Source organism: Pelagicoccus mobilis (assembly GCF_016595505.1).
GTDB lineage: Bacteria > Verrucomicrobiota > Verrucomicrobiia > Opitutales > Opitutaceae > Pelagicoccus > Pelagicoccus mobilis.
In genome coordinates this window covers 1-55,371 of record NZ_JAENIL010000015.1, presented here as the reverse complement: position 1 = coordinate 55,371, position 55,371 = coordinate 1, and the positions used below count along the sequence as shown (strand labels likewise).

Genomic DNA, 55,371 nt, shown 5'->3' with positions numbered 1-55,371 from the left:
TTGCCCTTTACTTCGCCAGCAGCTGGAAGGGAGAGGCCGAGGGCTTCGAGTTTCGAGAGTAGTGATTCAATCATTTTTGGGGAGAGGAAGCGTTCGGCGGGAGTTGTTGGAGGGCGGGCTGTTTTAGGCTCTCAGTTTTTCGACTCCGGTGAAGTGCGATGACTGTTCGTCGGCGTGGTAGGAGGAGCGAACGAGGGGGCCGGATTCCACCTTGGTGTAGCCGATCGATTCGCCGTAGGTTTTGTAGGCTTCGAATTCTTCAGGCGTAACCCAGCGTTCCACTGGCAGGTGTTTGCTGGTAGGCTGGAGGTATTGCCCGAGAGTGAGGATTTTGGTGTCGATCTCGCGAAGGTCGCGCATCGTCTGCTCGACTTCTTCCTTGGTTTCTCCGAGGCCAAGCATGAGACCGGACTTGGTGACGAAGCCTCGCTTGGCGGCATGTTCGAGTACCTTGAAGGAGCGTTCGTAGCGGGCCTGCACGCGAACAGGCTTTTGCAGGCGTTCTACGGTTTCGACGTTGTGGTTAAAGATGTCTGGTTCCGCATCGAGCACGATGTCGAGCTGGTCAGTCTTTCCGCGGAAGTCTGGAGTGAGGACTTCGATGGCTACGTCCGGGCAGCGGTGCCGGATGGCGCGGATGGTTGCGGCCCACACGGAAGCTCCACCGTCCTTGAGTTCGTCGCGAGTGACGGAGGTGATCACCGCGTGGCGGAGATTCATGGAGGCGACGGCTTCAGCGACTTTGGCGGGTTCACCGATATCGTACTCGGTGGGGCGACCGGTTTGGATCGCGCAGAAATTGCAGGAACGCGTACAGATGTTGCCCAGGATCATCAAGGTGGCTGTGCCACGAGACCAGCATTCGCCCATGTTGGGGCATTGAGCGCTTTGACAAACGGTGTGCAGTCCGCCGTTGTCGATCATCTTGCGGACCTCGCTATATTGCTTGCCGCTTGGTAGCTTTGCTCGGAGCCAGTTTGGCTTACGCGTAGTCATAAGGGTGCTTGAGATTAGTCGGTATTAGGAAAACTCAATCCTCAAATGCTTTATGAGCAACAATCCTTACCTGCAGCGCGACGGCGGGAAGAAAGGCTTTGATCTTTTGGCGACGAGTCGCCTAATCCTCTCGTTTACGATTATGAGCTCAAACTTGTCCGATATTTCCCACGACCAATTGGCAGTGCGCCGCCAAAAGCTTGCGGACCTGCGCGAAAAAGGCGTGGACCCATTTCGTACCGAATTTCAGCCGACGCATTTCGCGACCGAGGCGGTAGCGGCATTCGTGGAGGGAGCCGAGCCGGAAGATCAGCCGACTGTGAGTGTGGCTGGCCGCTTGACGGTGAGACGCAAGATGGGGAAGGCTCAGTTCATCAAAATCCAGGACCAGACCGGAATCATCCAGGTCTACGTTCGCCTCGACGGTATCGGCGAAGAGGAGTACGCGGAGTTTAAGAAGCTGGATCTTGGAGATATCATCGGAATCGAGGGGCAGCTATTCCAGACGAAGACAGGCGAGATCAGTATTCGAGCTTCGAAGTACGCCCTGGTCTCCAAGTCGCTCCGTCCGCTCCCGGAGAAGTTTCATGGTCTAACTGACGCGGAGCAAAAGTACCGTCAGCGTCACCTCGACCTGATCATGAACAAGGAATCCCGTGAGCGCTTCTTTAATAGAAGCCGCATCCTCAGCGGAATCCGGCGTTACTTGGAAGAGCGTTCTTTTCTAGAAGTAGAAACGCCTGTTTTTCAGAACATCGCTGGCGGGGCTGCCGCGAAGCCATTCGTGACGCACCACAATACGCTCGATCGCGATTTCTTCATGCGAATCTCTCTGGAGCTCTACTTGAAGCGTTTGCTCGTTGGTGGATTTGATCGCGTGTACGAAATTGGACGCAATTTCCGAAACGAGGGAATCTCTCGTCGCCACAACCCTGAGTTCACGATGTTGGAAGTGTACCAAGCGTACTCTGACTACCGTGGCATGATGGAGCTTATCCAGGGCTTGATTCGCCACCTCGTCACCGACGTGCTCGGCGGCAAGGAGATCAAGATGCCGGATGGCGAAGTCATCGATTTCATGGGCGAGTGGAAGGAAGCCAAGTACAAGGATCTCGTCTGCGAGAAGGTCGGCGATCCGGATTGGTTTTCCAAGACCAAGGAGGAGAAACTGGCTAAGACCAAGGAGCTCGGCCTCGACTGCCAGCCCGACTGGGAAGATTACGAGGTCTCCAACGAGGTCTTTGGCAAGCTCATCGAGCCGAACCTCATTCAGCCAACATTCGTGACGCACCTGCCAAAGGAGCTTTGCCCTCTGGCTAAGCTGACCAAGGATGACGATTCTACGATCGACGTGTTCGAGCTCTGCATTGGCGGCATGGAGATTGCTCCAGCGTATTCCGAGCAGAACGATCCGGACGTGCAGCGTGAGATGTTTGAGAAGCAAGCCGGCGAGGAAACGCAGGACATCGACGACGATTTCCTCGAAACGCTCGAATACGGGATGCCTCCAGCAGGCGGTCTCGGCATGGGGATCGATCGTATCGTGATCCTGTTGACCGAAGCGGAAAACATCCGTGACGTAATTCTCTACCCGCAGCTTCGTTCGTAAGGGGAGCTCGGATACGGAACTATTTTTCAGATGGGACGTCTTTTCGAAGGCGTCCTTTCTTTTTGCGCGTCTTCGGGGAGGCCGAACCGCCTCATATCTAGCCTTGCTTCCCGCCGCCGCTTACTAATTCTAGCTGGCCAATGCCTTGGTATCTATACATCGCGATTCGTCACACCTTTCCAAAAGGAAAGCGTTTGCCGTTTTTTACTGTGATGTCGGTCACGGGCGTGGTGCTTGGCACTATGGCTTTGGTAGTGGTGCTGAGCGTTTTTAATGGCTTCGGGCACGCTATTCGTGAGGTCGTCTCTGAGACGACTGGCGACCTGAAGGTCATGAACGGCCGGATATTTGACGACTACGAGGAGAAGATGGACCTGCTCGAGTCATCTGAGCTCGTCGAGTCTGCAGCGCCTTCTGCCTTCGGGATGGTGATGTTGAAAGCGGGAAACCGCCCAATTGTGCCGCAGATTCAAGGGATCGACATCGAGCGGGAGAGAGGAGTCGTGCCGATCGATCGCTATGTGTATTCAGGATCCTTGGACGATCTTGATGATGATTCGATTTTGATCAGTTCGGGCGTTGCGAATACCTTGCGGCTGCGTGTGGGCGATGAAGTGGACGTTTATACACCGCTGATGATCGAGCGACTAAAGCAGGATGAGGTCTTGTTGCCTAAGCTTCTGACGGTTGTGGGCGTATTCAAAACTGATTTCGCCAAGATCGACGAAAATACGATCATCAGCACGCTGCGGACGATGCAGGATCTGTATGGCTTGGGGGATGGCGTGCATACGATCAAGGTTAAGCTCAAAGAGGGGGTTGATCCAGATGAGGCGGCGGTAAGGCTGCAGGAGCGTTTTGAGGCGCCGTTTCGAGTGTCGACTTGGATCGAGAGCAATGCGGAGTATCTCGCGATCATCCAGTTTGAAAAGCGAATGATGTTTTTCATTTTGCTGATCATTATCTTGGTTGCCTCCTTTTCGATCGCTACGTCGCTGTTTACTTCCGTGGTCAAGAAGACACGTGAGATCGGCTTGTTTACCTCGATGGGAGCGAGCAGTCGGCAGATCGTATCCTGTTTTTGCTTGCAGGGTTTTTCGGTGGGGGTTGTGGGAACTGCGATCGGCTATTTGCTGAGTTTTACTGTGCTTAGTTTTAGAGACCAAATCACGAATGCTCTGTTCGCGATGATGGGGGGTAAGGAGCAAAGTATGCAGTTCTACTTCTTTTCTCGTTTGCCCGTCCATTACGATAAGGTGGATTTGATTGTGATCGCGGTGCTTACGGTCTCGATTGCTACATTGGCTGGTCTGGTGCCGGCTCTTAAAGCTGGGTGGCTCAAGCCTGCGGAGGCGTTGCGTAGTGAGTGATGCGGTGATCCAGGCTGGCGATATCGCGAAGACCTACCGGACTGGAGAGGTGTCGCTGAAGGTGCTTGAGTCACTGAACCTGTCGATCGACGCAGGGGAGTTTGTCAGTATTCAAGGAGAGTCCGGTTGCGGGAAAACGACGCTGCTGAATGTTTTGGCAGGGATCGAGTCGCCGGATTCTGGATACGTAAAATGGGGTGGCCAATCGATCTCTACGCTGGGACGAAACGAGCTGGCTCGACGGCGAGGGGCTTTTCTGGGGATCGTATTTCAGTCTTACTATCTTGTTCCGGAAATTGATACTTTGCAAAACGTGCTGATGAGCCGTCGCATTGTGAATGGCGGTCTGAGCACGGAAGATGTAGAGGATGCGAAGACTCTGTTGGGCAAGGTAGGTCTTGGAGATCGTTGTCATCAGTTGCCCGGTACTTTGTCCGGTGGGGAGAAGCAGCGTGTTGCGATCGCGAGAGCGTTGTTGACGAACCCCAAGCTAGTGCTTGCTGACGAGCCTACTGGAAATCTAGATGAAGCGACAGGCGAGGTGGTGATGGATCTTTTGCAGGGACTTTGCGGAGAGACGCAGACAGCCCTTGTTTTGGTGACGCACAACCCGGATCACGCGAGTCGAGCCAATCGCAAGCTAACTCTTTCACACGGACAAATACACTAACACTTTTCACCCAATAATCACGATGAGCGAAAACAAACTAAAATGTGGCGTAGCCGGAGTCGGCTACCTTGGCCAACACCATGCTCGTATCTACAGTGAGCTCGAAAACGTGGAGCTCGCGGGTATTTTCGAGACGAATACAGAGCGTGCCGCAGAGATTTCCGAGAAGTTTGGCTGTCCGGTCTTTTCTACGATCGAGGAGCTCGGGGCTGCTTGTGATGCTGTGAGCATTGTCGTTCCGACCGACAAGCACCATCAGGTTGCTTTGCCGTTACTCGAAGCTGGGTGTCATCTGTTGATCGAAAAGCCGATTTGTCAAAGCCTCGAGGAGGCGGCGGACATCCTTGAAAAAGCGAAGCAAGCTGACCTGCTCGTGCAAGTAGGTCATATTGAGCACTTCAATCCGGTGATGAGCTTTTTGGAAGAAGCGGTTGTAGCTCCAAAGTTCATAACGGCGGACCGATTAGCTCCGTTTCAGCCAAGAGGAACGGAAGTTGGCGTGACGCTCGACTTGATGATTCATGACATTGGGATCGTTCTGCAGCTTGTGAAGTCGCCGGTGAAACTCGTGCAGAGTGTTGGGGTGAGCGCGTTGTCGCCAACTGAGGATATCGCAAATGCTCGAATCGAATTTGAGAATGGTTGTGTCGCAAATTTGAATACGAGTCGAGTGAGCAGCAAGAAACTGCGTGAAATTAGAGTTTTCCAGCCGAGTGGGTACTTGTCGCTCGATTTCATGAATCAGGCGGGCCATGTCGTGAAGATTGATGGTGGGCAGATGAAGAAGTCGGAAGTGCCTATTGAAAAGGGTGAGCCGCTTAAGCTCGAGTTGGCGAGTTTCGTTGAAAGCGTGAACGAGCGTAAGCAACCGAAGGTGGGCGGAGAGCTTGGTAAGACGGCTTTGGAATTGGCAATCACGATTACGCAGCAGATCCGCGAGCGTGCGTCGATGTAAGTCTAGATGTCCGATTCTCGAGAGTTAGGTTTTTCGTTCGCTCCTCCTGAGACGGGGGGAGTGGACGTGTTGGTGATTGCTGGCGAGCATTCTGGCGACGAGCATGCGGCTCGCATGGTCAAGTCTGCCCTTGCGCAAAACGAGAGCTTAAAGGTGTGCGCGGTCGGGGGGCGTCATTTGAAGGCGGCGGGAGCTCAATTGCTCTTCGACTTGACGCAGTATTCAGTTGTTGGATTCGTCGAGGTCCTGAAGAATTACAAGGAGTTGAAAGCCTTGTTCGACGAAATCGTTGGCTGGATTAAGGAGCATCGGCCGAAGGCGGTCGTGTTTGTGGATTACCCTGGGATGAACCTGCGGATCGCTCAACGTCTGGCTGACGAGGGCGTTTCGCATCGTTCGGGAGGAGCGACGCGTTTACTTTACTACATAAGTCCTCAGGTTTGGGCTTGGAAGGAAAAGCGGAAGTTCTCCATGGCCAAGATTCTCGACTCGCTAGCGGTTATCTTTCCGTTCGAGGTAGACGTTTTTGAGGGGACGCAGCTTGAGACGCGGTTTGTGGGGCATCCGTTTCTTTCTAGCGATTACGACCTTCCGGTGAGCTACGACCCGAGTGGGCCTATTCTTTTGCTGCCGGGGAGTCGTAAGGCGGCGATTGGTCGAATCGCTCCGGATTTGTTTGCAGCTTTCAGCGAGTGCCTGAAGAGCAAGTCGAAGTTGGAGGCGGTCTGTATTTATGCCTCGGAGGAGTTGAAGGTTCTGCTGGAGAGCATTCTGGAGAAATTCCCTGATGTGGCGGAGCGAATTACTTTGCGACCGAATACGGATTCGATCGGAGCTCGGGCGGTGTTGACTAGTTCCGGGACGATGTCGCTGAATTGCGCCTTGGCTAATATTCCTGGTGTAGTGGCATACCGGACACACCCGTTGACCTATGTGATGGCTCGCGTGCTGGTGAAGGTGAAGTATATCGGAATCGCTAACTTGCTTTTGGATAAGCCGCTTTATCCGGAGTACATCCAGGGAGCGGCAACGCGAAAGAAGCTCGCCGCAGAGATCATGGACTGTATCGAGAATGTGGATCGCATTAAGCAGACGCGTAACTGGGCGGCTGAGCTTCGAGAATTACTCGATAAGCCGAGTTCCGGAGGCGTGGCGGACTGGTTGCTGGAGTACGTGAAGTAGCAATCTCCTGTAACCCTTTTCTATTGATCGGGTAGTGCTAGGAAACTCCTGCGCTTGTCGTGGGAAGAATTTCTGGTGACTGCCCTATGAGTACTAAGACTGTAAAAGAGAAGTGTCTGTCGTTTCTGCGTCGACAATGGCTGGAGTGGAGAACGACTTTGTTTGTGATCGTGTTTGGGCTCGTACCGCTCAAATCGAGTTTTGCGGACTGGAATTGGGTGCCGACCAGTTCGATGAATCCGACCATTCTCGAGGGGGATATGGTCTTCGTTAACAAGATGGCCTTCGGCCTGCGTGTGCCTTTGACAATGAAGCGGGTCGGACGCTGGGCCGATCCTGAGCCGGGCGATATCGTAGTCCTCTTCTCGCCTGAAGACGGGATTCGTTTAGTGAAGCGGGTTATTGGTGTGCCCGGCGATCGAATTGAAATGAGAGATAACCAGCTGTTTGTGAATGGCGAGCGGTTGAAGTACGGTGCGTTGCCGGTTGGATTTTCCTCGGGGTTGGAGAAGAATTTGGAGAAGCGAGCGGTTTTTGCGGAAGAGACGATCGGGCGACGGGGGCATGCGGTTATGGCGATTCCATCGGTTTTGGGGGCAAGGCGAAGTTTTGAGCCGATCGAGGTGCCTGACGGAAAATACTTCGTAATGGGGGACAACCGAGACGTGAGCCACGATTCGCGAGCCTTTGGCTTAGCCGATCGGGAGCAGATCATTGGCGAGGCGACTCATGTGATCGTCTCTTTCAATATTCTCGATCGATTACAGCCGCGATGGAGCCGGTTTTTCAGCAAGCTGCTCTAGAGTTCAAAGGGTTCCGCAAGCCAGGCGAGGGCAGCGTCGCGGTCGCTGAATGTTTGGACGATCTTCTCTGGCATTTTGATCATGTTGATCTCGATGGCCATTGAGTTGGATGAGTACTGGACGTTGTTGTAAACGAGTACGGCCAGGCGTCTCTGGAAGGGGCACTTCCCGATTTCGGACGCGCCTCGAAAATCGTAGGAGAACGATTTCGTACAGTTGAGGATCAAGTCGTATGGCTCGCTTCGAAGTTTGGTCCAGAATTCGAGTTCCTCGCGAGCGCACTCGCCATCTACGTTTACCCCTTCGTCGACGAAAACCTCAAATAGATCGTCTTTGATTTGGATGATGGTGCAAAAGGAAAGGCGATATTCCATGTGGTAGGCGAACCTGCCTGTTAGAACGTAGGCAGACTTTGATTACAAGGATAGGGGTAAGTCACTAGGATTTATGTTGCGGGTAAACCTTTATAAGGTGCTGTTGCAAAAAGGTTTACTCGGGATCTCTGGTGTCAATACCCCTCCATGGCAAGTCAAAGCTATTGCCGGCGGGAAATTGTTACATTTCCACGACGGGGAGTCCTTCTCGCTTCCAGGCGTTAATCCCGCCAGACTGATTCACAAGTTGCTCAAAGCCTAGGCTCTCGAGGTAACTAGCCGTCTTTCCGCTGCGATTTCCAGAGCGACAATAGAGTAGGATCTTTTTCGTTTTGGGTAGCTTTTGAATCTCTTCGCGGAAGGTGTTGGCGTAGTAGTTGACGAGCTTAGATCCCTTTATATGGGCCGCCTTTGCTTCTTCGGGGCTGCGTACATCGACGAGAACGGTGTTTTCTTCTTTGATGAGTTCTGCGAAACGAACAGGGAGTGCCTGCTCGACTTCAGCGTAGAGAAAACAAGGGAGAAGCGATAGCGTGAGAATAGCGACGAGCTTGAGATCAGCTTTCATGGAAGCTGAAGCTTAGCGGCCTTAGGAGTCCGAGCAACAACTATCGCAGGAGGCGATGAAGCAGGTGTCGCAAATTGCGAGAGAGCCCGCCTCTGTTTCGAGGGGAGCCCCGCAGTGTTCGCACTTTTGGGGCTCGGGTTCGGACGCTTGATCCACTATTTTTTGAAGAATTTCCGTTTCTTCTCGATGACTTTTGTCATCTGTAGTTGCTGGCCGGATACCCATGCTTTCTTGAGCTGCTTTAGGACTTCCTTAGGCATGCCTTTGGGGAGGTCGACGATGCTGTGATCGTCGAAGATGTCGATTCGCCCGATGTATTTTGCGTCGAGACCGGCTTCGTTGGCGATGGCTCCCACGATGTTGCCTGGCTTCACTTGGTGATCGTGCCCGACCTCTACCCGGTAGCGATCCATGTCGGCGTTGGCGGGTGGTGATTCTTGATCGCGCCGCTCAGAGCGTGGGCGTGGGCTGTCGAAATCTCGATCCCGTCGATCCCGATCCGAGAAGCGATCTTGGCGGGGAGCTCTGTCACGATCGAAGTCGCGATCATTTCTGGGGCCTCTGGATTCGCGAGGCTCACGTTCGCGGCGTGGTTCGCGATCTGAGCTAGGCGAACTAGATGGAAGAGGCTTTCCTGTTTGCAGCATTTTTAGGAGAACCGCAGCGAGCGTTTCGGCGTCTGTTTCGAGATTGGTGACCGCTTCGGTGATAGCGGTGCGTTCACGGTTGATTTTTCCTTCCTCGATGATTTTCGCGATTTTCTTTTCGAGCTTGGCCTGGCGAATCTCGGCGATGAGGGCTCGAGATGGCGGCGGCATGGGCTGCATTTGCTGCCGAGTGGTGTGCTCGATGTCGCGGAGCTTGCGGAAGTCGCGCCGTGTTAGGAGGAGGATCGCTTCGCCGCTTCGGCCGGCTCGGCCAGCGCGGCCAATTCGGTGGATGTAAGGTTCCGCATCATCCGGTATGTCGAAATTGAATACATGGGAGATGCGGTCAACGTCGAGTCCGCGAGCTGCTACGTCGGTGGCGACGAGGATATCGATTTTCCCTTCTTTAAGGAGGGCGACTGATTTCTCGCGGCGTCCTTGAGAGATGTCTCCATGAATCGCTTCCACGGAGTGTCCGTGTACGGCGAGTTCGTCCGCGACCATGGAGGCGGCGGACTTGGTGCGAGTGAAGATAATGGCGGCGTCTCGTTCTTCGGTTTCCAGCAAGTTTGCCAATACCTCGAGCTTGTGGTGCATGCCGTTGCATTTGATGAAGCGTTGGCGGACGGTGGATACGGTGGCGGTACTGGCCTTGATCGCGACTGTGACAGGATCCTTTAGCTGCTTTTTGGCGATCGCCGCGATGCGCGGCGGCATGGTGGCGGAGAAGAGGGCGGTTTGGCGTTCCGCGGGTGTGTGCTCGAGGATCCATTCGACATCCTCGATGAAGCCCATGCGCAGCATTTCATCCGCTTCGTCGAGCACGACGTGGGAGATGCGGGAGAGGTCTAGGCTGCCGCGGCGAATGTGGTCCATGATGCGGCCTGGCGTTCCGACCACGATGGCGGGCTTGCGATCAAGGGCCTTGAACTGGCGGACGAAGTCGGTGCCGCCGTAGATGGCGGTGACTTCGAGGCGTTTCTGGTTTCGACCGTAGTTTGAGATCGACTCGGAAACCTGGAGGGCGAGCTCGCGGGTTGGGGCGAGAATGATCGCTTTGGGGCCTTCGTCCTTGGGATGCAGCATGGAGAGCAGAGGGAGGGCGAAGGCGGCTGTCTTGCCGGTGCCAGTCTGGGCTTGGCCTATGAGGTCGCGTCCGGAGAGGACCACCGGGATTGCTTGAGCCTGGATAGGGGAAGGCGTTTCGTAGCCGATTTCGACGAGAGCGTCTTGTACCGGCTGGCTTAGAGATAGATCCGCGAAGCGGACAGATTCTTCCTGTTCGTTTTCTTGTTCAGACATGGTCTGCTATGTGGCTTGGTGGCTAGTCAGCTCGACGATCCGTTCGTCTAACAAAATAGCCTGATTTTAAGCCGGCAGCCTTAATATGTCCCAACAATTTGCTCCCAGCTCGCGATATGAAGCTGGGGAGCGGTGACAGGTTTGAGGGAAAGCGCAAGGGAAATTGCAGCGAAGCGGCCGATTCGTGAACGGTTAAGTCGTGCTAAGCGATTATGGAGTTGTGCTTGGGGAGGGCTGGCGACATTGGAAAGCGATGAGTTTCGACTACGAAGAACTGGATTATCAGCCGACTGAGTTGGGCGACTTGATGTTGCGTCGTCGCCGACTGCCTCAATTAGGCGATACGGATATTTTCGAGGTGAAGCTCGGTGACTATTTCTTGATGTCGAGCCTGTACCACGAGGCGGAGTGGGAGTTGTCGAAGCTTGGGTTGGCGGCGGTTGAGGGTGAGTCCCTGGACGTCGTGGTAGGCGGGCTTGGTCTTGGCTATACGGCTGTTTCCGCTTTGGAGGACAAGCGGGTGAGTTCGTTGGTCGTTGTTGACTACCTCAAGCCTGTGATCGAGTGGCATCAAAAAGGTCTGGTGCCGATGGGCGAAACGTTGAACTTCGACGAACGGTGTCGGCTGGTTCATGGGGACTTTTTCGCGATGGCGCGGGATGTTTCGAAGAGCTTTGATCCTCAAAATGTGGAGAAGAAGCACGATGCGATTTTGTTGGATATCGACCACACTCCGACCAACGTGCTGCATCAGACCAATACTCGCTTCTACACCGAGGAAGGTCTGAGGGAGATGGCGACGCGTCTGCGTCCAGGTGGTGTTTTTGCTCTTTGGGCGGATGGTGAGCCGGAGGGCGATTTTACCGAGCATTTGGGTAAGGTGTTTGCGGAAGCGGTGGCTCATAAAGTGGTTTTTGCGAATCCTGTGACCAAAGGGGAATCCTGTGGCGCGGTTTACGTGGCGAAGGTTGCCGAGTAATGAGCAGGTTGGCGAAACAGTGCGTCTCCGGCATCAAGCAGAACATCTTGCCGGGGCTCGCTCTGCAGGCGATTGCCTGTGTCGTGGTAGGTGTCTATTATTTCGCTCCTGACGCTAGATGGGTGTATGACTGGGTCGCGTATGTGAAAGTCGAATACGGCTATCTGTACTCGATGGTCACGACCGGTATCTTTGGTGGGTTGCTCCCTTTTTTGTATTTGGCTGCAGTCGGCAAGGTCCCGAAGGGGGATTTTTGGCCAGTCGGCCTGTTCTTTCTCGGAGCTTGGAGTTGGAAGGGGATCGAGATCGATTTTCTCTACCGGATGCAGGCGGTGATGTTTGGCAGCGATACGGAGTTTTGGACGGTCGTCAAAAAAGTGGCGTTCGATCAGGTCGTGTTTTGCCCGCTTTGGTCGGCGCCTGTGACGGCGCTGCTTTACCGCTGGAAAGACTGCGGGTTTTCGTGGCGGCGTTTTCGGGCGAGCTTGGATTACGAGTTTTTCGAGATGGAGGTTTTGGGTGTTTTGGTCGCGATCTGGGTGGTTTGGATTCCAGGTACGGCGTTCATTTACTCGATGCCGAGCCCCTTGCAGTTGCCGCTCTTCCAGCTGGTCCTCTGCTTCTATGTGCTGCTGGTGAGCGTGTTGGGCAAGAAGCGGACTTGAGTATTGCTCGGTAAGCGTTGGCCGCTAGCTTGAGCCGGATGACAGGTGAGCCTATCAATGAAAAACGCGAAGTGCCGCTTAGGGGCGAATTTGTGGAGCTAAACAAGCTTCTTAAATTCGAGAACCTGGTAATGAGCGGTGGGGAAGCGAAGCTAGCGATCCAATCTGGGTCGGTACTCGTCAATGACGAGCCGGAGTCACGTGTCAGACGAAAGCTGGTCGCGGGCGATCGCGTTTTGTTTGCGGGAGTGGAAATTTCTGTCGTTGCCTCGGCGGGATGAGTTTCAAGCCGCCAGGCGAGTGCCCGAATTGCGGCGAGTATGTGGAAGCTGGAGCCGTTTCCTGCGATAGCTGTGGAAGCTGCGAGGACACGGGGTGGAACGATGACTCGCACTACGACGGGATCGACCTGCCAAGTTCTAGTTGGGAGGAAGAGGACTCGAACGCAAAAAACGACAGCAAGTTGTTGAGCGGGGTTGTAACTCTCGCTTTACTTGCGGCATTGGTTTATGTATTCGTTTTTCGCTGACGATTGATTCTTATTGGGTTGCTTTGACCCGGATGAAAATGGCTTCGTTGGCGTCGAAGCTCTGTGTCGTTGTCAGTTCCAGCAAGGTTTCGGTGTCGTCGGTGGTTTCTGTCGGCAGTGGATCCCAGACCTCTAGATTGACCGAGGACTCGAGGCTTAGCTCTACGTCGGTCTTGGCAAGTCGAGAGATTGACACCACGATCTTGCCATCTTCTTGAAACTCTAGGCTTGGGGGTGTCGGTACGGAATCGCTATCTGTCGGATCGCTGCCGAGGGCGTATTCGATGAAGTTGGGCGCCCAGTCGAAGTCGGGGTTTCCGAGAGCTCCTTGATCGGATTGATTTGTCGTGAAGCCTACTATCCAGGCTTCGAAGGCAGATACTACGGGGGCGAAGAATTCTTGCGATTGCTGGATCAGGCCGTTGTTACCGACGGATATGAACGTATTGGCAAAGAAGATACGGTCATTGAAGGAGGAGCCGGGGTCTCCTGCGGGCTGCCAATTTCTAGCGTCAGTGGAGAGGAAGTCCTGATTCGTCGTATTGTCTGTAGTGCCGTGTGCGGAATAGATGCCGTTGCCGTAGGCGAACATGCTTGCGAGCCGAGTCGAGGTAGGGCTGTTGTTAGTCCACGTTTCGCCGGAGTCAGCCGAATATACGATTCCTGAGAAGAAGCCGGAGCCCATGAGTTTTCCATTTAGGAAGTCTAGGTCCCTTAATCCGTACCATCCGAGCAAGCCAGATTCCGCTGCGTCTACGCGTGTCCAGTTCGTTCCGTCAGTACTTCTAAAGATGATGAGAGCCTTGGAGGTGTCTCCATTGTTGTCGGGATTCGATTCGAAAAAGTCATAGCCGCCCACCACGAAGTGTGTGCCGGTCCAGACCACGCTAGCTGCGCTTCCCCAAGCTCCGTCTGTGAGGCCTAGGTCGATGACTGTGAAGTTGCCTTCCGAATCGCGTCTCAGGAGTTTGGCGTTGGATTGGACGATGACGGAGGTATTGGTATTTGGATCTTCGGCGATGCTGAGGAATCCGAAGTCGCCGACCGATTCGGTGGTACGAAGTTCTTCGGTCCAGGTCATACCGTCGTCAGAGCTGAAGGCGATGCCGAGTCTTGGATTGCCTGGGCCTAGAGAGTCGGATCCAACCGCGATGAAGGACCCTCCGGTCCAGATAATCTGATTGGTTCTGTGATTGGGGAAGAAGTTGGGATTGAGGCCATGGCTTGTCCACGTTTCGCCATCTGTAGATCGCAGGTAGGTCCCTCTGTCTCCGCCGACTACGACTACGGATTCGTTTGCCGCGAGGGCGGTGAGATTGAATAGGGTGTCGGAGGTTCGGGTGGCGAGTTCGGTAATTGGGTCGGAAATCTCGACGTTGGCCTGATGGACGGAAGTGCCGCCCTTCTGGTCGGAAACGGTAAGGGTTAGCGTGTAGCTGCCTCCGACTGGAAACTCATGCTCGATACTGGCGGAGTTTACCTCGACGGTGCCGTCGCCAAAATCCCAGTGGTAAGAGAGTGGATCGCTATCGGGATCAGAACCGTCGAAAGAGAAGGGGATGCCGTTTCTTGCAACGCCTTCGGTAGAAGCGGTTAAGGTGCCTGAGGGGGCTTGGTTTCCGGAGAAGTCTCCGATGTTTACCGCGATATCTAGATAGCTGCCAGTAGCGTTCTGCCCTTTGGCGAGCGGGGTGATGTGCACACCTGCGTCAGTATCCGAATAGGTGCGACCGATCGCTATGCCGGAATCGTTTTTTCCGTCGGCTGAAAGTGGGGTCGTGTCCACGAGCCAGCTACGGTTGTTCGAACTGCCGGGGCGTTGCCAGATCAGGTAGGCGCCCCGGTCGAAATTTGCCAGACCTGGGTAGCCCTCGCGGAAACCGACCCAGTAGTGCTCGTTTCCTCCCGATTTGTTGACGCGAAGCGCTTGTAGGCCTGTGGCGGATACGTTGTCGAAGGCGTAGATGCGGTAGGTGTTGCTATCGTTGCTGGAGGTTAGGTCGCTCCATTGTGAGTTATCGATCCAGCCGAGGCGTTGTTTGGCCGCCATGTGAAAGTGCCCGGCCTCGATTTCGCCGTCTCCCATGACATCGAAGGGATCGCCGTATTCGATGTTTGCGCCGCTAGGGTCGACGGGGTTTGTTGAGTTGGGATTGCTGGCGGTGTGGTTCCAGTAGCTTGCGTGGTTAAGGCCGTAGTTGTGGCCGAGCTCGTGGACGATGGTGCTTGGGGGAGGGGTGTCTTGAAGCCATTGGCGTCTACCGCCCACGGTGGCGAGGCCCGCCCATCCAAATTCGAGATCGGGGAAGCTGATGGATACGTGGTCGTAGACGGTGGCGGGATCTGCGTTTCCGTCTGCGATGTAGGCAGTGACGGCATCGTCGTAGAGCTTGTCGGTGTTTTGGCTTTCTGGAGTGCCGTAGTCCGTGGTGGCTCCGAGGCGGTAGACGGAGTCGGTGACGGTGACGTCGACGGAGGTCTTGTTGTAGGAATATCGCGCGAATGTGGGGGCGACTTGGTTGTCTATCAGATCTTCGAGGGGCTGTTTTTCGAAGGGCGTTCCGTTCTTGTCGGAAAAGTCGACTCGGATGATTAGGTAAGGGCGTAGTTCATCGGGAGGCGGTCCTACTGAGGCTTCCTGGTCTGAAAAGAAAGTGCCTTCGGAAAAGGGAGCAGCTTCTTTTCTTAGGCTAGCCAAGAGGGCGGGGCTGCCGATATCGAGCCCTGGTCGGCTGTCGAGGTTTGCGAGTTTTTGCTCGAAGAGGGAGAGGTTTTCCTCGTTGGCGAAGCGGAACAGATAGCCGCCTGAAATGGCGTGGATACTGGATTCGGCAAGGCTTTCGTTGGTGAAGAAGTCTGTCTGCGGGGCCGAGTTGGCAAGCGGGAGTGATTGCAGTGCCCAATCGAGCTCTTCGCCTTCCAGCCTCTGGAAAATCTGTTGGCGAACGATGGCGATGCCGTCGAGCTCGATACCTTGGACCGGCACGTTCTCCTTGCTCATGCTGAGGCGGTTTTGAGGCATGGGAGGGACTTGGTGGCGTTGCCCGTCCTCTGTCTTGAGGGAGTACTTGAAATGGGAGTGGTGGTGGTCGTGGTGCTCGTAGCAGACAGCGATAACGTCGAGATGGGCGAGCTCGCTAAAGGGGCGCTCGACGATGGCTTGGACTTCGGAAGGGAGTTGTTCGTATTCCCGCAAGCTGAAGGCGAGTTGCAGAGCGGTCTGGGGCTGAGTCTCCATGAGCTCCTTCATGGCGAGGCGGCGTTCTTGGGCGAGCTCGACGAGGGAGGTGTTGGCTGCGGTGGAGGAAGTCGTTTCTACGTTTTGCAGAGTATCGGCGATTTGCTGGGACAGCTCTGAAACGTGCTCTGCGGGGGGCTTTTCTTGCGAGGCCGATTTCGAAGCCTGAGGTCCGGCGTCTCTCAGGAAGAAGGTAAGCAGGGCGGCGCAGATGAGGGCTAGCGAAACGGCGAGCGCTTTCGAAGTGGAGGTCTTCATGGCGTAGACTTGGAGCAGGTTGGGGGCGATTTTTCAGGCCGAGAGCCGTCCAGCTAATCGCTTTAATAAGTTGTTCGAGTTGGAGGAATTTTACAACGACCAATCTGCATCGCTTGCTTAGAGCAAATTTTCTAGAATTGGCTTCTTTGTCTCGTTCGTTCCGCTAGGGTGGCCGCGATGTCGATCGATCCTGAAGTAATCCGAAAAACCTTCCGCTGGGACTGCCTGCGGGGCGCCATGTTTGGCGTACTCGAAACGGGCTGGGGTGGTTTCGCCTTGGTGATCGCGATCGGCTACTTCGAGGCCCCTGACACGGTGAAAAGTATCGTGGCGGCTGCGGCCGCGGTGGGGCTGTTGTTCAACCCGATTAGCCTGAGTCTGTTCTCTCGCACTGAAGTTCGGGCCAGTCGGTTGGCGGCGTCGATCGGCTATTGCTCAGGCGGGCTGATGCTTTTGGCTAGTTTCGCGGATACGTTGATGGGCTTTCTGGTTCCTGTGTGTTTGGCCTTTGCAATCGCGTCGCAGACGATGCCGCTACTGGTGCAGATTTGGACAGGGAACTATCCTTCCAACAAACGAGGCTCCTATCTCTCGGTGGCGATGATGATGACGGTTGTCGCCGCGTTTGTTTGTAGCGTATTGGGCGGGTGGGTACTCGATCGAAATATCGAGGACTATCGCTGGGTGTTGGTCGGACTTTCTGTGGCTTACTTCGCGAGCGGATTCGCTTTGGATCAAATGCCGTCGGGGCCTCTGAAAAAGGGGGTCGCGGAAAATCCGCTGCGAAATCTGGCCTATGCGGTAGAGGACAAGAAGTTTGGCATGATGCTGGTGAGTTGGATGTTTCTCGGCTTCGGAAACTTGATGGTTTTGCCTTTGAGGGTGGAGTACCTCTTGCAGCCCGAGTATGGAATCGAGGCGAGCAAGCTGACGGTGATGATGGCGACACTAGGGGTGCCGGCTCTCTTCCGTTTTGCGACTTCGCGGCTGTGGGGGTATCTGTTTGACCATATCGAGTTCATGGTCCTGCGGATGGTGCTCAACGGGCTGATCATGCTTTCGATCATCTTGTTCTTAACGACTAAAAATCTGTGGGTGATCTTCTCGGCGGCGGCGGTTTTGGGTACCGCAATGGCGGGGGCAAACCTTTCTTGGAACCTCTGGGTGACGAAGTTTGCGTCACCGGAAAAGGCTCCGGCCTACATGAGCGTTCACACCTTTACGACGGGAATTCGGGGTGTATTGGCTCCCTTCCTCGGCTTCTACCTTATTTCGGGAATTGGGGCCGGGATGACGGCGGTGATCGGTTCGACCTTGGTGTTCATCTCGATTCTGGTCGTGGGCGGGACCTATTTCTGGCTGCGTCGCTCGGGGCGGGCGGTGCAAGTCTAGGCTCTCGAAGTCGGGATACAAAAAAACGCCTCCCGCTGAAGGAAGGCGTTGTTTGGAATCCTCTTTATTCAAAGGCGTTAGCTCTTGAACTTGAAGGGGACGTTGATTTGGCACGCGATCGCGTTGCCGCCTTTTTGAGCTGGATTGAAACGCCATTGCTTGACGGCCGCCAATACGGAAGCGTCGAGCTCGGCGTCGGTGGATTTCGCGATCTTGGCGCCGACGACGAATCCCTTCTCGTCGATGTTGATGGTAGCCATCACCATGCCTGCGAGCTTCGCTGAGTTTTCTGGAGCTACGCTCATTTTAACGGATGGCTGCACGTCCCAGTCCGATGCCTCAGAAGATGGCATGTGGAGGAGGGCGGCCGACCCGATTAGCAGTGCGCAGATCGCGGATTTCAGTGGTTTCATCGTTTTCGTTTTTCCTTTTTTGTTGATGCTGGCCACCGGTAGAGGGAGTGGTGGCGAATCACTCATCGGCCCGTAAGGGTAGAACCGGAGGTAAATTTCCGTTGAAATGAGATTTAGAAATGGATCTGGGGTTTTGGATTAGTTGAACTAATGTAAGGTTTTGATGACCAATAGAATAGGGCATTTTGACTGGGCACAAAAAAACGCCTCCCTTTCGCGGAGGCGTTGTTGGTGTAAACTGAATCGTTGCTCTCTGAACCTAACCCTTGAACTTAAAAGGTACGTTGATCTTACAAGCGATTGCGGATCCGCCCTTCTTGGCTGGATTGAAACGCCATTTCTTGACGGCGTCTAGTACTTGAGGATCGAGATTGGCGTCTGTGGACTTCGCGATAGAGGCGTCAACGACGAATCCCTTTTCGTCGATGTTGATAGTGGCCATCACCATTCCGGTAATCTTGTTCGGATTCGCTGGAGCAACGCTCTTCTTTACGGATGGCTGCTCGTCCCAGTCGTTTGCATGGATCGCGGGGAGGGCGACGAATGCGAGGGCTGCAAGCAGGAATGCGTGAAACGCGGACTTAAAACTCTTCATGGTAATGATGGTCTTTATGATTGATTACTAGGTGATGGGATTTGGGGCACGTTGTTTAATCGGTGCTGGTTATTTTGAACGGCTCATGGGTGGACTACCGTAGCGAAAATGAGTCATTTCATCGATTTTGGTGTGTATCCTGCCTCTTTTCTGCGAATTCTGCTCAAATCTCCTAGTGACTGTGGAACAGCTACCTATGGAGCATTCTGTTGATGCGCTCTAAGCGCTTCGTGCAATTGGTTTTCGGTAACTTGCGGATGTGAGCGCTTCTGTTAGGGTGTTGGCTGATGAAGGTTGGCGTGGTTAAGGAGAGGAAGACTGAAGAGAATCGTGTTGCCCTCACTCCCTCAGGGGTAGAGGCCTTGGTTTCGGCGGGACACGAGGTGTGCGTGGAAGCGAACGCGGGGCAGGCGAGCGGCTTCGAGGACGTCGACTACGTGGAGGCAGGCGGACGTATCCGGGACGCGGCCGAAGCGGTTTGGGCCGAGGTAGACTTGATCGTGAAAGTGAAGGAGCCGGTGCGGAGCGAATACGATTTTTTGAGAAAGGGGCTTATCGTCTTCACTTATTTTCACTTCGCCGCGTCGAGGGAGCTGACGGATGCGGTGGTCGACTCGGGCTGCGTGGCGATCGCTTATGAGACGATCCAGGAGGAGGACGGTCTTTTGCCACTGCTGACGCCGATGAGCGAAGTGGCAGGACGGATGGCGATCCAGCAAGCGGCCAAGTATCTGGAGCGAGAGCACGGTGGGCGTGGCGTTTTGCTGGGGGGAGTGCCTGGAGTGCCGCCCGCGATCGTGGTGGTTTTGGGAGCGGGCGTGGTCGGGGCGAATGCGGCGAAGATGGCGGCGGGCCTTGGGGCTCGAGTGTCGATTTTGGACATTGATTTGCCGAAGCTGCGGTATTTGTCGGATGTTTTGCCGCCGAATGTGGTGACGCTCATGTCCAACCCGGTGAATCTTCGGGCGGCGTTGCGGGAGGCGGACGTGGTGGTTTCGAGCGTCCTGATCCCGGGGGCTAAGTCGCCCAAGCTGGTGAAGCGGGAGCATCTGAAGCTGATGAAGCCTGGGGCGGTGATTGTGGATGTGGCGATTGACCAAGGCGGCTCGACGGAGAGTTCGCGGCCGACAAGCCATGACAATCCGATCTATGAAGTCGACGGGATCATCCATTATTGCGTTACGAACATGCCCGGGGCGATGCCGATGACTTCCACGCTCGCGTTGACGAATGCGACTCTGCCGTACCTTTTGAAGATCGCTTCCTTGGGCTGGCGTAGGGCTTGCCGTGAACGTCCTGCGATCGCTCGCGGGGTGAATGTGGCGCTCGGAAAAATCGTGTACGAGCCGGTGGCCTCTGCGTTTTCGTTGCCGTATGAGGATTTGGATACGCTGCTTGGCTAAAGGGGGATTTGTGTTTCGCTCCTGCGAAAATGTTGATTTTGAGCGTGATAAATCGCTTTGGCTTGTAAGGATGTGCCCATGAAGATTTTCAGGGCTTTCCTTCTTTCTGCCGTGGCAGTGTTTTTTCTGGCCTGCACGGCTCAATCAGCGAAGGAGAAAGCTGCTCCTGCTTTGAAGATTTCGGAAAAGACGCGTGTCGCGATTCCGAAGTCTGGGTTGGGCAAGGAGTACTTGCTTTCTACCTCGCTGATTCCTCAAGCGGGAGCGGCTACGAGTCGAGGAATGGAAGGACGTGTGGTGATGTTCGAGCTCTATGAAGATGGAGTCGATCTTTACGAGACAACAAAGGGCAAGGTTGTGACCGAGGATTTGCCGGCTCGTCGGTTGCTGACGACTTTTCCGATCATCGATGACGAAGGAGGCGATATCGTGATCGACTTTAATGCGGGCATGCGGCGTTTGAGTTACAGCAGCTGGTACAATCGGCAAGAGGGATTCGATGCTCGTAGCTTCGAGCGTTCGGCGGAGCTGCCACAGGCTCGCGTGTTCGAGACTGAGTTGGAAGACGGGATCTTGACGATTAGGCAGGCGGTTCAAGCTCGCAGCCGCACCATGGATCCGGATCTGGAGACTCGTTACGAGATTCGTTATTTTCTCTCTCCCTATGTGGAAAGCGATTTCGAGCCGCGCGAAATGCACGCGGAGGAGACGCGGTACGCCCGTTTTTTTGCGGGGTCTAGCCGTCTGGAACTGGAAAGCGGGCGGGTAAGCAAGTACCTCAGCCGTTTCGACGTTTCGGAGCCGGTGGTTTTTTACTATAGCGCGAACACTCCGGAAAACATGCGAGAAGCGGTTGAGGAGGGGATCCTTTATTGGAACAAGGCTTTGGGAGAGAAAGTGGTGGAGGCCAAGATGGCGCCTGAGGGTGTCACTGCTCCTCATCCCACGATGAATGTTGTACAATGGGTTCCCTGGGACACAGCGGGGGTCGCCTATGCGGATGCTTTGATCGATCCGTTGACGGGAGAGACGCAGCATGGGCAGGCTTACATGACGAGCGTCTTCGAGTTTGGAGGAGAGGTTCGTGCTCGGCGTCTCTTGCGTACGCTTCGGGCGATGATCGACGAGAAGTCAGAGGAGAAGGAAAAGGAGGATGAAGAGAGCGAGCATGTGCACTCTTCGGCGTTTGGCCATTCGGTGGCCTGCCAATTTGATCCCATCGATTTTGCCCTCGAGCTTTCGGATGGGCTAGAGGAGCTCCTGGCCGATCCTGACTTGAGCGAGGAGATCGTGGAGCGGATTTCCCAGGACTACGTGCGTGATGTCACTGCTCACGAGGTGGGGCACGTGTTGGGGCTTCGGCATAATTTTGCGGCGAGTCTTTCTGCGGACGTTACGCCAAAGGAGTTGGATCAGTTTATGGCTGATTACGTAGGTGGAGAGGATTTGAGCGACTACTTGGACAAGACGGTTTCGACTTCGGTCATGGAGTACTCGGTTTTCAACGCGTCTGTGTTTACGGGGTGGTACATCAAAAACGGCCAGGACGCGCTAGAGCATGATGCGGCGGCGATCCGTTGGGGCTACTTTGACGACAAGTCTGTCGTAGAGGAGAAGCAGTTGTTTGGCTCTGAGGAAGAGACGTTGATCTACGCGGATGTCACCCGGCACGATTATGGATCAGGTCCCTTGGAGGCGAGCTATGACGATTTGTCGTCAGCGATCCGTGGATTGCCTAATTCGGTTCTTGAACGTTTCATCGCCGGACGAGCTCCGATGAACCCGAAGGATCGTAAGTCGCTCGAAGCGGTTAAGTTGGACGTGTCGGAATATGCAAAACGTATATCCGAACCTGTGAAGGACATGTTGAAGTGGTTCAACAAGGAGACGCGTTCGGTACGGGTGGAACAGGACTATGCGTTTGTGGGAGACCTGAATCAGGAAGAACGTTGGGAGGCTCATTGGGAGTCTTTGGAGGAGCAGCTCAAGGAGCTGGGAGGAATTGACCAGCTGCTATTCGCTCATCTTCCAGTGAGTATCGGCGTAAAGTCCAAGAAGGAGTTGGAAACGGTCGAGATCGCTCCGAAGGTAGATGGGAAAGAGCTCAAGAAGACCTTGAAGGAGCTTTTGGACAGTGAGGCTTACTCCACCTTCGTTGGGCTTGATGGCGAGACCTACACTTGGACTGAGGAGGAAAAGGAGGTTATTTTGGAACGGAGCGGTAAGCTCTTCGATAAGCTAGAAGAGGAAGTCCTTCTGCAAACGCTGAAATTATACGAGAAGGCTCCTCGCGATCTTGGGCTGGCGGCGACCGGGAATCTTTCGGACGAGGACAGTGTCGCTAAGTTGGAAAAGCGGGTAGTCGCTCTTGCCAAGGCCGTGATCTTGAAGCGCGACAAGGAGAGTCGAATTCAAGGCAAGGTCGGCAAGGCTTATGTCGAAGTTCCAGATTTTGGATACGGATATGAGACGCGCATGGCGGCGGCGAAGGCGCTTAACGACAAGACTGGCTCATTCAGCGCTTGGTCGAAGGAAGCGAAACAGTCGATACACGCGGAGCTGAAAAAAGCGATTGAGGAGTCTCTGAACATAAGTCTGTTCAAGGATTTTAAGGATAACCTGCTTTCACGTTCGCTCCGCGAGTGGTATTTGCAGGAGCAGAATCTCTTAAAACTGCTTCCGCCAGCGCCCAAGAACGGGAAATAGCCCACGGATTTTTGTAACCGCCTTCTCGAATGTCGAGAGGCGGTTGACTTTTCGGATTAATTCCTACAAATGTAGGATATAAAATCTATCAATGTGGGAAGGGGAGGGGTTCAGTCTGAAATCAACATATCGCCGCTCATCGATATGGTATTCATTTTGCTGATATTCTTCATCGTGACGACGGTGTTTGTGGAGGAGAGCGGACTGGAGTTGTTTACGCCGGAGGCGTCTCCAGTCATCGAGTTGGATGCTGAGCCTTTTGTTTTAACGCTCACCAAAGGAGGTGCTGTTTTCTACGGTGGTCGGGAGATCGGGTTTGATCTTGTTGAATCCGAAATCCGATCGGCACGAGCACGGGGAGAGATCGAAGGCGTTACTCTGAAAATCCACCCTCAGGCTCGCGTGCAAGCGGCCGCCCGCCTCCTCGACATTTGTGAAGGTCAAGGCGTCGGGAAGGTCACGATGCGGGCGAGCGAAGCCCGTTGATCCCTTAGTCAGCGACTTGTCGTGCCCGCCTTTGGGTGTAGGCGTCACGAACCGAGACATAGGGATCGATGGCCGACCGTTTCATGGAGTCGTACAAATCCATCAGGAACGGCGTACGATTGGTCATGTCGATGGCCCGTATCATTCCTCGCGTAGAGGAGTCTGAGATTTCGGAGTTGGGCGTAGGAATCGGATCGACTGCGTCGTCGGCGAAATCGGCCGCGAAGTCGCGGAAGCTGGATGGGCCTATCAACGGCAGCACAATGTAGAATCCGTGTCCGACGCCCCAAGTGCCCAAAGCTTGGCCGACGTCTTCGTCGGTCGTGTTTAGGGACTCGAATTCGTCGGCTACTCGGAAGAATCCGCCAAGTCCGATGGTGGTGTTGACCAGGAATTGCCCGGTTTCTTTGCCCGCGTCTCCTAAGCGACCTTGTAGCACGTTGCCTGCGAAACGAGAAGGGAACTTGGCGTTGTCGAAAACGTTGGTCAGCCCCTTCTCCACTGGATCTGGCATCACCTTCGAGTAGCCCTTGGCGAATGGGCGACCGATGTGTTCGTAGAAGCTATCGTTGAAATTGAAAACGATCCTATTGAGCTTTTCAAAGGGATCGTTGATTGACGGAAGCTCTTCCTCCGCTTCGAAGTCGTCCTCGAACAAGGCGTCGAAATCCAGTCCATCATCCTGGGCGGCAAGATTTGTCCCGACCGCAAGGAAGCAGGCGAGCGAAACTGTCGAGAGTTGGACCCTCATTGGGCTATTCGCTGTCGTAGTTTTCTATTTTTGAGGCGATGACGTCGAGGAGCTCCTCTGCTGACTTTGTTTGGAAATGCTCGTCGATCTGGCCTCGGTAGTTGGATACGATACTGGTGCCTTCGACTAGCACGTCATAGACTTGCCAGCCGCGGGATTTGATGTTGGCGAGACGGTAGTTAACCGAAACCAAAGCGTTCTTGTAGGTGACGCTCGTATGGATCTCGATCTTGTTGCTGTCGAGGTCCTCCGTCTTGAGGAAGTTGACTTGGGGTTTTTCTCCACTGGCCAATTCGGCTGTGTAGGTTTTTATGAGCAGGTCAGTAATGAGAATTGTGATACGGTCCTGCTGGCTTTCGTCCAAGCGGTTCCAGTTTCGGCCGAGCGTGCGGCGAATGATGATGTCGAAGGAGAAGCGCGTTTGTAGCTGCTCGAGCACGAGGGCGCGTTTCTCGTCGGTTGGAATGTCTGATCCGGAATGTAGGATCTCGATGACTTCCGAGATGGAGGCTTGTAGCTGCTCCTGTGGGCTGAGTTTGGCGATTGCCGAATATCCAGCCGTGAGGATGGCGAGGAATATCGCGACGATCGTTGAGGGTTTTGTGAGTCTCATCAGAGTGAGGATTGTAGTTTGTAGTGTTTGATAAGTGTAGTTTGAAAGTATTTAGGATAATCTACTCATCTGTAACGGATCCGAAAGCGAAACGACTGATTAAACCTTCAATATCGATGGCAGATTCTGTATCGACCAGCTTTCCCTGGAGAGGTTCGCTGATTCCTTCGATTTCTGTGCCGGGGTAGAGGCTGACGTATTTGTCGCCTATCAGACCATTGGTTTTGATGGCTGCGGTAGCGTCATTCCAGAGCTCTATGTCGTTGTTGATCAAGAGCTGAACCTCGGCCTTGAGGGTCTCTGGATTGAGTTCGATGGGGCCGACGGTCCCTATTTTCACACCGGCGATGGTGATGTTGCTGCCCGAAGCCAGTCCCCCGATGTTGGAAAAGATCGCGGTTACCTTCTGCGTGTCTCCCCCCAGAAAACGGCTTCCGCCGATTTGAACCGCCATGTAGACAATGGCGAGAAGTCCGATGAGGACGAAGAGTCCAACTGAGAAGTCTACTTTTCTACTGTTCATTGTTTGCAAATAGAGTGGGCTAGGCGGAAGCGAGTTTAGGATTGAGGAATGGCTTCAGCGCATCAGGCGTGTTTTCGGCCAGCTGTTTTGGGGTACCCCAGAACTTGATTTTGCCTTCGTCGAGCCAGGCGATGTGGTCGGATATCTCGAAGACTTCAGGGACGTCGTGGCTGACCATGACTACGGTGAAGCCGAATCGTTTCCGATAGTCGCGGATCATGTCGAAAACCGCGTACTTGCGCTGCGGGTCCAAGCCGGTGGTCGGTTCGTCGAAGAGAATGATTTCCGGACTGGTGATGAGAGCCCGGGCTAGGGCGGCACGCTTCTTCATGCCTCCTGAGATTTCTGCTGGGTACTTCTTGCTAGCTGGCGAGAGTTCTAGCTGGGCGAGCATATCCCCTACCCTTTGTTCAATCTCCTCTTTTCCGGCTTTGCCGGTTTCGCGCAGCGGCAAGGCTACGTTTTCCTCGACGGTCATGGAGTCGAAGAGGGCGTTTTGCTGAAACATATAGCTGCAGCTTGGGATGCCCTGCTTTCCAGACGCTGAAATCGTGCCCGAATCGGAGGCGAGCAGTCCTGAAATGCACTTGAGCAACACGGATTTGCCGGTGCCGCTTTTTCCGATGACGGTCGTGTGTTCGCCAAGTGGAATGTCGAGATCGATGCGATCGAGGACTGTTTGGCTGCCGAATGCTTTGCTTAGGCCCTTGAGCTGGAGATGTGAATCGTTGCTCATTGGCCCATTTGGAAAGAGGTGATCAGGTAGTCGAATACCAGAATCGCAATGCTGGAGTAGACTACGGCTCGTGTGGTGGTTTGCGAAACGCCTCGAGCTCCTGGGATATCAGCCTTGATGTGCGTGTAGTAACCTTGGAAGGAGCAGATCAGGGTAGTCACGATGCCGAAGACGAATGCCTTCACGAGGCCGTTGAAGATGTTTTGCAGGCTGACCGCATCGTATATGCGATTCCAATACGCCCCGGGATCCACGCCTAGGAGTTGGACGCCTGTGAGGTAGCCGCCGTAGATTCCGATAAGGTCGAAGAAGGTGGTGAGAATCGGGAAGGCGATGACGGCTGCCCAAAGTCGTGGCGATACGAGGAATCCGATCGGGTTGATCTGCATGGTATGCAGAGCGTCGATCTGCTCCGCGTTTCGCTGGATGCCGATTTCGGCGGAGAGGGCGCTGCCGGCTTGGCCGACGATCATGATCGCGGTAAAGACGGGACCGATTTCAAGAATGATAGAGAGAGCGACCGCTTGGCCGAGTAGACTCTCGGAACTGAACTTGGTCAGTACGTAGTAGAGCTGGAGTCCGAGCACGAGGCCGGTGAAGAGGCCGACGATAAGAGTGATCGGTACGCAGCGTACTCCGATCTCGAAGAGGGCGCGGGTCAGCTTCTCAAAGACATGGCGTTGACCAGGCAAGGATACGGCCGCGCGTCCAGAGAATCCTGCCAATTCTCCGAATTCGCTTACGAAGCGTATGCTGTATCTTCCAAGTTTGCTGATCATTTGTCGTGGGTGACGTATCCATGTACGATTTGTTTACTGAATCGATTCGGTAAAATCGCTGAGCAGGCAACAAAATGAATCCAAATGCTCTGTCACCTAAAAATTTCCTTAAATGAAAGGTATTAATGCAAGAGATCGCTGCGCTTACGATAGGCGCTAGAACTCAGCGAGATCCGGCCAACCCTTATCAAAGATTCAGAACCCTAGGCTTTTGACTTCTGCTCACAGTTGGCTTTGACTGCTCGCAATATGAACCGACTCCTTGCAGCAGCTACGCTTTTCGCCTTCTCCGTTATCACAGCCATGGTCTCGGCTAGTGGTGATCCGGACGCGGGCACAACGGGCAAAGTATACGGCCCTTTTGAAGTTTTGACACAGGACAAAGCGATCGTACGCGACGTGAAGTTTGTCGCAGACGAGAACAACGTCTACATCCAGCTGTTTCCTGAGCATAAGGAGAAGGAGATTCGCGTGAAGCTGGCCAACGAGTATTTTGCGAGTTATCGCGAATGGCATCACGGTGGATACGAACTCGTATCGCCAGCCAACCAAGGAAAGACGCCCTACGGCTGGACGGATTTCGTTAACACCTCTGCCAACTACATCGAGTACTGGATGGATGGAGAGGTCATACTGCACCTGAAGCGCGTCAAGTAGCCGTTTGCTGCTTGGGCTAGTGGGATAGCTGTCGCTTCAAATCTGGGATAATTGGGAAAATGAGTCCGAAACGTATACCAAACCTTTCGCTCCTGCGTGGCGTGTCTTTAGGCCGCAAGGGGGATTATCAAACGTGGATGTTCGCCGCAGCGGCGTTGAGTTTGCTGGTGATCGCCGTGTATTCGGTTTTGAACGTCGTGGAGACGATCATTGATGACGACCGTCTAGAGGAAGTATCGCTGCCGAATTTTGCGGCGATCGAAAACGTTGGTGAGCGCAAGCAAGCGTTCTTCGAGTTTCTCGAGCCTTTCGTGGCGAAGGCGAACGAGGATATCCTCGAGGAACGGGCAGAGGCTTTGAAGCTGCAGAGCTATTTCGAGCGAAACGATCGTCTCAGCGCTGGACGTCTCGAGGACTTCAACGCTCTGCGCGAGGCCTACAAGCTCGATCCGGTTGAAGAGGCGAATAGCCGCGAGTTCGAAGAGCTGTTGGCTCGGGTGGATACGATTCCGGCCTCGCTTGCTCTTGCTCAGGCCGCCATCGAGAGTGGCTGGGGGACTTCCCGTTTCGCGCGGCTTGGCAACAACCTTTTTGGCATGTGGTGCTACGAGCCAGGTTGCGGTATCGTGCCCCAGCGTCGTCCTGCCGGTAAGACCTACGAGGTCACGGCTTATGCGTCGCCCAGCGAGTCGTTTCTCGCGTACTTGCGAAATCTGAATACCAATTCGAACTACACGGCTCTACGCGATATTCGCTCTGCTCACCGTGAAAAGGGTGTCGAGCCTACGGGGTATGATTTGGCGGGAGGATTGTCCCGCTATTCGCAGGAGCGTTGGACTTACGTGACTAAGGTGCGGAAGATGATCTCGTCCAACGATCTGGAGGATCGCTGATTCTGCTGGGATCTCGAAGGTCGTATGGCCTCGAAAAGGACCTTGACGGTCGTGGCTGCTCGCATGGAAGTGTAGCAGTTTCATTTCAATGTCCGCCGACGATTCCCAGCAAAACGTTTCCCGCAAGACCCGTATCACCTCTTGGCTTATGCTAGAGCTGATCAAATTCCTTAGCTTTACCTACCGATATCGGATCGTGGGAGAGACAGAGGGCTTGCTTAAACTTGTCGAGCGAGGGGAGTCGGTTATCATCACGGCCTGGCATAATCGCTTGTTCACCTTTTCGACCTACCTCTATCGCTTTCTGCTCCGCAACAAGTTCCGTCTGACCTTGATGACGAGCGTTTCGAAGGATGGGGAACTGGGCGCGATCGTGGGAAAGTATGCGGGAGCCAAGGTGGTACGCGGCTCGTCTTCGCGAAAGGGGGCGGCTGGCTTGCACGGGCTTTATCGGGCTCTGGTTAAGGACAAGCGTTCAGTGATCATTTTGCCGGATGGCTCGAAAGGACCTGTCTATAAGGCCAAGGTTGGAGTCGCGGGACTCGCGAAAATGACAGGACGGCCGATCCTGCCTATTTCTTTTTGGGCGAGCGATTGCTGGCGGATACGCTCTTGGGACCGCATGTTTTTCCCGAAGCCGTTTGCACGAGTGATGGTATCGGTAGGCGAATTCATCGAGGTGCCGCGCAAGGCCACGGAGGATGATCTGGAGGAGGTGCGCGATCGGGTGGAGAAAGAGTTGGATTCTTTGGGGGCTCAGGCGACCGCTCCGTTCGAGAAGCCTTGCATCTGTATCTAGCCTCTGCATCTGAGTCTCACCATGCGCTTCCGCCCCTGCATCGATCTAAAGAATGGAAAAGTCGTCCAAATCGTGGGCGGTACGCTAAGCGACTCGTCGGACTCGAGCCTCGAGACCAATTTCGAGTCGCAAATGGCGCCGGCTGATTTTGCCCGCATGTACGAGTCGGATGCTCTGACAGGCGGGCATGTGATCGCCTTAGGCCCAGGAAACAAGGAAGCTGCTTTGTCTGCGCTTTCCGCTTATCCGGGCGGATTGCAGTACGGGGGAGGAGTCACGGCGGAGAATGCGGCGGAATTTCTCAATGCGGGTGCTTCGCAGGTGATCGTGACCTCCTACGTTTTTCGGAACGGTCGAATCGATTACGAACGCTTGGAAGCTCTCAAATCCGAAACCGGCCGGGATCGGCTCGTGCTGGATCTCAGCTGCCGAGCTCGAGATGGAGCGTATTGGGTGGTAACCGATCGTTGGCAAAATTTCACGGAAACGAAGGTCGATGCCGGGACGATCGCAGAACTTGGAAAGCATTGCTGTGAATTCCTGGTGCACGGCGTCGACGTGGAAGGCCGCATGAATGGAATCGAGGAAGATCTCGTGCGACTCCTCGGGGAGAATTGCGAAATTCCGGTAACCTACGCAGGAGGAGCCCGATCGATGGGAGATCTGGATCGTGTAGAGGCCTTGGGGGCTGGTCGGATTGATCTGACGATTGGAAGCGCGTTGGATATCTTTGGCGGAGACGTGGCCTATCGCGATGTCGTAGCCTGGCATCAGGCGCGAAACGCCTAGTCGAGTCGGCGCTTTCCTACAGCTTTCCCTGCAAGAAAAGGGGAGTGGCGCCTAGTGGAATTTGAGGGCTATCCTCTCTACAGATAGCACCCCTTGGTCCGATCCTATTACGGTACTCTTAGTGAACTCTCGGAGGATCTCCATATGACATCGCACGACCAAAAAACCGGTTTCTTTCGTTTTGGCCCACTTTTGAAGGCGGCTGCAGTTTCGGCGGGAGCCCTTGCCGCCTGTTCACTTCTAGCCTCCGACTACTCCGACTACGAAGTGGAGTCTCAGTTTAAATCAGGGCTCGACCGCGGCAAATTCGCGGAGGCGTTCAAGAGCCTGAATTCGGAAGGCTACCGGATTGTAGATATCGAAACCTATCGAAGCGGTCGCTCTGTGGCTGTGTCTACGATCTGGAATCGGATGTCCTCTGGAGAAGGCTGGCAAATCACGATGTCGCAGCCGATTTCCGAGTTTGTGAAGGTGCACGAGAAGCACACGGGAAATGGGTACTCGCTCGTTGAGTTCGAGGTGGATCGCAACGGGGCGACATTGCACTTTTCAGGCATCTGGGCGAAAGCGGCTGAAGGGAAGGAGTCCGAGTTCTATTTCGGGCTGGAAAGCCTGGATTTCTCCAATCGCTACGGCGAGATGGCGGACCGCGGGTATCGTCTGGTCGATTTCGAGGCGTACGAATCGAACGGCAAATACCGTCATGCTGGCATTTGGATCAAGAAGGAGGAAGATCAAGAAGTCCGGTTCTACCGCGGTATCGAAAAGAAACGTATCAACGAGATCGCTACTGGCCTAGATGAAGCAGGATTTCGTCTGCAGGACATCGAAGGTTATGTCTTCGAAGGGAAGTTCGTTTTTGGGGGGCAGTGGGTAAAGCGTAAGGAGTGGCAAGAAAGCAAGTACTCCTACGATTTGTTGCCAGATGAATTCTATAACACGCATTCATCGTATGCGAGTGACGGATACCGTTTGACGGAATTTGAAACCTATACGGACAACGGAGTTGTCTACTATGCGGGAAGCTGGCTGAAGGGGAGTCCCGAAGGCTACGTTCCTCAGGAAGTAGAGTCTCCGAATAAGAAAAAGAAGAAGCTCTCGCTTGAGGAGTTTCGCTCTGGCGGAAAATAGCCGAGGCGTCCGTCAAATACCCGCGTTATCCAAAAATCTCCTTTTGCCAGTTTTCTAGGATTTGATTCACTCGAAGTGTATCGGATCTAGACATACATGGAGAGTTTGAGTGGTTACCGGTTAGTAAGTCGGCGAAGCAATCGGCTTCGATTCCGTAGAGTCCACGCGGCTCTGATCCTCGGACGATTTCCGGTTTGTCCATACCCTCGCGTTGTAGAGTGAATTGCCAATCCCCGCCATCCGGGCTCACGATCCAAGGCGTCTGAATCTCGATCCAGCCTTTGCTACCGTAGATGCGTACCTGATTTTGCTGGCTGAGTTGGGTGCTGACGGACAACTGCGCGGCGAGGCCGTTTTCGAAGGCTAGGTTGCAGATCGCCAAGGTGTCAGAACCGCTTTGGGGATCGACTGTGCCGAGGCAGCCATGGGTATCGACCGAGACGCTTGATGCTTCGCCTATCGCGTCAGCCACCATACAAGCGAATGAGGCCGGATAGCCGCCGACATCGAGAATGGCGCCTCCGCCCAGCTTTTTCGAGAAGAGCCGGCCCTCTGGATTGTAGGGTGCATGGAAGCCGAAGTTCGCTTGCACCAGACCGACTTGGCCGATGGCTCCGTTGCGGATTAGGTCCACGGCCTTGATCGTCTGGGGATGGCAGCGGTACATGTATGCTTCTACGAGGGTGACTTTATGTTTTTCCGTGGCGGCTAGGACTTCCGTCACTTCAGCCATGTTCATGGCCAGCGGCTTCTCGCAGAGAATGTGTTTTCCGGCTGCCGCTGCCTCGATCGCCAGTGCCGCGTGAAACGGGTGCGGAGTGGCGATGTAGACGGCATCTATCTCTGGATCGGCTAGGAGCTCGGAGTGGCTGCCGTAGGCACGGTTGGCGCCATGGTTTGCCGCAAAACCTTGGGCTGATTTCAAGTCGCGACTGGAGACCGCTGCGAGCTCTCCGGTATTGGAAGTTTTGAGACCGCGCGCGAATGCTCCGGCAATGCGTCCGGTAGCGATGATTCCCCATTGAAGGCGTTGCATTTGTACATTCGTAGGCCAGATGGCCGGCTTGGCGAGCGGAATGATGCCCTTGCTTGGGGCTCTTTGCGGTTGCCTTTCGGCGTTGATCCGTCTCCTTGCTCGAAGATGGATTTCGAGTTATGGCGTTGGGCGATGTTTGCGCTCGCTGCTTTGATCATTGGATTGAGCAAGAGTGGCGTGCCAGGGCTGGGCATACTTAATGTCGCGATTTTCCAAATACTTTTGGACGCCAAGGAGGCGGTTGGCTTTGGGCTGCCTCTCCTCGTGGTGGGTGATCTTTGCGCGTTGCTCATCTACCGGAAGCACGCGGAGTGGAAGCACATTTTCCGATTGGTTCCGTGGGCGGTCGTGGGAGTGATTGTAGGCTGGCTGACGCTGGGCGCGATGCAGGCGAATCAGGCTCGCATGGTGATCAGTATCGTTCTCGCCACGATGTTGGCGCTGCATATCTTTCGTCAGAAGTACCCGACATTGGTCAGCGCTGCTTTGCCGCATAGCTATGGCGCGGCGGCGACGATCGGTGTGATCGCTGCGTTCGTATCCACATTGGCCAATGCGGCGGGACCGATCATGATCCTGTTTTTGCTTTCGATGCGATTGCCCAAGATGGCGTTCATGGGGACGAGCGTCTATTTCTTCACTTTCCTCAATATCTTTAAGGTTCCGTTTCTCCAGGAGCAGGGGTTGGTGAACTGGGGGAGCTTGGAGGCGAACTTGAAGCTGCTGCCATTTGTGCTCGTCGGAAGTTTGCTGGGGTACTTCTTTGCCAAGAAGATAAGCCAGGCTTGGTTCGAACGCATTGCTTTTTGGCTGACGGTGGCGGCAGTCGCCTACATGCTCTACCTCTCGTTTTAAGCAATGCCTCGAAAAAGCGTCAGACAACTTTGGAAGGATAAGGTCTCAGGGAAGCCAGTGGCCTCGAGCGCGAACATACCTGTGTCTCTTGCTCGCAAGAAGTATGTCGGAACGATTTTGGGTATCGACCCGAGTTTGCGAGGAACGGGCTTGGCTGTTGTGGAATTTGCTAGTGGCGGCCGTCAGATTCTCTTGCGAAGCGAGACGCTCAAGCAAAAGCCTAAGATTTCCATGCCTCAATGTCTCGGGAATATTTGCGAACGTGTTCTCCAGATTTTGGATACGTATGAGATCGATGTGGTTGCTCTCGAGCAGACCATCTACGTGCAAAATTTTCAGACGGCTCAAATTCTCGGGGCAGCTCGTGGAGCTGCCATCGCCGCGGCCGCGATGCGGGGCAAAGACGTCTTTGAGTATCCTCCACTGCGAGTGAAGCAAGCGGTAGTGGGGCATGGGCGTGCGAGTAAGGAGCAGGTCGCTAAAACGATTCGTACGCTCCTGGGTCATGGGGCGATGCTGCAGCTCGACGAGTCGGATGCGGCTGCGGTTGCTATGACTCACGCCTTTACCAAGGCGGATTAGATAGCGAAGCCTTGGTTTGGTGGAAGTTTTCTTCTCCCGTTTAGAGGATCTCGATTGTTTCGAGAGGCTCTGGATCAATGACACGGACGGGGTGGTCTGCCGCTTCAAGCTGTTGGGCGAACCACTCGCGGGCGCCGGGGTCGCCGTGGGTGAGGACAATGCTCTTCGGCTCAGCTGCGAGGGCGAAGTTGAGGATTTCGTCCCGATCTGCGTGACCGCTGAGCTCGAATCGGTCGACTTTGGCCAGCACCGGACATTGGTAGTCGAGTACGTCGAAAAGGTAGGTTTGTCCGGGGCGCGTTTCGAGTAGCTTGCCGCCTGGGGTATCTGGATCGCAGTAGCCGACGAAGCAGATCGCGTTTTTGGTACTCGCGAGCAGGGTGGAGGCCACCATGTAGCTGGGGGTACGCTCCACTAGCATGCCGCTGCTAAGAACGAATACGCCAGGTTCGCCTGGTTCCTTGCCAGGGGTGAGCTTGCGGGGAGGACGTTTGAGGCGCAGCTCTTTGGTGACGCGGCGCGTGTAGTTAATCAGCTGAGTCCGCTTCGTAATCTGGTCAAAGTAGTCAGCGATATCTAGGCCGAGACCGGCTCCGTAGACTGGACAACGGGGGAGGCGCCCGTCTTTGCGTGCGTCGTTGAGAAGCGAAAGCAGTTCTTGCATGCGCCCGAGGGCGAAGACGGGGATCAGCACCGAACCTCCTTCGCGGATCGTCTGGCCGACTTGCTTGAGGAGTCGCTTGACCTCGCTCTCTCGGGTTTTCCCTTCGGGGCGTTCGGTTTCGCCACGCGTGGTTTCGATGACCATGGCGTCGAACTTTTTTGCCTTTGGGAAACGTGCTCCGTTGAGGACGCGTTGGTCGTCGAAAAGGACGTCGCCGGTGAAGAAGTAGGTTTTGCTCCCGTGTTCGATTTGGAATCCGCCTGCGCCAGCGACGTGGCCAGCTTGGTAGAGCGTGATGGTGAGCATCTCGCCATGCAGCTCCAGCCGAAGGGGATCCTTGTATTTTAGGGGCTCGAAACGACCGGAAATTCCGTCGATATCGTCGTGCGTAAAAAGTGGATACTCAGGAATGCGCTTCTCCTCTTTTTGTCGCTTCATCACGTTGCAGGAGTTGTGCAGCATGCGTTCGACGAGCATTTGGCTGGGCAAGCTCATGAAAACGCGTGCCTTCGGGTGCTGTTTGAGAAGCACGGGAAGCGAGCCGATGTGGTCGAGGTGGCAGTGAGTGACGATCACGAAATCGATCTCCCGATCACCGATGAAGTCGAAATTGGGTACCGCAGCGTTGCCGGTCAGTTTCGGGTGCAAGCCCGCGTCGACTACGAAGGTGTAGCCGCCGAGTTCGACGAGCAGGCTGTTGGAGCCGATACCGCCATCTCTATTCAGGTCGGTGATTTTCATGCCTTGAGCAAAGGGCAGGATGCAGAGGCAAAGCTGCCTAGCGGTCAAGGTAAAGAGCTCGTTCAAAGACATGGCCCCGAGGGGGGAGGCTGCAAAACCGCTTGCCAGCGGGGGGAAGATTCGCCGTATAGGACTGCTTCTTTTGCGAATATGGCGGATTCTCAGGCAAATTTTGACTTTCGGTTTGGCGGCATTGGTCGGCTCTATGGAGCGACGGCTCTTGAGCGTTTTCGCGCTTCCCATGTCTGCGTAGTCGGAATCGGCGGAGTCGGGTCCTGGGTGGTCGAAGCTTTGGCCCGCAGCGGGATCGGCAAGCTGACGCTGATCGATTTGGACGATATCTGCGAAAGTAATATCAACCGCCAGATTCATGCGTTGGACGGGCTCATTGGAGCTTCCAAGATCGAGACCATGGCGGAGCGTTGTCGGGCGATCAATCCTGAGTGCGAAATCTCGACGGTGCACACTTTTCTGACAGGAAAGAACGTGGAGGAGATCCTCGCCCCGAATTTCGACTATGTGGTAGATGCCATCGATAGCACCACTCATAAGGTTTCTCTGATCGCTGCCTGTCATCAGCGGGGCACGCCCATCCTGACGGTCGGAGGGGCGGGAGGACGAATCGATCCGACGCAGATTCAGATTTGCGATTTAGCCCGTTCGATTAACGACCAGCTTCTCAAAAGGGTACGGAAACAGCTACGCCAACAGCATGGCTTTTCTCGCCAGAAGCGTCGTAAGTTCCACATCGACTGCGTTTTTTCTCCAGAAGAGCCGATGTATCCGGAAGTCTGTGACGTGGAAGACGGAGGCTCTGGGCAGACAAGCGTACGTCTCGACTGCGCAAGCGGGTACGGGGCGGCCACTCACCTCACCGGTACGTTCGGCTTTTTTGCCGCCTCCCATGTGCTGAAAGAGCTGGCAAGCGAAGAAGACGCTGAGTCGAGCGAAGAAGGCTAGGCAGCAGGGCTGCGTATGGTATTAGTTAATTGTCGGTCGTCGCTTCGTAGACGCGGAAGAACCCGCGCCCGTAACTGTCAAGCCACTGGCTCATGGCCTCGGGATCTTTGCTGGCAATCCAATCCTTCAGGTTCCAGGAGATTTCGTTCCAGTATTCGTGGCCGGGTTTTTCTAAGTAGGAGACATCGAGCGAGCCGTCTGGATTTTGAGTGAAGGTGGTATCGGCGGGAGTCGCGGTCCCTGCTTTGAAATGGTAGAGGATACCTTGGGAATCGATATACCGTAGGGTGCCGTCGGGGCCGGTCGGAGCCCAGTCGATAAAGGTAACGCCATGGGTGGAACTTGGATAGGCCGGTAGTGATCGTTCGGCGGCGTTCAGGTCGAATGAAGAGAATGTGGTATCCCAGTCGGAGAGGAAGATATCCGTGCCGTTTGAATGGGGGAGCAGGAAGTTGTAGGTACGCTCCTCGGGGTCGCTTACGTCGAACTCTGATTGGATTTGTCCGGAACCTGAATCCGCGGTGTAAAGGCTTTGACTGTACCAGCCTGCGAACTCAGGGCGGGCCAGGATGTGTAGCTTATTGCCGTTTTCCGAGAAACGTAGATCGTAGATTTCGTGAAATCGGACGTCTGTTTTGAATTTCTCGCTTGGCTCTTCCGAGAGGTCGTAAACTGCGACTGCAGGCGAGTTTGGATCTTTGATCGCTAGCAATTTCTGAGCGTAGTCGATCGCGTAGATCGCATAGAGATTGAAGGGTAAGCTGAGTTTCGATTCTGTCTCCAAATCGTAGATACCTTTGTAGTCTCCCGCTAGCCACTTGCCTCCGCCATGTAGGCTGATTGGGTGGATTCCTAGGCTGAGGCCGGTGATTTGCTGATCCTCTCGATCGTCAAAAGGGTGCGTTATGAGGAAACTCGAATCGCGCTGGATGGCGATGCTTCCTGATCCCGGGTCGATGGCTGCATGTTCTACTAGGTGTGTATTGGGAAGTTGGATCCAAGTCGTTTCGTTTTCTTTTTCAATCCTGACTCTTCCGGAACTGTACACTGTGACCCAGGCGGATTCCGGCTCAACGTATCGTGAACTCAGAGCCTTGCCGTTGAATTCAGTCGCAAACACGACGGGCTCGCCTGTCAGGTAGTTGAAGGCTTCAGGTTTGATTGAGGTCTGGAAAAAGAAGCGTTGGCCGCCTGGCGGCAGCATTAAGGTCCGCGTGAAGCCTCTTACGTAACCGAATTCCCCGCTCGAGAGATTGAGCTCCGGGTCGTTTACGATTTTGCTGTAGACTGGGAGGTTGGTTTCCGAGTCGAGCAAAACCATGAAGTCGTCATTGATTCCGCTGAGGGCTAGGGCGAGAAGATGACGATTGTCGGGCGAAGGAACGAGAGCATTGAAGGGGATGTTGGTGTATGAGAGCGTTTTCTCCAAGGTCTTCTCGGTGAGATTCCAAACTTCGATTTGGCCAGGGGCGCTAACTTTATAGAGCAGCTGCCCGTCCGGGGATGGGGTGGGAGCGCTGCCCTGCTGCAGGAGCGAGCTTTCTACCTGATAGTCTAAGCTTGTTCCGATTTGTTCTCCGTTTCGGGCGTTGTAAACGGCCCAGGTCACGCCGCCGAAGGTTTGAGACCCGGCGTGTAGAACGACGTAGCGAGCTTCTGCATCGTATTTCGGACTTTGCTCGAAACGGAGGCTTGCAGCGGCGAATCCGTAAATGATCGAGAGGTTTCGGCTTGCTGAATTGGCTATGAGCGTTCCCCCGTTTCCGGACAGTACGGCGAGCGAGCTCTCGAACCTGCTGAGGTAGATCGACTCTTTTCTCAGCTCGAGACTGGCTACGTCTACATTTGAAAGTTCCTCTTGGGTGATTACGTCGAAAGCGATGGCGGTTTGGAAGCGGTTTTGATTGTTGTCGGAGCCAAGTTCGAGGCACATCGAGGAGTCTTGGGAGAGCCTCCATCTCGGGGAACCCTCAGGCTTACGTTGCCAGATCAGCTCTCCAGTATCCACAGAATGGAGTTCGAGCATTAAATCGAAGCTCTTGGCGTCATTGCTACGGCTTAGCAGGTATTTCCCGCCATCCACTAAAAACGCCTTTGGTTGGTGCGAGATCCATTCCTTTTTTTCGAAGATCACTTCGCCCTGTTGATTGCGGACTTGGAAGACTGTGAGCTGCCTAACAGCGTCGGGGTGCGGTTCAGCTTTTCGGTAGAGACTCCGCTTCGAGCTTAGGTCGAAGTCGAGAAATTCTCCGAAGTCTTCTCTGCTGGTCGGGCCTGCGATCATTTCGCCGGTATTGATATTCCAGATACGGTCAGCGGTACGTACGATCGAATCTGAGTAGAGCTCTTCTATTCTAGTCGAGGTTGCTTCTTCGAGGTCGATTAAAAGGTGCGCTTTTCGTGTGTTGGCGTGCAAGCAAGACGCGACAAGGGGAATGACTAAGAAAAGGCGGTAGAGTTGGATTGGTTTCATGCCTAGCTTCTTGGAACGTTAGACCAGAGCCAATGTTTAGGGCTCTGGGTGGGCTGCTATCGAAGCCCTGGACTGTTGTGTTTCAGAATCTGATATTGGTGGTGCTGGAGAATTGGGTGTTTGGAACTTGTCCTTCGGTTTCGTAGTATTCGATGGCGGCCTTCCAGTTCGCTGGAGAGTCGGAAACGGATCGGGTGGTATGCTGTTTTGCGATTCCGAGGTCGAAACCGGTTAAAATGGATAGGGCGATGACATCGGAGTCGGGAAGAATGGTCTCATCCTTCAATGCTACAGCAACGACTTCCAAGGCGTATTTGCTTGGAGACGGGATTGAGTGCGGAGGCGAGGCTACCAATTGCAGTACGGTGACAGGATCCTGTTTGTCGCTGCCGAAACTGTAGTGGTTGGTCAGGTGTACTCCGGCTTGGCGGATGTGCTCCTGTTCACTCAGCTTGTTGTAGAGCGCGGTTATTTGCGTCAGGTCGAAATTGTTCTTTGCCCAATCGCCTAAGAAAACACCGCCTGTGGCGACGCTAAGGGTGATCGCTGCCAAAATCGCTAAGTGCCCTTTCCAGAGGGGAGGAACGTCAATACTGGTTTTGTCCTTTTCCAGCTTCACGACATGGCTTCCGCAGATGAAGTCGTGCAGGGAACGGCGTGTCCTGGTGTTGAAGAGCAGGAAGTAGCCGATCACTCCGCCAACTCCAAATACGATTACGCCTAGTAGCACTGTCGCAGCTAGGAGGTATTTGCCCGAGGGGAGGGTGAGTCCATTGAGGAAGATCGGGGCTGCGATAATCGATTGTCTTATGAGCGCGGTTTGCAGGTTGAGAGTGTTGCCCTCTTGGTTGAGGACTTGGATACTAAGCATACGTTTGCCGAGCGTCTGTCCGTTTCCTATCTGCGAGTTTAGAGTAGCGAAGTATCCTAGATAGATGACTAGACCCAAAAGACGGCCCGCTTGGCCGATGGATAAAAAGTAGTCGTAGAAGGTAAAACCAAGGGCGAGTCCGATGGCGCCGAGAAGTATTGCGTCGATCGAATAGGCCAATACGCGGCGCCAAAAACCGGAGTATTGGTAGCTTGGATCGATCGGTTCTGCTTCTGTTGACTGTTCTACAGGATCTGCTGGGGCTGTGTTCACTGTTTTTCCGAGGGGACCTGTTGTTCTGGTCGGCTTTTTCGAAAGAAGCTTATTGCAGACGTTTTCTGTAGATCTCTGAAAAGTCCGCGTCGATCAGGGTTATGGATACAGGCTCGTTTAAGACGTGCGTTTCGATTCCGGCTGCAAATTCCTGGAATAGCTCCGCTGTCTCTTCGTATTCCCATTCGGTGCGTAAGTACGGTACGGTGAGGTCGTAGCCGTTGGGGCGGCGGATCAATTGAATCGGCGTCCAGTATTCGGAATCGAAATACTCAATCTCGATCAGGTAGTCTCCCAGTTCCTTTAAGGTGACAGTATCGATATCATCGCTGTAGTAGATTTCGTTTCCGAGCAGCCCTTCCGTGTAGACTTCCTCTTCGAAATCGAAAGCAGGCACTGTCGGCACGTAGAGCATCGCGATGCCAAGGGTAAGGATGAGCGACAAAACAGACCAGCCGGCTACTGCCCAGCCTGAGCCCTTGAGTCCTTGCTTGGCGAAGTGGTCACGAAGGATTCGCCCTTGGAACTTCTCGGTTAGATTATAGGCGATGATCGCCGTTAGGGCTCCGAATACAGCACTGGGGATAGAATCTAGGATGCTGTCTGGGATTGCGAAAAGCAGCCAAAAGTAAGACAGGGTTAAGCCGAGTCCGAGGAGCAGGGTTCTGTTGCGTCTGTGTTTAAGCCCTAACGTGTGGAAGTTTCGCCCAAGCAAGATGGTAGCGGCCAGCGGTCCACCGATGAATGCCCCGACTCCGATCGCTTTTGCGGTGAAAAGCTTCTGCGGGGGTATTTCGGTTGGGAGGGGATCAGGAGTGGTGGTGTCGATTTCTTGTTGCACGGTCAGGGATGGGAAGACGTTACGAATGAGGGAGGGGAAGGTGAACGGGCACCTAAGTTGAAGTGCTGTTTGTTTTATCCGTAATTCCCATTAGATCGAACCAAATCTTTGTCTGGGCTAAATTTCTTGGTTCATCGCGGATTCCAGTGCTGATCTACAAAGGGATGAAGAGCGCTAGCCGTAATGGTGGCGCTTGCTGTTTCGAGGGGCACGCACCGCTGCAGGTCCCGTGTGCCCGCTGGGGACAGCGGGCTCTACCATTCCTCGAGCGAGTATTTCAGCTGCGTTTGCTACTCGACTTCCACTTCGATGCCGCCGAGCCATTTGGCGATGAGATTGTAGAGGAAGGCTCCGATTATGCCGGCGACGAATCCCATAACGCCGTACATGATGGGGGCGATGATCAGGAATCCTGCTCCCATTCCTAGCAGGATCGGCATCTGTGCGGCTGTGCCTTCTGACTGTTGAACTACGCTAGCAAGCAGAGAGAACAAAAGCATGAACGGGACGAAAATCAGCGAGGCGAGGGCGTAGAAGGCGGCGAGGATTTTGCCGAGTTGAAGGGGATTTATTCTTTTGAGTCGTTTGGTCATAGGTGTAGTTGTTTTGTGGATCTATTTTTTTGGTAAATCGCCATATGCAGCAGATTCCGCTGTCTTTGCGGATGAATCATTTTTTTGGGGGGATATCGTGAGGTCGGAGTATGCTACATGGTCATGTTGATTTCGAAGCTTCGTGAGACGTTGTTCTCGTCACTCCAGTCGGCTTCCAATAGGATATAGGGCGCTGAGTTTTGGTGACCGAGGTAGCCCGCTACGCTGAGGTCTTGGAGCTTGGGGTCGTTGCTCTGGGTCACTTTGGCATCAATCACTCCTCCGGAGTCGAAGGTGCCTTCTATGATTGTTTGGACTGAAAAGTCGGTTGTATCCAGGAGTCGGATTTTGATTTTCCTCGATTCGCCGATGCGTAGCTCCGCAAAACGTTTAGCTGTCGTTGTGGTTGGCGGTTCGCTATTTCCGTTTTGAATCTTGAGCGTTTCAGAGGCAACCCAAGATCCGAAGAGGTCGGTCAGGGAGACGTATCCATTTTGGTAGAATGAAGTTTCGCTTCTATCTCGCAGGTTCAGCTCTAGATGGACGTTTCTAGCGCTTGTTTCCTCTTGGTAGGATGCGTCTTTTGCTGCGTGCCATCTTTTGAGATCCTTGCTCTGCAGCAAAAGCCCGTAAAGTCGATCGGGCTGGTCAGAGGGCTCTATCTGTGAATCGATCGATTGGGAGTTGAAGTCGAACTCGAGCGAGTGGGAACCTTCTTTGGGTTCATCCCCTGTTTCAACCGAGTAAACCAAACCGACTCTTCCGAGATCGAGAATGATGCGGTCTCCTAGTTCTAGCAGTTGCGAAATTCGATCGGAGGATCCCACCTCGAAGTGGGTCCAGTTTTCGCCATCGCTTGAGATTCCGAGCGAACCATTCGCCCCAGCGTAAACCAATTGTTCGTTCCAAACGGTCAGGAGTTCGCCTCGGAAGTGGTAAGGTATGATATGGTCCTCGAGGTGTAGAGTCCAATTCAGTCCATTGCTGCTCTTGTAGAGCCGGCTTCCCGAAACGGCATAAAAGGCATTGTCTAGGAATAGGGCGATGTTTGGGTGAAAGGGTGATCCATCGAGGATCGAGTTCTGAAGGGTCCAGTTCAACCCGTCGGTGGAGGTGTAGACTTCGGAGCCTCGTCTTTCGGACGCGTGAAAACGCCCGTTTCCGTAGTAGATATGATTGACCCCAAAGTCTTCGAAATAGCTCCAGCTAGAGCCGTCTAGGCTGGTCGCTACAGGCAAGTCGCGTGAAAAGTAGGGGACGACGAACATGCGGTCATTGGCAAAATACAGTTTATAGCTGCCGTCCAGCTGTTCTGGTGTTTCTTCTGTAGGTGACCACTGAATACCATCGGGGCTGACAACAAGTTCGTCGTTGAAATGGTCGTAGGCTATGAACCTGCCGTTGAAGTATCCTAGATCGCTGAAGTAGCGTTCTCTATCGAATTCGATTTCATAGCGAGTGTAACCATCGAAAGAATACCAGGAGTCCTGGTCGCTTCTCAAGGCGACGAGAGTCGTGCCATCAGATGCGTAGTTGATAGGACCATCGCTGCCCGGTCTGAGTCCCTGCCAGTCTTTCCCATCAACACTGGACAAAATGGTCCCATCGCCTCCGACTACGACCATGGTCGTGTCGTTAGCAGTCATTGCCGTGAGATAAGGAGTCCCGTAAAACTCGGGGATTGATTCCCAATTTTCGCCATCTGGAGAGTAGAGGAGGAATTTAGAGATTCCCTCGCTTTTCAAGATGTAGAGGCCCCCTTTGAAGAGCACGAAGTCTTCGTAGTAGGCGGAAGGCTCGTCTCGAATCAGCTCCCAGTTTTCCCCGTCTGCGGAGCGATAGAGCTGCCCGGTTCGAATCAAGGCGTAGAAATTCCCATCGAAGAATTTTAGCTTGTGGATGTCCGGCGCGAAGGTGGAGTCGGCCCGTCTCCAGTCCGTTCCGTTTTCGCTCATCCAAATAGAGTAGTTCCTGCCCATGCGAACGATCAGTTCGTTTCCGAACTCGATCGAGCGGGTCCCGATGTTGTGGTTCATTCGATGAAACGCATCGAAGGCGTAGACGATGTCTGAGTCGCGCATCGAGGAGGATTGATTGAATGCCTGCCAATTTATCCCGTCGAGGGAGGTCATTTGCACAACGCCAGCGCTCGCCGAATGGGTGCCAAAGGCGAAGTATTGCCCGCCTGCGTAGCGGATGTTCCGCACTTGGGTCTTGGCGAGAAGATAGTAGTCGCCCGTTACCGAGCCTTGATCCCAGTCGGTTCCGTTTTCTGAATACCAAATTGCTCCTCCGCGTCCCCCGACGATGAATTTCTCTCCATCGTGGATAACAGTAAAAAGATCTTCTCTTACTTTGTTTGGATATGCGTTTGTCCAATCGAGCTCATCGAGTGAAGCCCTTGCTTGGGAGGTGACGATACATACGAGAAAGCAAAACGTGAGGGCGCAGACGAATCTGAATACGGGATTCATGCAGACGGGAGTAGCTCGCCGTAGGCTAAAGTCGAGACTTAGTCCGTTTCATGGATAGGATCTTCTTTGCTTCTCGGGAAACGGAGCGGCGGATTCCGGGGGAGAGGGGATCTATCAAATCTGGGCGGAGGATCAGCTTCACTTCGTCGGCAAGTTCTGGATACTTGCGTACCATGGCGGCTATAAACTGGAATGCTTTCCAGCGCACAGAGCCTTGCTTGTCCGGATCGAGCCACTGTTGCATCGCCATGTCAAACAGCCGGCCCTCCTGTTCGTCGTTGAGGTTCATTTGAGCGACGATCTTCATGAGTTCGCGCCAATGGCCATCGGGCTTTTCAGACATGGCGGCGATTAGGCGATCGAGGGAGTCACGTACTCGCTCGTCATCCTTTTCCATGCAGTTGCCCAGCAACCAGGCTGCCCTCCATGAGTAACGCTCCCGGTCGCCCACGGCCAAATCGATTGCTTGCGGAAAATCCTCCGGATGAGCCTTGAGGTAGGCTTTCATTTCGTTGGAGTAGGCGTTTACGAGGATGTCTTCGAGTTGGGTGGTCATGGCGGCAGGTTCGCTGTTTCTGGAGCGTATCCATATTGTAAAGGCATATGCCTTGGGAGGAGGGCGACGATGGCGGGGAGTGCTGTGCCCGTTGGAAATTATGATTCGCTGCTAGAGTTCGGTAGGCTGAAATGGAAGTGAGAACCTTTCCCTAGGGCGCTTTCGGCCCAGATCTCGCCTTTGTTCCGCTCAATCATTTCCTTGCATAAAGGAAGCCCGAGTCCTGTTCCTGTTTCACCCGCAGTGCCGGTTTTCGATGTCGGTTGATCCAGTGAGAATACCTTTTTCAGCAGATCCTCGGACATTCCTATTCCTGTATCGGAGACGGTGACATGGGTTATGTTCCCCTTGTTGCTGGCCGATATCGTGATGGATTCACCTGGGGTGCTGAACTTGAGTGAGTTCGTAATGAGATTGAGCATGACAGTACGTGTCATGTATGGATCCGCAAATACGTTCTGATCGCTTATGGTGAGAGTGAAGGAAATGCCTTTGCTCGAGGCGGTTGGGGTTAGGATATCGATGCATTCTCGAGTCAGCTCGGCCAAGTTGATTATCCGGGGCTCTCGCTTGCAGCCTTTGATTTGGAGACGCGACCACTCGAGCAGGTTTTGCAGATAGTCGAAGACCCTGCTTGCTTCTTCGTTCAGCTTGGTGGCGTACTCGACGAGCTCTTCCTGGCTGAGTTCGCTCATCATTTCAGACATCATCTGGGTCGCCCCGAGAAACGAATTAAACGGAGTTCTCAAATCGTGAGCGATGATGGAGAAGAACCTGTTCTTAACCTGTACCTCTTTCTTCAAGGCTTCCTCGCTGTTCTTTAACTTTTCTTCCGCGAGCTTGCGGCTGGTGATGTCGCGATGGGTGCCGCTCATTCGTAAGGGAAGGCCATCTTCGCTGTACTGAACGACTTTTGCATGGTCCAAGATCCATTTGTACCCGCCTTCTTTAGTGAGCATTCGGTACTCCAATTTGTGAACAGGAGTGCGTCCGCTTTTATGGTCGTCTATTGAAGCCCAGGCAGCCTCGCGATCGTCGGGATGAATCGAATTGGTCCAGGTATCGGTATTGTCTTCGAATTCCTCTATCGAGGAATAGCCAAGCATCTGAGCCCAGCGGTCATTCCGCTTCACTTCGCCAGTTTCGATATTCCAATCCCAGAAGCCCAGCTCGCTCCCTTCGAGCACCATTTTGAGGCGTTCCTCGCTGAGTCGTAGATTTTGGTCAGTCATGTTTGCTTCAATAGGCCCTGGGAAGGGGGGGCGATCGCCTTCGCGAGTAGGGTGAGTTGGATACGGATTGCTGAGGGCTAGGGCTGAAATCGAGCTTAGAAGACAAATGTCCCATTCGCGTTTGCTCGACGCCTTAAGCGTATGGGGATTGTGGATAACCCGAATCATCTTCGACTTAAAGCCCGATCTTGATTTTTCTGGGGATTAGATGCTCAGGGAATACCGAGATTTAAGAGCTGACTCTAGTCAAAAGATACACATGTCCTCTTTGGCGAAAATCACAGTTCGGATCAATTTTTTGGACAAAAACATTTCATAGTATGCTTTCACTTCTCATTTCAGCTCTCGTCGCTACCGCAATAGCTGGCGCCTTAGTCGCTTCGCAGGTCAGTACCGGGACGACGGTCTTCCTTAGCACTCTCGGGTTCGTGGGCGCGTTTTACCTGGTCGGCTTCCTGGTTCGGAAAAAGATGTCCAAGGCCCAAGACCGACTCCAGGGGCACATGCAAGCCGCTCAGAGACGCATGCAGCGGAAGGTGCAGCAGTTCCAGAACAAGCCAGGCGGCAACGTTAAGCAGATACAGCGTCAGCTCGAGATGGATCAAAAAGCGATGTTCAAGGAGGGGCTAGAGCTCACCAAGGGACTTGAGCCCTTCCGGAAGTGGTCCTTGCTCACGGGACGCCAGATCGCGACCATGCGCATGCAGTTTCACTACCAGCTTAAGGAGTTCGAGCAGGTTGACGAGATCCTCGCCACTTGTGGTTTCCTGAAGGGACCCATGATGATGGATCCCATGGCGGCTGCCATGAGGATGGCCCGCTGCTATAAGAACGATGATTTGGCCGGCGCGGAAAAGATCTTCAAGAAACGGGTCAGATGGTCTCGGGGGGATAGCGGCGCTATTCTGTATGGCTTGATGTCGTGGATCTACGTTAAGGTTGGCCAACCTGACGAAGCCCGGCGGGTCCTTTTGAAAGCCAAAGATAAGACGGGAGTCGAAACCTTCGCCCGCAACTGGGAGCACCTCTCCAACGACCGCGTGAAGAGTTTCTCCAATGCGGGACTGGGCGATGTTTGGTACAGCCTGTATCTAGAGACGCCGCCTACGCCTAAGCAACAGCGAGTGCGTGGCAATGGACGCGGTCCGCGTGGGTTCTAGATGACCACCGCCCACGTGTCATCTAGGGCAGCTTTTTCGTCTATTTGCTAACGTCGCTCCTGCGTCGCTTGATGGTTCTTCTTAGGCGCTCGGCATGATCGTCGCAGCGTGACGGCAGGTCCCAGTTGTTGAACTGCTGCACTTGGCGTCCGAGATTGCCGCTATAGCTAAAAAGTCGCTTTGCGGTATTAGGACGTTGCTCCCTTTACGAGCTCCCAGAACTCCTCCCGGTTGTTGCTACGCGGAAAGGGGGTGTCGGGCGCTTCGATTTCGAGGAAATCGCAAAGAGGCCCCCAACCTTTGCTGACCTCAAACTCCAATAGTTGGGAGGCTGGAATCGTCGCTTTGACTCGATCGGTGTGCGAGGCGAAGTCTTCCGCGAATTTCTCTGGGAGGGAGCCGAGGGAAAAGCCTGTTTTTTCGATGACTGCGCGTCCCATATCCAACCATTCCCACATGGGCGGTGGAGCGTTTTCCTTCCCTGATATCAATTGGTTTATGGTTTCGCCAAAACTTGCGGCCCAGCTTTCGGGGCTGCGAACGGTGAGGATAAACTTAGCGTCCGGAAAAGCTGAATACAGCTCTTTGCTGAATCCTGCAACCGGCCAATCGACAGCGCTGTGATAGCCATCGAAGAGGCTGCTCCAGTCCGGAGAGCCAGCTAATGCGGCATTCCAGAGCGGGAGGTTCTTGGGCATGTCTTTGGCAACCTCCTCCATGTGGTAGCAGGGGCCGAGGCCTAGTGTTTCGAGTGCGAGTTTGAGCGAGTAGGTGCCAGTGCGACCGACTCCTGTTCCGAAGACTTTGGGTGGATTCATAGCGCGTTGATTGCTTTTGGGGGCAGGTGTTTCTTGGTGTTATCGGAACACATCGCCCAAGTTAGCGAAATTAGCGAATCGCATCTAGGATTCGTCGATTTGCGGTAGTCGATAAACCCAGTCGAAAAAGCTCTTCAAGCGCCGGAGGGAGTGGTCTCGGGGACCAGCCGTCTTGCTGCAAGGCATCTCAGCCTCCGCCCCTTAACCAAAGCTGTTCGCGTGCGGTATAAGACCAAAGTCCTACGACCACAGTCCCATATCCATACATCCCCTAATTGAGTACGATGCGTTCAACAAATGAAACCTCTACAAACATTACGCCAGAACGCGATGCATCCCCTCATGGGAATTGGAGAAGTCGTCGCCTTTGACCTCGAAACAACCGGTTTACGGTACAAAGAGGAGCAAATCACTCAAATAGCAGCCATTCGAATGGGCGGCTGCCTGATGGAAATCGATGACACGTTCGACACCTACGTCGATCCAGGAAAGGCAATTCCCGAACATATCCAAGAGCTCACCCATATACGTGATGAACACGTCATAGGAGCGCCCAAGCCAATCGAAGGGCTAAGAGAGTTTTCGAGATTCGTCGAAAACGCCACCTTGTTTGGCCACGACATCTATCGTTTTGACTGCAAGTTCATCGAAAAGGCGATGAAGACCTCCGAAGAACCCGCGCGAACTGTGCAGTTTATCGATACGATGGACATCTTTGAACAGCTTTGGCCTGATTTCTCGAGACTCCGCAATTCGCTCGACGACATCGCAGAACGCCTCTCAGCAGGACTCTCTTCGATCAGGCGTCACGATGCCAAGGGAGATGCGATCCTACTCGCGCACATTTTCCAACGTATCCAAAATCACCCGGATCTCGAAAAGCTCTGCAGCCGAGTCCCCGTTCACGAATGCCAGCTCCCTCAAGTCATCGTTCCCAGCGAACGCACCTTTCGGGGACGTTTCCACCAGCCAGCGCACTTGGTCGAGCACTTCTAGCCGTAGGGCGTGTCTTTGCGAGCGCTGTGTTCACAGTTGCTGGATGTCAATAAGCCCAATCTGGCCTTTCTGTCTTTGCTTAAGCTAAAGGGTACTCTCGTCTAATTCTGTCTCGGGATTTCGACTACAACAGAGAAGTCTTTGTCAAAGAACCTACCGCCGGGTTCCTTGTCAGATCCGTAGCTGAGCACTGTGATTGAGTCTTCGCTGACTTGGTAAATGAAAGGTTCTCCATAGTGGTCTTGGAGTTCAGCTTCGGGAAGGGGGAGTTCGCTCAGTGAGTTGGGAGCTTTACCGTTCGTTTCTACATAGCGGGCTATCTCCTGTTTGATTGCTGCAAGGCGATCAAGTGAGATCCCTTTGGGGCTTTCTTCAGCTCCGGACCTGATGAGAAGAAAGGAAATGAACGCAACAAGGACGCAAATAAAACCAAGTGCCTGTAAGGTTTGTTTTTTGGAAGACATAGCTTCGAGGATGCTTATGGTGTCTGAGTACTAGGTCTAATCTAATCGACCAAAGGTCGTGGTATTAATCCGGAGCGAAGAATCGAAGTTGCGTTCTTTTGATCGGTTATGTGGGCGAGGGGGATTGTGATTCTTTTGCGTGTCAAAAGTTAAGTAAAGACCCAATGAGCTTCCTTGCTCACGGATATCAAAGATTAAGGTCTGCCCCGTTTGCTTCGCCTCTGTTCCTATAACTTGCCTATCTTCTGTGCTAGTTGCTGCCGTCGCTTTCATAGACTCGGAAAAAGCCTTTATCGTTTGAGTCGAACCAGGATTCAATGAAGTCAGTGTTTCTGTAAGTCTCCCAACGTACGAGATTGTCGCTCGCTTGTATCCAGTATCTTCGATCGTTCTTTAGGGGAAAAGATAGCTCGCTGCCTGTATCCAAAGATGCGGTAAGCTGGCAGCGAATAGGATGCGTGGTGATTGGGCGAAGAATGTAGAGGTTCCCGTTTGCGTCGATGCTGCGTGATTCGCCTGACGATAGAGGCGGGGCTATTTCAAAGTAGGTAGGGAGACTGTAGTATGTGGACCCGCGACCAAGTTCGATCGGTATTCCGCTTGTGTTGGTCTTTAGATCTAGAATTGAAGCGATCGCACTCTCATCGCTTAACAAGATCTGGTCCTCGTCTTTACTTAGTTGCATTCTCCAGAATTCACTCGTTCCCGGAAGACTTGTAATCGGCATTTGGGAAATGAGGGTCCCGTCGGATGAGTCTAGCACGTGAATGCTTTGCTGTTGGTGTGAATAGGAAGTCGGACTTGTAAGGCAATAGAGTCGACTTCCGTCTTCAGAGAAACGGAGGGCTCTAATGTGTCCGAACAATTCGGACGTATCCAGTATCGTGGATGTGCCTTTCTCCAATTCTGTTACCGTTATGACTCCACCCGATTTATCTGCCCATCTGCCCGTTTCGTAGTGGTAGGCGTCCTTGGTGGAGACGAATCGGGTGGTATCGTAGGGTTGGAGCGTTTCGAGGTCGAATATTCCACTGTAAGGTGCCACTAGCCATCTGCCACCACCCAAGAGTTTAAGCTTAGATTCTTCATAGTAGTCGTGGTCTAGGGGAAGGTTTTGATCGACTCTGTCGTCAAACGGATGAACCACAACGATGCTATAGTCATAGGTGGGCACGTAGCTCTCACCGTTTTGGCGATAGGACGTCCATTCCCTTTTAAATGCTATAGAACCAGATCTCTCATCAATCGTAGCAAACTGGATTTTCCGATCATTTGGTAGTTGGAAAAACACAGATCCTTCTACGCCGTCAGTGCTTTCAAAAGAAACCTTCCCGGTTTCGTAAACGGTAACCCAGCCTGATTGGGATTCGACAAAGCGAGTCGTGATCGCACTACCTCTGAACTTCGTGGATAAATCAATTTTGATTCCCGTCTTGAAATCGAAGGACTCGATTCCTGATAGAGACTGGAAGTAGATTCTTCTCCCATCAGGAGAGATGACCGGCCGTCTTTTGTAAGCCGGTGCGAGATCACCGTCTGTAGTGTATTCAAACGCGTTGGTGTGGCTGAATTCTATTTGGTACGAAGGAAGGCCCGTCTCAATGTCTATCATAGCTGCGAAAGAACTCTGCTGCTCGTCGTATCCATTGACGAATAGGTACCTTGAATCCTTGCTCGAAAGCATGGTATCGAAAGTAACTCCCGGTATGTTTATCTCTTTGACGAAGCTCTTCGACCGTAAATCCCAGACCTCAATCGGCCCTTCGCTCATAGCCTTGAAGAATAGCTGGCCATCAGATGAAATCGCGTGATGGTTACCTTGGCTTGTCATATCTTCCTCTCGCCTCAACTCAAGGCTAGTTGACACAACTTCTTTCTCCTGTGCATCAATGATGAAGAAATAGGGGAGCTCGTCGCTGAATTGGGTGGCGATGGCAACATGGTATCGGTTTGGGGAATCAGACTCTGAACTTTTACCCCAAGGTTGTTCGGACGAATGTGGCAGGTTCCTAACTTGGATATCGTCGATTGTAGTGAGATCCTGATTTATGCCGTCCGCTATGAGAGTTCCTGTGTTGTATGCTTGGAAAAAGACCGGACTGGTTTCTCTAATTAGTAACTCACGTGGTTTCCTGAATGGATCAAATATCGGGTCCGTTTCAGGTTGTCCAGTATGCACCGAGACTTCAGTTGCCGCTATTTCCGTTGAGTCAACCAAGTTAAAAAGAGTAGCGATTCTATGCCCTTCAGCGTTTTCAGATGGTTTAAGCTCCAGGCACGCCAATGTATTATCTAGGATAGCCCACGAAACTGAGGAAGGCCCTCTGCGTTCCCAGACTTCTTCACCTGAATCGAGAGAATACAGCACGAGAATGGGTGTTCCGTCTTGCTTGTCCCTTGTTCGAATCAGGACATATTTCCCATCATCAATTAGAAATGCCTCCTTTTGGTTGATTCTATCGACATAGGGACTCTCGAAGATGACTTCGTTTGCGGTGGTTCTAACTTCCAGACCACCTAATCGAGTTCGATAGGCGGCCCTCAGCGATGTTGGATCAAAGTCAAGCAAGAGCCCTCGGTCTGGAATCGCATCAATCGTTCCTGAATTAAAGTAACCCAACAAACCGAGTACCAGGAGATAACCAAGGTTTCCTTCTGGTCCTGCTAGTTGTTCACCAGACTCTAAGTCCCATACGCCCTTATTGAACTGGGCAATGGTGTCTGTATGCAGCTGAACGAAATTGTAAGGGAGGGCGCTCTCTACGGATTCTACTTCGAGAGCTGTTCGGGCGCTGGCTAGTGTGGGGAGGATCGATGCTGTGAAAGTGAGAAAAACTGTAATTGAAAAGTGGATTCGCATTGTGAACGAACGATCAGAACAGAGCCGAGGTCGGTTTGGCAAGATAAGGATCTTGACCTGCTCCATTCGTTTTTGACTTTATTCTTTTCCCGTGTCGCTAGCCAAAGAGACACCGCACATATCAAATAAACGGATACAGATGTAATGATGTCGTTCATTTTTATTAGCTAACGCCGAGCTCTCACGGCGTGCGCTTGCGCACGTTGTGAGCAGCGACTTGATATGTGTTATTCTTTGGGGCTTTCATGTTGGGATTCCTTGTCAGAAAATCGATCTTTTGAATGCTTGGAAGATCATCCTTTTTCCGTCGGTTAGATCTTATTTTCTCTTCTTTAACTTTTTCGGTCGGAATGTCTTGTGGCTGACTTTGGTTTCGTTGGGTCGGGTGCTCTTTTGTTTAATGCAGGATCATCTTTTAAGGTCGGATACTTTCTCAAGATCACCGTCGAAGTCTTCGGTTTGGTTCGTTTGTTCGATCTCGAATCGTATCCAGAATTCAGATTCTCATTTCTTCACATATCGTCAAAGTGAGGCGATGCCGACCTCGATAGAGGTTCCAAGTCTGTTGAGGTTGGTATTCATGGGATCGTGACAAAAAAGGCGAACGTTTGTCGGCATTGCCTCCACTGCCTTGTTCGACCTTCGTTTCTTTTCAAGGAATTGCTTTGCCATCTCGAGTGTGTGCTCGCCTTCGGTTCTTCCCTCATCGATGGCTCTGGATAGGTCCTTCAAAAACCTCTCTTCTATTTTTGAATTCTTTTCTAGGAGCTTCCCTTCTTCGTGGATGATCTTCTCTCCAAAGCCGTTCGAAAGCTCTGTCACCGTAATCGACTTCTTCTTCCTTTCTTTCTTTTCTCCAAGGCTCCAATTCAAATACGCCTGCCACTTCCTTTGATCTTCGTCAACGAACTCAAGGATGATCGAGCCTCCATCCCAGAATGCTTCTCCACCTACGATCTTCTTTATTCCGTTAGGTATGCCTCGGCTTTCCACGGCTGTGACTGCCGCGAACATGACAAGAAGGAGGATCGGAATCTTTAGTTTCATTTTTTCTTCGAACGCAGAGTCCTCACGCGGAGGGGGCGCAGCCCCCGGAGTTGTGAGCGACGACTTGATATGCCTTTTGTTTTTTTAGTTTCATCTCTTCTACCAACCTAGGACAATGATGTGATCGAATTCGTATCGTTCGCCATCTTTTCTGTACGTCACCAATAGCTCATGTGGTCCAAAATTGCTTTCATAACCGAAATGATGTCTCAGATCCCAAGATACTGACTCATCTGTATTTTTAGTTGTTTTTCGATAGGCTCCCACACCACGCCAATTTTCATGAGTTGCGTACCGCTTGATGGATTCAATGAAACCCATCTTTCCTGATTCCTTTGGTAGCTTCTTCCATTCTTTTTCATTTACTGCGGCGACCAGTTCAGATGCGTGTCGATACGTCTCATTCTCTGTAAGCGTCACTTGATTCAGAATCGTCTCGTTACCTAGAGTTGGGGAAAGTGGTAGGAGAATGGATACAAATATCGTTAAAGCGAACGTCTTCATTTTATCTGCATATCGTCAAAGCCACACGATGTCGGCTTCAGTTGAGGTTCCATTGGTTGTGATGTTGATTTTCATACCGTCGTTACGAAAGAGGCGAGCGTTTGCCGACATTGTGTGAGCTGCCTGGTTGTGATAATTTTTCCTCTTCTTCGAGGACTCTCTGGCTAAAGCCAACTGGATCGTCGCAGATGGCTTGAATCTGGTTCTTCCATGTTTCGTTTCCAACACTGGCGAGGATGATCGAAGTTTCGTTCCAGATGTGTTGGTCTACTGGAGCACAGTTCAAAGCGAACCATACTCCTCCTTCGATCGTTTCATCTTCGTGCCATGTGGTCATCGTGAAGAATCCATACTTCTTCTCTGATTCAGTCTCTACGGCTGCGATATCCCAGTTCGTATCTCCGATTCCGCAATCTTCACCCCACGCGCAGAGGTAAGCATTTCCTTTGGCGATGAGTTCTGAAGCAATCGCAATCATTTCCTCTTGATCAATCGAGTTGTAATCCGCGGCCAGAAAAAGCACGAAATATCGAGTAGGAAATTCCAGTTCTTTTAAGTCGTGGAATTTGGATACGTCGCACCGAAAAACGGGATACATCGTAGATAGTTCTTTCGGTGCAGGTTTCATTTCTATCTCTTCACAACGCTGAGTCCTCACGCGGAGGGGGCGCAGCCCCCGGAGTTGTGAGCGACGACTTGATATGCCAATTTCTTACTCATCTTTAAATTGGCATAGTTTTAGGGTTCCATACTCAACGTGCTCCACAACTTCGAAACCTACTTTCTTTCCTCCGTCATTGTAACTGCAATGAGCATTCTTTCCTTTCTTTAATTCTTGTCCCAGCTCGTAGTGGCCAGAACCGCGATATGGCATGTATTTGTAGATACCATCTGAATACGGAAAAGATGATTCTTCGAAATAGCCAACCGGCATACCGTTGAATTCGAATTCTAGCATCTCATCTTTCATGTTTTGCATATCGCCAAAGACTCACGACGAAGGACGCGCAGCGTCCGGAGTTGTGAGCTCTGCCTGGTTAGCACCTTTTTCTATGTAGTGCTTGGTTATCCAATACGATACTCTGGCAACTTGCCCGACCATCGGGTAATCATCGGTGACGATCTGAATTTCTTCTACCTCAACCGAATCATTCATTTCTTTGTTTGCTTGGTCGATTCCTTCTTCGACTTCTTTCACGAACCGTTCTACGTCGTGCTTTACCTCTCCATCTCCGTCAACAAGTGCTTTCTTAAATACTATCGACCCATCCTTTGGAGTCTTCCCGAATCGTAGTGTCACAAGTACGCATCCCGGACCAGTCACATGCTGTGCTGAGTAGTAGGTCTTTTCTGATACGCGATTTGGCATTCCTAATTTTTCTCTGCTAACGACTAGCTCTCACGGCGTGCGCTTGCGCACGTTGTGAGAAGCGCCTTGATATGCTTATTTTTAGTTTTCTCTAGAATGGGCATACGAGAAGGTTTCTTTTGTTTTTAGTGGTGTATTCCTCTTTCCAGTAGTGCGGATCATTCAGATTTTTGTATTCAATCTTTGGCTCATCGTATCTTTTCTTAAATGGTCGACTTGTCTGAACGAAGATGGAGTTTGTTTCGGGCCAGCCCTTCGAGACTTCTGAAATCTTGTTTCCTTCTTTTATCTCGGCTTGAAGAATCGCTTTTAGTTCGGGGGCAAATTCGTCCAATAGGGCAATCATCTGGTCGACCATCGATGCAGTGGCTTTGAAATGGCTGGAATCGAATTTCACCTTATCTGCATATCGCTAAGGTGTCACGATGGAGGCAGCGGAGCTGCCGGAATTGTGACCACCGTTTTGTTGGGCTAATTTTTGATACGTTTTGAAGTGTTCGATCCTGAAAGGTAAGATGTAGATGTAATCGAGAATCAGCTTAAAGAAATCGTCTACTTTATGGACGTAAAGGGGGTGCAGTCCTTTTTCCACATCGTGCGCAGCGATGTTTCCTGATAAACGTAGAGCCTGAGCCGCTTCGGCGATATCAGAAGGTATAGATTTGATGCCTTTTAGATTCTCTAGTTTTTTCTGTAGGTTGTGCCCTTTAGCTCCCTCGAGGCTACAGACCAATTCCAATGCTTTGCGAATGAGAACTGCGAAAGCATCGGGATCTATCCACTGCACCCGAAGAGCTTTTTCGTAGGCCTCTTTTACTTTCTTTGGAATCGCTCCATGATCGTGGATAATCGAAGGAAAGAGAATTTCGCCGGGGCAAATATCATCGTCCTCGTGCCAACCACAGGTGTCATCGTAAACTGTCAATGCTCCACAGTTTTTGCAGGCGACAACAGCCATACTTCCTTCAAATTCCTCTCCGTCGTAATCTTTGAGATTGGCAGAGTAAGATCTCGATTTGTATTCGCGGGAAAGTATATACTCGAATCCTTTATCGCTGCTGCAGTGTAAACAGATAGTTTTCATTCTTCTTTGCCCAACGCAAAGCTCAGGCGGCGGCGAGAATCGCCGTTGCCTGAAGCGCCTTGATATGTGTTATTCTTTTCATCTTCTGGCTCCGGTCTCCCATAGGT

The 55,371-nt window shown here is 53.0% G+C and carries 56 protein-coding genes (1 of these 56 only partly in view); 24 read left to right on the top strand and 32 right to left on the bottom strand.

Annotated features, from left to right (window positions below):
- Nucleotides 1–74, bottom strand: partial view of a RidA family protein gene (locus tag JIN87_RS09685; protein WP_200355355.1) — the 5' end (the start) only. It extends 388 nt beyond the left edge of the window; 74 of the gene's 462 nt are visible here — the first part of the coding sequence; the start codon lies at nucleotides 72–74; its stop codon lies off the left edge, out of view.
- 49 nt (nucleotides 75–123) lie between these two features.
- Entirely contained in the window at nucleotides 124–996 is an 873-nt protein-coding gene (gene lipA, locus JIN87_RS09680; RefSeq protein ID WP_200355354.1) for a lipoyl synthase, read from the bottom strand.
- A gap of 142 nt (nucleotides 997–1,138) precedes the next feature.
- Between lipA and lysS the strand changes: the two genes are divergently transcribed.
- The 6 genes from lysS (at nucleotide 1,139) to lepB (ending at nucleotide 7,585) form a co-directional block, all read left to right on the top strand.
- Nucleotides 1,139–2,605, top strand: coding sequence for a lysine--tRNA ligase (gene lysS, locus JIN87_RS09675; protein ID WP_200355415.1), 1,467 nt, complete (start codon nucleotides 1,139–1,141; stop codon nucleotides 2,603–2,605).
- 140 nt (nucleotides 2,606–2,745) lie between these two features.
- Nucleotides 2,746–3,975, top strand: a complete 1,230-nt coding sequence (locus JIN87_RS09670) for an ABC transporter permease (protein ID WP_200355353.1) — start codon at nucleotides 2,746–2,748, stop codon at nucleotides 3,973–3,975.
- Complete coding sequence (locus JIN87_RS09665) at nucleotides 3,968–4,645, top strand: ABC transporter ATP-binding protein (protein ID WP_200355352.1); 678 nt, start codon at nucleotides 3,968–3,970, stop codon at nucleotides 4,643–4,645. Before JIN87_RS09670 ends, JIN87_RS09665 begins: the two co-directional genes overlap by 8 nt.
- A 22-nt stretch (nucleotides 4,646–4,667) precedes the next feature.
- A complete protein-coding gene (locus tag JIN87_RS09660) occupies nucleotides 4,668–5,600 on the top strand; it encodes a Gfo/Idh/MocA family protein (RefSeq protein WP_234033325.1) in 933 nt (310 codons plus the stop codon).
- Nucleotides 5,601–5,606: 6 nt separating this feature from the next.
- A complete protein-coding gene (lpxB, locus tag JIN87_RS09655; RefSeq protein WP_200355351.1) occupies nucleotides 5,607–6,782 on the top strand; it encodes a lipid-A-disaccharide synthase in 1,176 nt (391 codons plus the stop codon).
- A gap of 86 nt (nucleotides 6,783–6,868) precedes the next feature.
- Nucleotides 6,869–7,585, top strand: a complete 717-nt coding sequence (lepB, locus tag JIN87_RS09650) for a signal peptidase I (RefSeq protein WP_200355350.1) — start codon at nucleotides 6,869–6,871, stop codon at nucleotides 7,583–7,585.
- Here lepB and JIN87_RS09645 read toward each other — a convergent pair.
- The 3 genes from JIN87_RS09645 to JIN87_RS09635 form a co-directional block, all read right to left on the bottom strand.
- A complete protein-coding gene (locus tag JIN87_RS09645) occupies nucleotides 7,582–7,959 on the bottom strand; it encodes a hypothetical protein (protein ID WP_200355349.1) in 378 nt (125 codons plus the stop codon). The genes lepB and JIN87_RS09645 overlap by 4 nt on opposite strands.
- Nucleotides 7,960–8,140: 181 nt before the next feature.
- Nucleotides 8,141–8,527 carry a rhodanese-like domain-containing protein gene (locus tag JIN87_RS09640; protein WP_200355348.1) on the bottom strand — a complete coding sequence of 129 codons (387 nt, stop codon included), beginning with the start codon at nucleotides 8,525–8,527 and terminating at the stop codon, nucleotides 8,141–8,143.
- 155 nt (nucleotides 8,528–8,682) lie between these two features.
- Nucleotides 8,683–10,476 carry a DEAD/DEAH box helicase gene (locus tag JIN87_RS09635; RefSeq protein ID WP_200355347.1) on the bottom strand — a complete coding sequence of 598 codons (1,794 nt, stop codon included), beginning with the start codon at nucleotides 10,474–10,476 and terminating at the stop codon, nucleotides 8,683–8,685.
- Between the two features lie 253 nt (nucleotides 10,477–10,729).
- Between JIN87_RS09635 and JIN87_RS09630 the strand changes: the two genes are divergently transcribed.
- From JIN87_RS09630 to JIN87_RS09615, 4 genes are read left to right on the top strand one after another with little or no spacing between them, the layout of a single operon-like run.
- Complete coding sequence (locus JIN87_RS09630) at nucleotides 10,730–11,455, top strand: spermidine synthase family protein (protein WP_200355346.1); 726 nt, start codon at nucleotides 10,730–10,732, stop codon at nucleotides 11,453–11,455.
- Entirely contained in the window at nucleotides 11,455–12,120 is a 666-nt protein-coding gene (locus JIN87_RS09625; RefSeq protein WP_200355345.1) for a hypothetical protein, read from the top strand. The genes JIN87_RS09630 and JIN87_RS09625 overlap by 1 nt, the downstream gene beginning before the upstream one ends.
- A gap of 38 nt (nucleotides 12,121–12,158) precedes the next feature.
- On the top strand, nucleotides 12,159–12,401 hold the full coding sequence (locus tag JIN87_RS09620; protein WP_200355344.1) for an RNA-binding S4 domain-containing protein: 243 nt from the start codon (nucleotides 12,159–12,161) through the stop codon (nucleotides 12,399–12,401).
- On the top strand, nucleotides 12,398–12,649 hold the full coding sequence (locus JIN87_RS09615; RefSeq protein ID WP_200355343.1) for a hypothetical protein: 252 nt from the start codon (nucleotides 12,398–12,400) through the stop codon (nucleotides 12,647–12,649). The genes JIN87_RS09620 and JIN87_RS09615 overlap by 4 nt, the downstream gene beginning before the upstream one ends.
- 10 nt (nucleotides 12,650–12,659) lie before the next feature.
- Here the strand turns inward: JIN87_RS09615 and JIN87_RS09610 are convergent, their stop codons facing one another.
- Nucleotides 12,660–16,145, bottom strand: coding sequence for a PKD domain-containing protein (locus tag JIN87_RS09610; RefSeq protein ID WP_200355342.1), 3,486 nt, complete (start codon nucleotides 16,143–16,145; stop codon nucleotides 12,660–12,662).
- Nucleotides 16,146–16,322: 177 nt separating this feature from the next.
- Between JIN87_RS09610 and JIN87_RS09605 the strand changes: the two genes are divergently transcribed.
- Nucleotides 16,323–17,537: an MFS transporter gene (locus JIN87_RS09605; RefSeq protein ID WP_200355341.1), complete on the top strand. Its 1,215-nt coding sequence runs from the start codon at nucleotides 16,323–16,325 to the stop codon at nucleotides 17,535–17,537.
- A gap of 77 nt (nucleotides 17,538–17,614) precedes the next feature.
- Here the strand turns inward: JIN87_RS09605 and JIN87_RS09600 are convergent, their stop codons facing one another.
- Entirely contained in the window at nucleotides 17,615–17,950 is a 336-nt protein-coding gene (locus tag JIN87_RS09600; protein WP_200355340.1) for an energy transducer TonB, read from the bottom strand.
- A gap of 259 nt (nucleotides 17,951–18,209) precedes the next feature.
- Complete coding sequence (locus JIN87_RS09595; protein ID WP_200355339.1) at nucleotides 18,210–18,545, bottom strand: energy transducer TonB family protein; 336 nt, start codon at nucleotides 18,543–18,545, stop codon at nucleotides 18,210–18,212.
- Nucleotides 18,546–18,832: 287 nt separating this feature from the next.
- Between JIN87_RS09595 and ald the strand changes: the two genes are divergently transcribed.
- The 3 genes from ald (at nucleotide 18,833) to JIN87_RS09580 (ending at nucleotide 23,140) form a co-directional block, all read left to right on the top strand.
- Nucleotides 18,833–19,948 (top strand): alanine dehydrogenase, encoded by a 1,116-nt coding sequence (ald, locus tag JIN87_RS09590; RefSeq protein ID WP_200355338.1) that lies wholly within the window; start codon nucleotides 18,833–18,835, stop codon nucleotides 19,946–19,948.
- A 78-nt stretch (nucleotides 19,949–20,026) separates the two neighbouring features.
- Complete coding sequence (locus JIN87_RS09585; RefSeq protein WP_200355337.1) at nucleotides 20,027–22,654, top strand: zinc-dependent metalloprotease; 2,628 nt, start codon at nucleotides 20,027–20,029, stop codon at nucleotides 22,652–22,654.
- A gap of 144 nt (nucleotides 22,655–22,798) precedes the next feature.
- Nucleotides 22,799–23,140 carry an ExbD/TolR family protein gene (locus tag JIN87_RS09580; RefSeq protein ID WP_200355336.1) on the top strand — a complete coding sequence of 114 codons (342 nt, stop codon included), beginning with the start codon at nucleotides 22,799–22,801 and terminating at the stop codon, nucleotides 23,138–23,140.
- 4 nt (nucleotides 23,141–23,144) lie between these two features.
- Here the strand turns inward: JIN87_RS09580 and JIN87_RS09575 are convergent, their stop codons facing one another.
- The 5 genes from JIN87_RS09575 to JIN87_RS09555 all read right to left on the bottom strand — a co-directional run bounded on the left by JIN87_RS09575 (nucleotide 23,145) and on the right by JIN87_RS09555 (nucleotide 26,542).
- Nucleotides 23,145–23,891 carry an MlaA family lipoprotein gene (locus tag JIN87_RS09575; RefSeq protein ID WP_200355335.1) on the bottom strand — a complete coding sequence of 249 codons (747 nt, stop codon included), beginning with the start codon at nucleotides 23,889–23,891 and terminating at the stop codon, nucleotides 23,145–23,147.
- A 4-nt stretch (nucleotides 23,892–23,895) separates the two neighbouring features.
- Nucleotides 23,896–24,504 (bottom strand): MlaC/ttg2D family ABC transporter substrate-binding protein, encoded by a 609-nt coding sequence (locus JIN87_RS09570; RefSeq protein WP_200355334.1) that lies wholly within the window; start codon nucleotides 24,502–24,504, stop codon nucleotides 23,896–23,898.
- 61 nt (nucleotides 24,505–24,565) lie between these two features.
- Complete coding sequence (mlaD, locus tag JIN87_RS09565; protein WP_200355333.1) at nucleotides 24,566–25,027, bottom strand: outer membrane lipid asymmetry maintenance protein MlaD; 462 nt, start codon at nucleotides 25,025–25,027, stop codon at nucleotides 24,566–24,568.
- Between the two features lie 19 nt (nucleotides 25,028–25,046).
- Nucleotides 25,047–25,763, bottom strand: a complete 717-nt coding sequence (locus JIN87_RS09560) for an ABC transporter ATP-binding protein (protein ID WP_200355332.1) — start codon at nucleotides 25,761–25,763, stop codon at nucleotides 25,047–25,049.
- Nucleotides 25,760–26,542 (bottom strand): MlaE family ABC transporter permease, encoded by a 783-nt coding sequence (locus JIN87_RS09555; RefSeq protein ID WP_200355331.1) that lies wholly within the window; start codon nucleotides 26,540–26,542, stop codon nucleotides 25,760–25,762. The genes JIN87_RS09560 and JIN87_RS09555 overlap by 4 nt, the downstream gene beginning before the upstream one ends.
- 249 nt (nucleotides 26,543–26,791) lie before the next feature.
- Between JIN87_RS09555 and JIN87_RS09550 the strand changes: the two genes are divergently transcribed.
- The 5 genes from JIN87_RS09550 (at nucleotide 26,792) to JIN87_RS09530 (ending at nucleotide 30,811) form a co-directional block, all read left to right on the top strand.
- Nucleotides 26,792–27,199, top strand: a complete 408-nt coding sequence (locus JIN87_RS09550) for a hypothetical protein (protein ID WP_200355330.1) — start codon at nucleotides 26,792–26,794, stop codon at nucleotides 27,197–27,199.
- Between the two features lie 59 nt (nucleotides 27,200–27,258).
- Nucleotides 27,259–28,092, top strand: coding sequence for a glucosaminidase domain-containing protein (locus JIN87_RS09545; protein ID WP_200355329.1), 834 nt, complete (start codon nucleotides 27,259–27,261; stop codon nucleotides 28,090–28,092).
- An 88-nt stretch (nucleotides 28,093–28,180) separates the two neighbouring features.
- Nucleotides 28,181–28,891 (top strand): lysophospholipid acyltransferase family protein, encoded by a 711-nt coding sequence (locus tag JIN87_RS09540; RefSeq protein WP_200355328.1) that lies wholly within the window; start codon nucleotides 28,181–28,183, stop codon nucleotides 28,889–28,891.
- A 21-nt stretch (nucleotides 28,892–28,912) separates the two neighbouring features.
- Nucleotides 28,913–29,680 (top strand): phosphoribosylformimino-5-aminoimidazole carboxamide ribotide isomerase, encoded by a 768-nt coding sequence (gene hisA, locus JIN87_RS09535; protein ID WP_200355327.1) that lies wholly within the window; start codon nucleotides 28,913–28,915, stop codon nucleotides 29,678–29,680.
- A 144-nt stretch (nucleotides 29,681–29,824) separates the two neighbouring features.
- Entirely contained in the window at nucleotides 29,825–30,811 is a 987-nt protein-coding gene (locus JIN87_RS09530; RefSeq protein WP_200355326.1) for a hypothetical protein, read from the top strand.
- A gap of 25 nt (nucleotides 30,812–30,836) precedes the next feature.
- Here the strand turns inward: JIN87_RS09530 and JIN87_RS09525 are convergent, their stop codons facing one another.
- Entirely contained in the window at nucleotides 30,837–31,847 is a 1,011-nt protein-coding gene (locus JIN87_RS09525; protein ID WP_200355325.1) for a Gfo/Idh/MocA family protein, read from the bottom strand.
- A gap of 105 nt (nucleotides 31,848–31,952) precedes the next feature.
- Here JIN87_RS09525 and JIN87_RS09520 point away from each other — a divergent pair, with 105 nt between their 5' ends.
- Nucleotides 31,953–32,702, top strand: a complete 750-nt coding sequence (locus tag JIN87_RS09520; protein ID WP_200355324.1) for a sulfite exporter TauE/SafE family protein — start codon at nucleotides 31,953–31,955, stop codon at nucleotides 32,700–32,702.
- 3 nt (nucleotides 32,703–32,705) lie between these two features.
- Nucleotides 32,706–33,284, top strand: a complete 579-nt coding sequence (gene ruvC, locus JIN87_RS09515) for a crossover junction endodeoxyribonuclease RuvC (protein WP_200355323.1) — start codon at nucleotides 32,706–32,708, stop codon at nucleotides 33,282–33,284.
- Between the two features lie 40 nt (nucleotides 33,285–33,324).
- Here ruvC and JIN87_RS09510 read toward each other — a convergent pair whose 3' ends face one another.
- Nucleotides 33,325–34,761 carry an MBL fold metallo-hydrolase gene (locus JIN87_RS09510; RefSeq protein WP_200355322.1) on the bottom strand — a complete coding sequence of 479 codons (1,437 nt, stop codon included), beginning with the start codon at nucleotides 34,759–34,761 and terminating at the stop codon, nucleotides 33,325–33,327.
- A gap of 78 nt (nucleotides 34,762–34,839) precedes the next feature.
- Here JIN87_RS09510 and tcdA point away from each other — a divergent pair, with 78 nt between their 5' ends.
- Nucleotides 34,840–35,649, top strand: coding sequence for a tRNA cyclic N6-threonylcarbamoyladenosine(37) synthase TcdA (tcdA, locus tag JIN87_RS09505; RefSeq protein WP_200355321.1), 810 nt, complete (start codon nucleotides 34,840–34,842; stop codon nucleotides 35,647–35,649).
- A 25-nt stretch (nucleotides 35,650–35,674) separates the two neighbouring features.
- Here the strand turns inward: tcdA and JIN87_RS09500 are convergent, their stop codons facing one another.
- The 7 genes from JIN87_RS09500 to JIN87_RS09470 form a co-directional block, all read right to left on the bottom strand.
- On the bottom strand, nucleotides 35,675–38,122 hold the full coding sequence (locus JIN87_RS09500; protein ID WP_200355320.1) for a hypothetical protein: 2,448 nt from the start codon (nucleotides 38,120–38,122) through the stop codon (nucleotides 35,675–35,677).
- An 82-nt stretch (nucleotides 38,123–38,204) separates the two neighbouring features.
- A complete protein-coding gene (locus JIN87_RS09495; protein ID WP_200355319.1) occupies nucleotides 38,205–39,266 on the bottom strand; it encodes an RDD family protein in 1,062 nt (353 codons plus the stop codon).
- A gap of 49 nt (nucleotides 39,267–39,315) precedes the next feature.
- On the bottom strand, nucleotides 39,316–40,107 hold the full coding sequence (locus JIN87_RS09490; RefSeq protein ID WP_200355318.1) for a hypothetical protein: 792 nt from the start codon (nucleotides 40,105–40,107) through the stop codon (nucleotides 39,316–39,318).
- Nucleotides 40,108–40,397: 290 nt separating this feature from the next.
- On the bottom strand, nucleotides 40,398–40,700 hold the full coding sequence (locus tag JIN87_RS09485; RefSeq protein ID WP_200355317.1) for a DUF3566 domain-containing protein: 303 nt from the start codon (nucleotides 40,698–40,700) through the stop codon (nucleotides 40,398–40,400).
- Between the two features lie 113 nt (nucleotides 40,701–40,813).
- A complete protein-coding gene (locus JIN87_RS09480; protein ID WP_200355316.1) occupies nucleotides 40,814–43,174 on the bottom strand; it encodes a WD40/YVTN/BNR-like repeat-containing protein in 2,361 nt (786 codons plus the stop codon).
- A 25-nt stretch (nucleotides 43,175–43,199) separates the two neighbouring features.
- Nucleotides 43,200–43,730, bottom strand: coding sequence for a hypothetical protein (locus JIN87_RS09475; protein ID WP_200355315.1), 531 nt, complete (start codon nucleotides 43,728–43,730; stop codon nucleotides 43,200–43,202).
- 98 nt (nucleotides 43,731–43,828) lie between these two features.
- Nucleotides 43,829–45,130, bottom strand: coding sequence for a PAS domain-containing sensor histidine kinase (locus JIN87_RS09470; protein WP_200355314.1), 1,302 nt, complete (start codon nucleotides 45,128–45,130; stop codon nucleotides 43,829–43,831).
- Nucleotides 45,131–45,282: 152 nt separating this feature from the next.
- Here JIN87_RS09470 and JIN87_RS09465 point away from each other — a divergent pair, with 152 nt between their 5' ends.
- Nucleotides 45,283–46,122, top strand: coding sequence for a hypothetical protein (locus JIN87_RS09465; protein ID WP_200355313.1), 840 nt, complete (start codon nucleotides 45,283–45,285; stop codon nucleotides 46,120–46,122).
- Between the two features lie 188 nt (nucleotides 46,123–46,310).
- Here the strand turns inward: JIN87_RS09465 and JIN87_RS09460 are convergent, their stop codons facing one another.
- Entirely contained in the window at nucleotides 46,311–46,940 is a 630-nt protein-coding gene (locus JIN87_RS09460) for a sulfotransferase family protein (protein WP_200355312.1), read from the bottom strand.
- Nucleotides 46,941–47,237: 297 nt separating this feature from the next.
- On the opposite strand from JIN87_RS09460, the gene JIN87_RS09455 reads away from it, so the two are divergent.
- Complete coding sequence (locus JIN87_RS09455; RefSeq protein ID WP_200355311.1) at nucleotides 47,238–47,936, top strand: 3'-5' exonuclease; 699 nt, start codon at nucleotides 47,238–47,240, stop codon at nucleotides 47,934–47,936.
- A 101-nt stretch (nucleotides 47,937–48,037) separates the two neighbouring features.
- On the opposite strand, the gene JIN87_RS09450 is transcribed toward JIN87_RS09455, so the two are convergent.
- The 9 genes from JIN87_RS09450 to JIN87_RS09410 form a co-directional block, all read right to left on the bottom strand.
- Nucleotides 48,038–48,400 carry a hypothetical protein gene (locus JIN87_RS09450; RefSeq protein ID WP_200355310.1) on the bottom strand — a complete coding sequence of 121 codons (363 nt, stop codon included), beginning with the start codon at nucleotides 48,398–48,400 and terminating at the stop codon, nucleotides 48,038–48,040.
- A gap of 250 nt (nucleotides 48,401–48,650) precedes the next feature.
- Nucleotides 48,651–51,260, bottom strand: a complete 2,610-nt coding sequence (locus tag JIN87_RS09445) for a YncE family protein (protein WP_200355309.1) — start codon at nucleotides 51,258–51,260, stop codon at nucleotides 48,651–48,653.
- A 522-nt stretch (nucleotides 51,261–51,782) separates the two neighbouring features.
- Nucleotides 51,783–52,307: a hypothetical protein gene (locus JIN87_RS09440; protein ID WP_200355308.1), complete on the bottom strand. Its 525-nt coding sequence runs from the start codon at nucleotides 52,305–52,307 to the stop codon at nucleotides 51,783–51,785.
- A 99-nt stretch (nucleotides 52,308–52,406) separates the two neighbouring features.
- On the bottom strand, nucleotides 52,407–52,811 hold the full coding sequence (locus JIN87_RS09435) for a hypothetical protein (protein ID WP_200355307.1): 405 nt from the start codon (nucleotides 52,809–52,811) through the stop codon (nucleotides 52,407–52,409).
- Nucleotides 52,812–52,893: 82 nt separating this feature from the next.
- On the bottom strand, nucleotides 52,894–53,439 hold the full coding sequence (locus JIN87_RS09430) for a DUF7684 family protein (RefSeq protein ID WP_200355306.1): 546 nt from the start codon (nucleotides 53,437–53,439) through the stop codon (nucleotides 52,894–52,896).
- Between the two features lie 84 nt (nucleotides 53,440–53,523).
- The gene (locus tag JIN87_RS09425; protein WP_200355305.1) at nucleotides 53,524–53,790 is read right to left on the bottom strand and encodes a hypothetical protein; all 267 of its coding nucleotides are present in this window, start codon (nucleotides 53,788–53,790) and stop codon (nucleotides 53,524–53,526) included.
- A 12-nt stretch (nucleotides 53,791–53,802) separates the two neighbouring features.
- Nucleotides 53,803–54,180, bottom strand: a complete 378-nt coding sequence (locus tag JIN87_RS09420; protein WP_200355304.1) for a hypothetical protein — start codon at nucleotides 54,178–54,180, stop codon at nucleotides 53,803–53,805.
- A gap of 91 nt (nucleotides 54,181–54,271) precedes the next feature.
- Nucleotides 54,272–54,577 (bottom strand): hypothetical protein, encoded by a 306-nt coding sequence (locus JIN87_RS09415; RefSeq protein ID WP_200355303.1) that lies wholly within the window; start codon nucleotides 54,575–54,577, stop codon nucleotides 54,272–54,274.
- A 15-nt stretch (nucleotides 54,578–54,592) separates the two neighbouring features.
- A complete protein-coding gene (locus JIN87_RS09410; RefSeq protein ID WP_200355302.1) occupies nucleotides 54,593–55,264 on the bottom strand; it encodes a DUF4145 domain-containing protein in 672 nt (223 codons plus the stop codon).
- Nucleotides 55,265–55,371: the final 107 nt, after the last annotated feature.

Bases quoted from the DNA above. Each gene is read 5' to 3' on its own strand.
- lipA (WP_200355354.1), bottom strand. From the start codon at position 996: ATGACTACGCGTAAGCCAAACTGGCTCCGAGCAAAGCTACCAAGCGGC.
- lysS (WP_200355415.1), top strand. From the start codon at position 1,139: ATGAGCTCAAACTTGTCCGATATTTCCCACGACCAATTGGCAGTGCGC.
- JIN87_RS09670 (WP_200355353.1), top strand. From the start codon at position 2,746: ATGCCTTGGTATCTATACATCGCGATTCGTCACACCTTTCCAAAAGGA.
- JIN87_RS09660 (WP_234033325.1), top strand. From the start codon at position 4,668: ATGAGCGAAAACAAACTAAAATGTGGCGTAGCCGGAGTCGGCTACCTT.
- lpxB (WP_200355351.1), top strand. From the start codon at position 5,607: ATGTCCGATTCTCGAGAGTTAGGTTTTTCGTTCGCTCCTCCTGAGACG.
- lepB (WP_200355350.1), top strand. From the start codon at position 6,869: ATGAGTACTAAGACTGTAAAAGAGAAGTGTCTGTCGTTTCTGCGTCGA.
- JIN87_RS09645 (WP_200355349.1), bottom strand. From the start codon at position 7,959: ATGGAATATCGCCTTTCCTTTTGCACCATCATCCAAATCAAAGACGAT.
- JIN87_RS09640 (WP_200355348.1), bottom strand. From the start codon at position 8,527: ATGAAAGCTGATCTCAAGCTCGTCGCTATTCTCACGCTATCGCTTCTC.
- JIN87_RS09635 (WP_200355347.1), bottom strand. From the start codon at position 10,476: ATGTCTGAACAAGAAAACGAACAGGAAGAATCTGTCCGCTTCGCGGAT.
- JIN87_RS09630 (WP_200355346.1), top strand. From the start codon at position 10,730: ATGAGTTTCGACTACGAAGAACTGGATTATCAGCCGACTGAGTTGGGC.
- JIN87_RS09625 (WP_200355345.1), top strand. From the start codon at position 11,455: ATGAGCAGGTTGGCGAAACAGTGCGTCTCCGGCATCAAGCAGAACATC.
- JIN87_RS09620 (WP_200355344.1), top strand. From the start codon at position 12,159: ATGACAGGTGAGCCTATCAATGAAAAACGCGAAGTGCCGCTTAGGGGC.
- JIN87_RS09615 (WP_200355343.1), top strand. From the start codon at position 12,398: ATGAGTTTCAAGCCGCCAGGCGAGTGCCCGAATTGCGGCGAGTATGTG.
- JIN87_RS09610 (WP_200355342.1), bottom strand. From the start codon at position 16,145: ATGAAGACCTCCACTTCGAAAGCGCTCGCCGTTTCGCTAGCCCTCATC.
- JIN87_RS09605 (WP_200355341.1), top strand. From the start codon at position 16,323: ATGTCGATCGATCCTGAAGTAATCCGAAAAACCTTCCGCTGGGACTGC.
- JIN87_RS09600 (WP_200355340.1), bottom strand. From the start codon at position 17,950: ATGAAACCACTGAAATCCGCGATCTGCGCACTGCTAATCGGGTCGGCC.
- JIN87_RS09595 (WP_200355339.1), bottom strand. From the start codon at position 18,545: ATGAAGAGTTTTAAGTCCGCGTTTCACGCATTCCTGCTTGCAGCCCTC.
- ald (WP_200355338.1), top strand. From the start codon at position 18,833: ATGAAGGTTGGCGTGGTTAAGGAGAGGAAGACTGAAGAGAATCGTGTT.
- JIN87_RS09585 (WP_200355337.1), top strand. From the start codon at position 20,027: ATGAAGATTTTCAGGGCTTTCCTTCTTTCTGCCGTGGCAGTGTTTTTT.
- JIN87_RS09580 (WP_200355336.1), top strand. From the start codon at position 22,799: ATGGTATTCATTTTGCTGATATTCTTCATCGTGACGACGGTGTTTGTG.
- JIN87_RS09575 (WP_200355335.1), bottom strand. From the start codon at position 23,891: ATGAGGGTCCAACTCTCGACAGTTTCGCTCGCCTGCTTCCTTGCGGTC.
- JIN87_RS09570 (WP_200355334.1), bottom strand. From the start codon at position 24,504: ATGAGACTCACAAAACCCTCAACGATCGTCGCGATATTCCTCGCCATC.
- mlaD (WP_200355333.1), bottom strand. From the start codon at position 25,027: ATGAACAGTAGAAAAGTAGACTTCTCAGTTGGACTCTTCGTCCTCATC.
- JIN87_RS09560 (WP_200355332.1), bottom strand. From the start codon at position 25,763: ATGAGCAACGATTCACATCTCCAGCTCAAGGGCCTAAGCAAAGCATTC.
- JIN87_RS09555 (WP_200355331.1), bottom strand. From the start codon at position 26,542: ATGATCAGCAAACTTGGAAGATACAGCATACGCTTCGTAAGCGAATTC.
- JIN87_RS09550 (WP_200355330.1), top strand. From the start codon at position 26,792: ATGAACCGACTCCTTGCAGCAGCTACGCTTTTCGCCTTCTCCGTTATC.
- JIN87_RS09545 (WP_200355329.1), top strand. From the start codon at position 27,259: ATGAGTCCGAAACGTATACCAAACCTTTCGCTCCTGCGTGGCGTGTCT.
- JIN87_RS09540 (WP_200355328.1), top strand. From the start codon at position 28,181: ATGTCCGCCGACGATTCCCAGCAAAACGTTTCCCGCAAGACCCGTATC.
- hisA (WP_200355327.1), top strand. From the start codon at position 28,913: ATGCGCTTCCGCCCCTGCATCGATCTAAAGAATGGAAAAGTCGTCCAA.
- JIN87_RS09530 (WP_200355326.1), top strand. From the start codon at position 29,825: ATGACATCGCACGACCAAAAAACCGGTTTCTTTCGTTTTGGCCCACTT.
- JIN87_RS09525 (WP_200355325.1), bottom strand. From the start codon at position 31,847: ATGCAACGCCTTCAATGGGGAATCATCGCTACCGGACGCATTGCCGGA.
- JIN87_RS09520 (WP_200355324.1), top strand. From the start codon at position 31,953: ATGGATTTCGAGTTATGGCGTTGGGCGATGTTTGCGCTCGCTGCTTTG.
- ruvC (WP_200355323.1), top strand. From the start codon at position 32,706: ATGCCTCGAAAAAGCGTCAGACAACTTTGGAAGGATAAGGTCTCAGGG.
- JIN87_RS09510 (WP_200355322.1), bottom strand. From the start codon at position 34,761: ATGTCTTTGAACGAGCTCTTTACCTTGACCGCTAGGCAGCTTTGCCTC.
- tcdA (WP_200355321.1), top strand. From the start codon at position 34,840: ATGGCGGATTCTCAGGCAAATTTTGACTTTCGGTTTGGCGGCATTGGT.
- JIN87_RS09500 (WP_200355320.1), bottom strand. From the start codon at position 38,122: ATGAAACCAATCCAACTCTACCGCCTTTTCTTAGTCATTCCCCTTGTC.
- JIN87_RS09485 (WP_200355317.1), bottom strand. From the start codon at position 40,700: ATGACCAAACGACTCAAAAGAATAAATCCCCTTCAACTCGGCAAAATC.
- JIN87_RS09480 (WP_200355316.1), bottom strand. From the start codon at position 43,174: ATGAATCCCGTATTCAGATTCGTCTGCGCCCTCACGTTTTGCTTTCTC.
- JIN87_RS09475 (WP_200355315.1), bottom strand. From the start codon at position 43,730: ATGACCACCCAACTCGAAGACATCCTCGTAAACGCCTACTCCAACGAA.
- JIN87_RS09470 (WP_200355314.1), bottom strand. From the start codon at position 45,130: ATGATTCGGGTTATCCACAATCCCCATACGCTTAAGGCGTCGAGCAAA.
- JIN87_RS09465 (WP_200355313.1), top strand. From the start codon at position 45,283: ATGCTTTCACTTCTCATTTCAGCTCTCGTCGCTACCGCAATAGCTGGC.
- JIN87_RS09460 (WP_200355312.1), bottom strand. From the start codon at position 46,940: ATGAATCCACCCAAAGTCTTCGGAACAGGAGTCGGTCGCACTGGCACC.
- JIN87_RS09455 (WP_200355311.1), top strand. From the start codon at position 47,238: ATGAAACCTCTACAAACATTACGCCAGAACGCGATGCATCCCCTCATG.
- JIN87_RS09450 (WP_200355310.1), bottom strand. From the start codon at position 48,400: ATGTCTTCCAAAAAACAAACCTTACAGGCACTTGGTTTTATTTGCGTC.
- JIN87_RS09445 (WP_200355309.1), bottom strand. From the start codon at position 51,260: ATGCGAATCCACTTTTCAATTACAGTTTTTCTCACTTTCACAGCATCG.
- JIN87_RS09440 (WP_200355308.1), bottom strand. From the start codon at position 52,307: ATGAAACTAAAGATTCCGATCCTCCTTCTTGTCATGTTCGCGGCAGTC.
- JIN87_RS09435 (WP_200355307.1), bottom strand. From the start codon at position 52,811: ATGAAGACGTTCGCTTTAACGATATTTGTATCCATTCTCCTACCACTT.
- JIN87_RS09430 (WP_200355306.1), bottom strand. From the start codon at position 53,439: ATGAAACCTGCACCGAAAGAACTATCTACGATGTATCCCGTTTTTCGG.
- JIN87_RS09425 (WP_200355305.1), bottom strand. From the start codon at position 53,790: ATGCAAAACATGAAAGATGAGATGCTAGAATTCGAATTCAACGGTATG.
- JIN87_RS09420 (WP_200355304.1), bottom strand. From the start codon at position 54,180: ATGCCAAATCGCGTATCAGAAAAGACCTACTACTCAGCACAGCATGTG.
- JIN87_RS09410 (WP_200355302.1), bottom strand. From the start codon at position 55,264: ATGAAAACTATCTGTTTACACTGCAGCAGCGATAAAGGATTCGAGTAT.